Source organism: Pseudomonas sp. L5B5 (genome assembly GCF_020520285.1).
Classification (GTDB): Bacteria; Pseudomonadota; Gammaproteobacteria; order Pseudomonadales; family Pseudomonadaceae; genus Aquipseudomonas.
Genome location: NZ_CP084742.1, coordinates 5,765,588 through 5,823,258, shown reverse-complemented (window position 1 = coordinate 5,823,258; position 57,671 = coordinate 5,765,588). Strand labels below are relative to the sequence as shown.

Annotated in this window: 47 protein-coding genes (2 of these 47 running past the window's edge); 31 read left to right on the top strand and 16 right to left on the bottom strand. The window is 63.9% G+C overall.

Going from position 1 to position 57,671, the window contains the following annotated elements; translation table 11 throughout:
* From LGQ10_RS26765 to edd, 7 genes are all read right to left on the bottom strand, one after another.
* Positions 1-277 carry the 5' portion of a carbohydrate ABC transporter permease gene (locus LGQ10_RS26765; RefSeq protein ID WP_226523708.1) on the bottom strand. 632 nt of this gene lie to the left of the window's left edge, so the window shows 277 of its 909 coding nt (coding positions 1-277); its start codon is at positions 275-277; its stop codon lies off the left edge, out of view.
* Positions 278-447: 170 nt separating this feature from the next.
* The gene (locus LGQ10_RS26760; protein ID WP_058435620.1) at positions 448-1,740 is read right to left on the bottom strand and encodes an ABC transporter substrate-binding protein; all 1,293 of its coding nucleotides are present in this window, start codon (positions 1,738-1,740) and stop codon (positions 448-450) included.
* Between the two features lie 116 nt (positions 1,741-1,856).
* Positions 1,857-3,116: an AGE family epimerase/isomerase gene (locus tag LGQ10_RS26755; protein WP_058435621.1), complete on the bottom strand. Its 1,260-nt coding sequence runs from the start codon at positions 3,114-3,116 to the stop codon at positions 1,857-1,859.
* A gap of 210 nt (positions 3,117-3,326) precedes the next feature.
* On the bottom strand, positions 3,327-4,796 hold the full coding sequence (locus LGQ10_RS26750) for an ATP-binding protein (protein ID WP_058435622.1): 1,470 nt from the start codon (positions 4,794-4,796) through the stop codon (positions 3,327-3,329).
* Positions 4,786-5,517: a response regulator gene (locus LGQ10_RS26745; RefSeq protein WP_058435623.1), complete on the bottom strand. Its 732-nt coding sequence runs from the start codon at positions 5,515-5,517 to the stop codon at positions 4,786-4,788. The genes LGQ10_RS26750 and LGQ10_RS26745 overlap by 11 nt, the downstream gene beginning before the upstream one ends.
* 38 nt (positions 5,518-5,555) lie before the next feature.
* Positions 5,556-6,506 (bottom strand): glucokinase, encoded by a 951-nt coding sequence (locus LGQ10_RS26740; RefSeq protein ID WP_058435624.1) that lies wholly within the window; start codon positions 6,504-6,506, stop codon positions 5,556-5,558.
* Positions 6,503-8,329, bottom strand: coding sequence for a phosphogluconate dehydratase (gene edd, locus LGQ10_RS26735; protein ID WP_058435625.1), 1,827 nt, complete (start codon positions 8,327-8,329; stop codon positions 6,503-6,505). The genes LGQ10_RS26740 and edd overlap by 4 nt, the downstream gene beginning before the upstream one ends.
* A gap of 222 nt (positions 8,330-8,551) precedes the next feature.
* Here edd and gap point away from each other — a divergent pair, with 222 nt between their 5' ends.
* The 8 genes from gap (at position 8,552) to LGQ10_RS26695 (ending at position 19,059) form a co-directional block, all read left to right on the top strand.
* Positions 8,552-9,556: a type I glyceraldehyde-3-phosphate dehydrogenase gene (gene gap / locus LGQ10_RS26730; RefSeq protein ID WP_226523707.1), complete on the top strand. Its 1,005-nt coding sequence runs from the start codon at positions 8,552-8,554 to the stop codon at positions 9,554-9,556.
* Positions 9,557-9,692: 136 nt separating this feature from the next.
* On the top strand, positions 9,693-10,211 hold the full coding sequence (locus LGQ10_RS26725; protein ID WP_226523706.1) for an RNA polymerase sigma factor: 519 nt from the start codon (positions 9,693-9,695) through the stop codon (positions 10,209-10,211).
* A 113-nt stretch (positions 10,212-10,324) separates the two neighbouring features.
* Positions 10,325-11,293: a FecR family protein gene (locus LGQ10_RS26720; protein WP_226523705.1), complete on the top strand. Its 969-nt coding sequence runs from the start codon at positions 10,325-10,327 to the stop codon at positions 11,291-11,293.
* A 123-nt stretch (positions 11,294-11,416) separates the two neighbouring features.
* On the top strand, positions 11,417-14,035 hold the full coding sequence (locus LGQ10_RS26715) for a TonB-dependent receptor (RefSeq protein ID WP_226523704.1): 2,619 nt from the start codon (positions 11,417-11,419) through the stop codon (positions 14,033-14,035).
* A gap of 112 nt (positions 14,036-14,147) precedes the next feature.
* Positions 14,148-14,756: a biliverdin-producing heme oxygenase gene (locus LGQ10_RS26710; RefSeq protein ID WP_226523703.1), complete on the top strand. Its 609-nt coding sequence runs from the start codon at positions 14,148-14,150 to the stop codon at positions 14,754-14,756.
* A 113-nt stretch (positions 14,757-14,869) separates the two neighbouring features.
* Positions 14,870-15,271 (top strand): YbaN family protein, encoded by a 402-nt coding sequence (locus LGQ10_RS26705; protein WP_058437110.1) that lies wholly within the window; start codon positions 14,870-14,872, stop codon positions 15,269-15,271.
* A gap of 185 nt (positions 15,272-15,456) precedes the next feature.
* Positions 15,457-17,601 (top strand): methyl-accepting chemotaxis protein, encoded by a 2,145-nt coding sequence (locus LGQ10_RS26700; protein WP_226523702.1) that lies wholly within the window; start codon positions 15,457-15,459, stop codon positions 17,599-17,601.
* A 108-nt stretch (positions 17,602-17,709) separates the two neighbouring features.
* Positions 17,710-19,059: a CoA transferase gene (locus tag LGQ10_RS26695; protein ID WP_226523701.1), complete on the top strand. Its 1,350-nt coding sequence runs from the start codon at positions 17,710-17,712 to the stop codon at positions 19,057-19,059.
* Positions 19,060-19,071: 12 nt separating this feature from the next.
* Here LGQ10_RS26695 and LGQ10_RS26690 read toward each other — a convergent pair whose 3' ends face one another.
* Complete coding sequence (locus tag LGQ10_RS26690; RefSeq protein ID WP_413247638.1) at positions 19,072-19,908, bottom strand: DNA-3-methyladenine glycosylase family protein; 837 nt, start codon at positions 19,906-19,908, stop codon at positions 19,072-19,074.
* 53 nt (positions 19,909-19,961) lie between these two features.
* On the bottom strand, positions 19,962-21,389 hold the full coding sequence (gene arcD / locus LGQ10_RS26685) for an arginine-ornithine antiporter (protein ID WP_226523699.1): 1,428 nt from the start codon (positions 21,387-21,389) through the stop codon (positions 19,962-19,964).
* A 454-nt stretch (positions 21,390-21,843) separates the two neighbouring features.
* Between arcD (LGQ10_RS26685) and arcD (LGQ10_RS26680) the strand changes: the two genes are divergently transcribed.
* From arcD (LGQ10_RS26680) to LGQ10_RS26625, 12 genes are all read left to right on the top strand, one after another.
* Positions 21,844-23,271 carry an arginine-ornithine antiporter gene (gene arcD / locus LGQ10_RS26680; protein WP_226523698.1) on the top strand — a complete coding sequence of 476 codons (1,428 nt, stop codon included), beginning with the start codon at positions 21,844-21,846 and terminating at the stop codon, positions 23,269-23,271.
* 48 nt (positions 23,272-23,319) lie between these two features.
* Positions 23,320-24,576 (top strand): arginine deiminase, encoded by a 1,257-nt coding sequence (arcA, locus tag LGQ10_RS26675; protein WP_058434109.1) that lies wholly within the window; start codon positions 23,320-23,322, stop codon positions 24,574-24,576.
* 98 nt (positions 24,577-24,674) lie between these two features.
* On the top strand, positions 24,675-25,685 hold the full coding sequence (locus tag LGQ10_RS26670) for an ornithine carbamoyltransferase (protein ID WP_058434110.1): 1,011 nt from the start codon (positions 24,675-24,677) through the stop codon (positions 25,683-25,685).
* A gap of 132 nt (positions 25,686-25,817) precedes the next feature.
* Entirely contained in the window at positions 25,818-26,747 is a 930-nt protein-coding gene (gene arcC / locus LGQ10_RS26665; protein WP_226523697.1) for a carbamate kinase, read from the top strand.
* Positions 26,748-26,816: 69 nt separating this feature from the next.
* The gene (locus tag LGQ10_RS26660) at positions 26,817-27,176 is read left to right on the top strand and encodes a DUF5064 family protein (RefSeq protein WP_058434112.1); all 360 of its coding nucleotides are present in this window, start codon (positions 26,817-26,819) and stop codon (positions 27,174-27,176) included.
* A gap of 162 nt (positions 27,177-27,338) precedes the next feature.
* Positions 27,339-28,847, top strand: a complete 1,509-nt coding sequence (locus LGQ10_RS26655; protein ID WP_058434113.1) for a sigma-54-dependent transcriptional regulator — start codon at positions 27,339-27,341, stop codon at positions 28,845-28,847.
* A gap of 419 nt (positions 28,848-29,266) precedes the next feature.
* The gene (gene gcvH / locus LGQ10_RS26650; RefSeq protein WP_226523696.1) at positions 29,267-29,650 is read left to right on the top strand and encodes a glycine cleavage system protein GcvH; all 384 of its coding nucleotides are present in this window, start codon (positions 29,267-29,269) and stop codon (positions 29,648-29,650) included.
* Positions 29,651-29,660: 10 nt separating this feature from the next.
* Positions 29,661-32,510 (top strand): aminomethyl-transferring glycine dehydrogenase, encoded by a 2,850-nt coding sequence (gene gcvP, locus LGQ10_RS26645; RefSeq protein ID WP_226523695.1) that lies wholly within the window; start codon positions 29,661-29,663, stop codon positions 32,508-32,510.
* A gap of 117 nt (positions 32,511-32,627) precedes the next feature.
* The gene (locus LGQ10_RS26640) at positions 32,628-34,004 is read left to right on the top strand and encodes an L-serine ammonia-lyase (protein ID WP_226523694.1); all 1,377 of its coding nucleotides are present in this window, start codon (positions 32,628-32,630) and stop codon (positions 34,002-34,004) included.
* A gap of 40 nt (positions 34,005-34,044) precedes the next feature.
* Positions 34,045-35,169, top strand: coding sequence for a glycine cleavage system aminomethyltransferase GcvT (gcvT, locus tag LGQ10_RS26635; RefSeq protein ID WP_226523693.1), 1,125 nt, complete (start codon positions 34,045-34,047; stop codon positions 35,167-35,169).
* A gap of 391 nt (positions 35,170-35,560) precedes the next feature.
* Complete coding sequence (locus LGQ10_RS26630) at positions 35,561-35,773, top strand: cold-shock protein (protein WP_007931076.1); 213 nt, start codon at positions 35,561-35,563, stop codon at positions 35,771-35,773.
* 96 nt (positions 35,774-35,869) lie between these two features.
* Positions 35,870-36,358 carry an RDD family protein gene (locus tag LGQ10_RS26625; protein ID WP_226523692.1) on the top strand — a complete coding sequence of 163 codons (489 nt, stop codon included), beginning with the start codon at positions 35,870-35,872 and terminating at the stop codon, positions 36,356-36,358.
* A gap of 61 nt (positions 36,359-36,419) precedes the next feature.
* Here LGQ10_RS26625 and nadA read toward each other — a convergent pair whose 3' ends face one another.
* Together nadA and LGQ10_RS26615 are read right to left on the bottom strand one after the other, a co-directional pair.
* A complete protein-coding gene (gene nadA / locus LGQ10_RS26620; RefSeq protein ID WP_226523691.1) occupies positions 36,420-37,478 on the bottom strand; it encodes a quinolinate synthase NadA in 1,059 nt (352 codons plus the stop codon).
* 263 nt (positions 37,479-37,741) lie between these two features.
* The gene (locus LGQ10_RS26615) at positions 37,742-38,620 is read right to left on the bottom strand and encodes a phytanoyl-CoA dioxygenase family protein (RefSeq protein WP_226523690.1); all 879 of its coding nucleotides are present in this window, start codon (positions 38,618-38,620) and stop codon (positions 37,742-37,744) included.
* A gap of 79 nt (positions 38,621-38,699) precedes the next feature.
* On the opposite strand from LGQ10_RS26615, the gene LGQ10_RS26610 reads away from it, so the two are divergent.
* Positions 38,700-39,758 (top strand): helix-turn-helix transcriptional regulator, encoded by a 1,059-nt coding sequence (locus tag LGQ10_RS26610; RefSeq protein ID WP_058436738.1) that lies wholly within the window; start codon positions 38,700-38,702, stop codon positions 39,756-39,758.
* Here LGQ10_RS26610 and LGQ10_RS26605 read toward each other — a convergent pair.
* Positions 39,755-40,645, bottom strand: a complete 891-nt coding sequence (locus LGQ10_RS26605) for a LytTR family DNA-binding domain-containing protein (RefSeq protein WP_226523689.1) — start codon at positions 40,643-40,645, stop codon at positions 39,755-39,757. The two genes, LGQ10_RS26610 and LGQ10_RS26605, sit on opposite strands and share 4 nt — an antisense overlap.
* Positions 40,646-40,890: 245 nt before the next feature.
* On the opposite strand from LGQ10_RS26605, the gene LGQ10_RS26600 reads away from it, so the two are divergent.
* The 4 genes from LGQ10_RS26600 to LGQ10_RS26585 are packed head-to-tail and all read left to right on the top strand — an operon-like array spanning position 40,891 to position 44,987.
* Complete coding sequence (locus LGQ10_RS26600; RefSeq protein ID WP_226523688.1) at positions 40,891-41,967, top strand: efflux RND transporter periplasmic adaptor subunit; 1,077 nt, start codon at positions 40,891-40,893, stop codon at positions 41,965-41,967.
* Between the two features lie 8 nt (positions 41,968-41,975).
* The gene (locus LGQ10_RS26595) at positions 41,976-42,668 is read left to right on the top strand and encodes an ABC transporter ATP-binding protein (protein WP_226523687.1); all 693 of its coding nucleotides are present in this window, start codon (positions 41,976-41,978) and stop codon (positions 42,666-42,668) included.
* The gene (locus LGQ10_RS26590; RefSeq protein WP_226523686.1) at positions 42,665-43,825 is read left to right on the top strand and encodes an ABC transporter permease; all 1,161 of its coding nucleotides are present in this window, start codon (positions 42,665-42,667) and stop codon (positions 43,823-43,825) included. Before LGQ10_RS26595 ends, LGQ10_RS26590 begins: the two co-directional genes overlap by 4 nt.
* Before the next feature lies 1 nt (position 43,826).
* Positions 43,827-44,987, top strand: a complete 1,161-nt coding sequence (locus tag LGQ10_RS26585; protein WP_058435519.1) for an ABC transporter permease — start codon at positions 43,827-43,829, stop codon at positions 44,985-44,987.
* A 113-nt stretch (positions 44,988-45,100) separates the two neighbouring features.
* On the opposite strand, the gene LGQ10_RS26580 is transcribed toward LGQ10_RS26585, so the two are convergent.
* On the bottom strand, positions 45,101-45,661 hold the full coding sequence (locus tag LGQ10_RS26580; RefSeq protein WP_058435520.1) for a TetR/AcrR family transcriptional regulator: 561 nt from the start codon (positions 45,659-45,661) through the stop codon (positions 45,101-45,103).
* Between the two features lie 166 nt (positions 45,662-45,827).
* On the opposite strand from LGQ10_RS26580, the gene LGQ10_RS26575 reads away from it, so the two are divergent.
* The 4 genes from LGQ10_RS26575 (at position 45,828) to LGQ10_RS26560 (ending at position 52,227) form a co-directional block, all read left to right on the top strand.
* Positions 45,828-46,985, top strand: a complete 1,158-nt coding sequence (locus LGQ10_RS26575) for an efflux RND transporter periplasmic adaptor subunit (RefSeq protein ID WP_058435521.1) — start codon at positions 45,828-45,830, stop codon at positions 46,983-46,985.
* A 26-nt stretch (positions 46,986-47,011) separates the two neighbouring features.
* Positions 47,012-50,155: an efflux RND transporter permease subunit gene (locus LGQ10_RS26570; RefSeq protein WP_226523685.1), complete on the top strand. Its 3,144-nt coding sequence runs from the start codon at positions 47,012-47,014 to the stop codon at positions 50,153-50,155.
* Positions 50,156-50,160: 5 nt separating this feature from the next.
* Positions 50,161-51,564: an efflux transporter outer membrane subunit gene (locus tag LGQ10_RS26565; protein WP_413247571.1), complete on the top strand. Its 1,404-nt coding sequence runs from the start codon at positions 50,161-50,163 to the stop codon at positions 51,562-51,564.
* Positions 51,565-51,672: 108 nt separating this feature from the next.
* Entirely contained in the window at positions 51,673-52,227 is a 555-nt protein-coding gene (locus tag LGQ10_RS26560) for a TetR/AcrR family transcriptional regulator (RefSeq protein WP_226523684.1), read from the top strand.
* A 69-nt stretch (positions 52,228-52,296) separates the two neighbouring features.
* Here LGQ10_RS26560 and add read toward each other — a convergent pair whose 3' ends face one another.
* The 3 genes from add to LGQ10_RS26545 all read right to left on the bottom strand — a co-directional run bounded on the left by add (position 52,297) and on the right by LGQ10_RS26545 (position 55,786).
* Entirely contained in the window at positions 52,297-53,313 is a 1,017-nt protein-coding gene (add, locus tag LGQ10_RS26555) for an adenosine deaminase (protein ID WP_226523683.1), read from the bottom strand.
* A gap of 4 nt (positions 53,314-53,317) precedes the next feature.
* On the bottom strand, positions 53,318-54,634 hold the full coding sequence (locus tag LGQ10_RS26550) for an MFS transporter (RefSeq protein WP_226523682.1): 1,317 nt from the start codon (positions 54,632-54,634) through the stop codon (positions 53,318-53,320).
* A gap of 66 nt (positions 54,635-54,700) precedes the next feature.
* Positions 54,701-55,786: an adenosine deaminase family protein gene (locus LGQ10_RS26545; protein WP_226523681.1), complete on the bottom strand. Its 1,086-nt coding sequence runs from the start codon at positions 55,784-55,786 to the stop codon at positions 54,701-54,703.
* Positions 55,787-55,974: 188 nt separating this feature from the next.
* Here LGQ10_RS26545 and LGQ10_RS26540 point away from each other — a divergent pair, with 188 nt between their 5' ends.
* On the top strand, positions 55,975-56,937 hold the full coding sequence (locus tag LGQ10_RS26540) for a LysR family transcriptional regulator (RefSeq protein WP_226523680.1): 963 nt from the start codon (positions 55,975-55,977) through the stop codon (positions 56,935-56,937).
* A gap of 2 nt (positions 56,938-56,939) precedes the next feature.
* On the top strand, positions 56,940-57,671 hold the 5' portion of the coding sequence (locus tag LGQ10_RS26535) for an aminoglycoside adenylyltransferase domain-containing protein (RefSeq protein WP_226526202.1). The gene runs 48 nt beyond the window's last position; the window shows 732 of its 780 coding nt (coding positions 1-732); it begins with the start codon at positions 56,940-56,942; its stop codon lies off the right edge, out of view.

Here is a 57,671-nt window from a genome sequence, read left to right as displayed (position 1 = left end):
GGCTGATGCCAATGAACAGGCCACCGAACAGCGCGAGGTTCTTGCTTGCCACCCACCAGCGGTCGTTGTCCATCAGCCGCAGGTACTGCTGCAGGCCGACCCATTTGTAGCTCGGCATGAAGCTGGAGTTGGTGAAGGACAGAATGAAGGTCCAGATGATGTAGCCATAGAAGCCCACCAGCACGATCACCATGCTGGGCGCGAGCACCAGCTTGGGCAACCAGCGCTGCAAGGCATCCAACGGCGAGGCTTTGCTGAAAACCGCCACAGAGCTCATGGGGATAATCCAGTGTGAAAGAGTGAGTATCCGTAGGAGCGAGGCTCGCCCGCGAATGGGCACCGACACTCAAGTCGATACCGACCGATGCACCACCTTCGCGGGCAAGCCTCGCTCCTACCAGGGAGAGCGTTTCGGGAATGGCCGCAGGCACGCCTGCGGCCCAGGCCTCACTGCGCGGCCTTGACCGCCGACGCCAGTTGCGCACTGGCCTTGGCCGGGTCCGCATCCTTGTCGTTCATGAAGTTGGTCACCACATCGAAGATCGCGCCCTGCACCGCCAGGGAGGTGGCCATGTTGTGCGCCATGCTCGGCTGCAGGCCGCCGGTCTTCTCGTCCGCCAGGAAGTCCTTGGCCGCCGCCTGGGCACAGGAGTCGAAACCTTCGGCACTCATGTCGTTGAGCATGTCGGTACGCACCGGGATGGAGCCCTTGTTGATGCTGAAGACTTTCTGGAAGTCCTTGCCCAGGGCAACCTTGGCCAGGTCTTGCTGGGCGGCGATATCGCCCTTGCGATCGGCCTTGAGCTTGAACACTGCCAACGAATCGATGTTGTAGGTGAAGGCCTTGTCGGTACCCGGGAACGGCACGCACTGGTAATCCTTGCCGGCCACCTTCTTGGCCGCGGTCCATTCGCTCTTGGCCCAGTCGCCCATCATCTGCATGCCGGCCTTGCCGTTGATCACATCCGCAGCAGCGATGTTCCAGTCACGCCCGGCGCGGTTGGGGTCCATGTAGCCGGAAAGCTTCTTCAGCTCGGCGAAGACCTTGGTCATTTGTGCACCCGAAAGGGTCTTCTGGTCCAGGTCCACCAGGGATTTCTTGTAGCCATCGGCGCCCATGACCGAGAGCACCACGTCCTCGAACACGGTGCTGTCCTGCCATGGCTGGCCACCGTGGGCCAGGGCAATGAAACCGGCAGCCTTGAGCTTGTCGCCGGCGGCATAGAACTCTTCGAGGGTGGTGGGCGCCTTGTCGATCCCGGCCTTCTTGAACACCTCGGGGTTGATCCACAGCCAGTTGACCCGGTGGATGTTCACCGGTACGGCGACATAGTCACCTTCGTACTTGACGGTGTTGGCCACCTTGGACGAGAGCAGGCCGTCCCAGTTCTCGCTCTTGGCCACGTCCTTGAGGGTATCGGTGCTGAGCAGGCCGGTGCTGCCCCACTCCTGGATGTCCGGCCCCTTGATCTGCGCGACACCGGGCGGGTTGCCGGCCACCGCACGGCTCTTGAGCACGGTCATCGCGGTGGAACCGCCACCGCCGGCCACGGCGCCATCCTTCCAGGTGAAGCCATCTTTCTCCACCTGGGCCTTGAGGACATCGACCGCGGCTTTTTCGCCACCCGACGTCCACCAGTGGACCACTTCCACGGAACCTTTGGAGTCGGCAGCCAGGGCGCTCAGGGGAAACAGGGAGGCAAGGGAAATGACAGTGGCGAGGCGAGAAATCGCATTCATCTGAAGTACCTTTCTTGTTGTTATGCATGCAAGTCTGGTGCTTGCGCTGCAAACGAGTCTAAACAGCCTAGTCCAGCGCCCGGGTAACGAAGCGATGGAGAAATGTCACCGCATGGTTACACAGTCCCCGAAACAGAGCCCTGGGCCAGGGCCGAGGCCATGCTCGGCGCCAGGGGCAGGCGCGGAATCAGCACGGCCTGCCAGGCGTGATAAAGATCCGGCTTGCCGCCCCAGATTTCTGCCGCAGGACGGTTGTCCAGACCCAGTTCGTGGTGCCAGCTGCCGAACTCGCGATCGATGAACTGCACGTCGCAGAACTCCCAGAAACGCCGGTACCAGGTCTCGTAGCGCTCCTCTGCGGTGCGCCTGAGCAGAGCGCTGGCGGCGGCGCTGGCCTCGGCGTGAGTCCAGTGCAGGCGCTGGCGCACCACAGGGCGGTTTTCCCAGTCCAGGGTGTAGACGATGCCTGGGGCACCATCCACGTTCCAGCCGTTGCGGCAGTTGCTCTCGAACAGGCGCTGGGCGTCCAGCACCAGCCAGCCAGGGGTCAGCATTCCGGCCTGGACCCGCGAAGCCTCCAGGTGCAGCAGCAAGCGTGCCCATTCGAAACCGTGGCCCGGCGTGGTGCCGAAGGGGCGGAAACCATCGGCGGGGAAGTCCCGGTTGTAGTCGCGCAAGGGTTGCCACTGGAGGTCGAAATGCTCGACCACCATGAAATCGTTGGCGGCGGCATGCCCATGGATCAGTCGCTCGGCGATCCGCAACGCCCGGTTCAGCCAGCGCGGGTCCTGGGTGACATCGGCCAGGGCGAGGAAGGCTTCGGTAGCGTGCATGTTGCTGTTGGCCCCGCGATAGGCTTCCTGCTCGCTCCAGTCACGGCTGAAGGACTCGATCATCGCCCCCTCGTGCTCGCTCCAGAAATGCGCCTCGATGATGCCGATCGCCTCTTCCAGCAAGGCCTCGGCTCCAGGGCGCCGGGCCACCACTGCCGAGCTTGCGGCCAGGGCGACGAAAGCGTGCAGGTAAGCCGCCTTGATGCCACTGCCGTCCGCCTGGCCGGCCATGGCGAACCAGCCACCGTGCTCGGCGTCGCGCAGGGGACCTGCCAGGGCGGCGATGCCGTGATCCACCAGGTCGGCAAACCCCGGCAGGCCCTGGACATGGGCCATGGCAAAGCTGTGGGTCATGCGGGCGGTATTCATGGTTTCAGCCAGGGCGCCAGCGGGCAGGCAACCCCGGGCATCCAGGTTGCCGAAGCCCTCGGCAAGTCGCGAGGCCTTGGCGAAGTCCAGCAGGCGCAGACCCTCGGCGGCCAGCCAGTGGTGATGGGCGGGAGCGTTCAGCCAACTGCTGAACGGCAGGGAGAGAGGTTCCATGGGCGACCTGTTGTTGTTCTTGTCGAAGGCTTGAGTCTAATCAAGCCGATGTTCGCCCCAGGTAACGAAGCACACGGCAAATGTCACCAGGCCGTGACAAACAACCGGACGCCGGTAGGAGCGAAGCTTGCTCGCGATGAACGATAACGCGCCGTGCCAGGCATGACGCTTCGCAGGCAAACCTCGCTGCTACAGGAGGAGAAGAGTTGTTCAGTCCGCGGAACGAGGCAGGTACAGGGTCACGCGCAGGCCGCCTTCGCGCAGGTTCTGCAGGCTGACTTCGCCACCATGGCTGTGGGCGATGTTGCGGGCGATGCCCAGGCCCAGGCCGTAGCCCTGCTGCTGGCCGGCCAGGCGAAAGTGCGGTTCGAAGACCTGCTCCAGCCGCTGCTCGGGCACACCAGGGCCCTCATCGTCCACATGCAGGATGAAGGCACTGGCGTCGTCTTCGATGTGCAGGTGGGCGTTCTGCCCGTACTTGAGGGCGTTGTCGATCAGGTTGCCCATGCAGCGCTTGAGCGCCAGGGGCTTGCCCGGATAACTGGCCAGGGCCCGGCCCTGCTGGGTCACTCGCCCGTTGCCGCTGGGCGCCAGGTAGGGCTCCACCAGGCAATCGAGTACCTGGTTGAGGTCCACCGGCTCGATGTTCTCGTGGATATCGGTGTCCTTGACGCACTGCAGTGCGCCCTTGACCAGCAACTCCAGCTCGTCCAGGTCGCGGCCGAACTTGACTTGCAGCTGTTCGTCCTCCAGCAGCTCGACACGCAGGCGCAGGCGGGTGATGGGGGTGCGCAAGTCGTGGGAGATGGCGCTGAACAGTTGGCTGCGCTCGGTCAGGTAGCGACTGATGCGCTCGCGCATGCTGTTGAAGGCCCGCCCCACCTCCACCACTTCACTGCCACCGCCCAGTGCCACCGGCTGTACATCGGCCCCCAGGGACAGCTCCCGGGCCGCCCGGGCCAGGCGCTTGAGGGGCCGGCTCTGCCAGTGCACCAGCAGGCCGATGAACAGCAGCAGGAAACTGCTGGTCAGCAGGATGAACCACACCTGCTGCGCCGGCAGGCCCTGCTCTTCGAGGCTGGTATAGGGTTCAGGCAGCAATGAGGCGATGTACAGCCACTCGCCCGGGGCCATCTGGATCTGGGTCACCAGCACCGGCGGGTTCACCGGTTCCAGGGTGAGGGCGTAGTGGGCCCAGGAGCGCGGCAGTTCGTCGAGCTTCAGGCCGCCATTGAAGATCCGCAGGTCATCGGGCCGTACGAAGGTCACGGAAATATCCGCATCCGTACCCAGGGACTGGCGCAGCACCTGTTCCACCGCCCGCAATACCGCCTCCTTGCGCGGCGTGACCGGCAATAGCTGCATGTCCAAGGGCTTGTCGTTGAGGGTCACGACAAACCGGGTGCCGCCCATGCTGCGTAACTGGTCGAGCACCAGCGGGCGGTACGCCACCGGCAACGAACGCAGATAACTGACGCTGGCCGTCATCGAGTGGGCCAGGCTGCGAGCACTGGTCACCAGGCCTTCGAGCTGGGTGGCCCGCAGCTGCGAGACCCAGATCACGCTGGACAGGGCCTGGGCCAGCAGCACCGCCAACAGCGTCAGCAACAGCATCCGCCCCAACAGCGAACGGGGCATCGGCACCCGTGGCAATACCCTGCGCAGGGTCTCAGTGACCATTGCCGGCCACCACATTGGCCGCCAACTGGTAACCGCTGCCCCGCACCGTACGGATCAGCCGCGGGGGTTTTTCCGTGTCCCGCAGGCGCTGGCGCAGACGGCTGACGGCCATGTCGACGATGCGATCCAGGGGCATCAGGTCGCGTCCGCGAGTAGCGTTGCCGATGGTGTCGCGATCGAGGATTTCCTGGGGATGGTCGAGGAACAGCTTGAGCAGGGCGAAATCGGCGCCGGAGAGGATGACCTCTTCGCCATCGACGTGGAACAAGCGATGGCTGATCACGTCCAGGCGCCATTCATCGAAGCACAGCACCTCGCCCGCCACCCGCTCCTGGACGAACTGCGCGCGGCGCAGCAGGGCCTTGATCCGCGCCTGCAGCTCGCGGGGGCTGAACGGCTTGCCCAGATAGTCATCGGCCCCCAGCTCCAGGCCGATGACCCGGTCGGCCTCGTCGGAGCTGGCGGTGAGCATGATGATCGGCACCTGGCTGCGCTTGGGGTGCTGGCGAATCCAGCGGCACAGGCTGAAACCGTCTTCGTCGGGCAGCATCACATCGAGGATCACCAGGTCGCTGGGCGCCTCGTTCAGCGCCTGGCGAAAACCCGCGCCATCGGCCGTGCTGCGCACCTGGAAACCACAGCGGCTGAGGTAGGTTTCCAGCAGCTCGCGGATTTCCTGATCGTCGTCGACCAACAAGATCGACCTACTGACTGAAGTCACCCATGCCGTCCTTTGTTGTTGTCATGAATGGAGGACGATTATGCCTGCTCCAGGGCCACGCCGGCGCCGGTCAGCCCAGAATAGGGTGCGGTCACCAGCCACACCGGGATGCCCTTGAAGTAGTCGCTCATGCAGCCCTTGTCGGCGAAGCTCTTGGCAAAGCCGCTCTGGATGAAAAAGTCGGCAAACCGCGGGATCACTCCGCCGACGATGTACACCCCGCCCCGGCCGCCGGTGGTCAGCACGTTGTTGCCGGCGACCCGGCCCAGCCAGCAACTGAACTGCTCCAGCACCTCCCGGGCGATGGGGTCGCCGGCCAGGCCCGCAGCGGTAATCGCCTCGGGGGTGTCCAGGCGCGGCTCATGGCCGTCCACCGCGCAGATCGCCCGGTACACCCGCGGCAGGCCGCCGCCACTGAGGGCGGTCTCGGCGCTGACATGGCCGATCTCGTCATGGATGTGCTGCCAGAGCTGGGTTTCCCGGTGACTGCTCAAGGGCAGGTCGACATGGCCACCCTCACCCGGCAGAGCCAGGTAGCGGCCATCGGCCAGGCTCAGCAAAGTCCCTACCCCGAGGCCCGTGCCCGGGCCGATCACCACCGCCGGGCGCAGCGGCTCGGCAGTGCCTTGGCAGACCACCCGGTACTCATCCGGTTGCAGCCGGGTCATGCCCAGGGCCATGGCCGAGAAATCGTTGACCAGCAGCAGGCGCTCGACCTGCAAGGCCTGGCAGAACGCCTGGCGATTCAGGCGCCAGTGATTGTTGGTGAAGCGAAACTCGTCGCCGCTGACCGGGCCGGCCACCGACAGGCATACCGATCCCACCGCGCCCAGGGCGATACCCTGTTCCTGCAGGTAAGCCTTGATGGCGTCCTCCGGGCAGCTGTAGTCCGCGGTCGCATGAACCTGGATCGCGTCCAGCTGTTGGTCTTTCCACAACGCGAACCGCGCGTTGGTGCCTCCGATGTCACCGACCAGGGCCAGTTTCAATTCAGCGTCTCCAGGGCAGAAGTAAAGGCGCTGGCGCCCTGCTCTGCCGAGCTGAAGGCCATGCGCATGAAAGCGAAGAGTTCACGACCGGTGCCGACGTTGTTGCCCAGCAACCCCTTGGCCGGCTCACGGGCGGCGAACTCCTCGGCGTCCACCTTAAGCTCCAGGATGCCTTTTACGCCATCCACACGAATGATATCGCCGTCCCGTACCCGTGCCAGCGCGCCGCCGACCTGGGCTTCGGGGCTGACGTGGATCGCCGCCGGAATCTTGCCCGAGGCGCCGGACATGCGCCCGTCGGTCACCAGGGCCACCTTGAAGCCACGATCCTGCAGCACGCCCAGGAAGGGGGTCATCTTGTGCAGTTCGGGCATGCCGTTGGACCGTGGCCCCTGGAAGCGCATCACCGCCACGAAGTCCTTCTCCAATTGGCCCGCCTTGAAGGCATCGGCCAGGTCCTGCTGGTCCTGGAACACCACGGCAGGCGCCTCGACGACCTGGTGCTCCGGGGCCACGGCGGACACCTTCATCACCCCGCGCCCCAGGTTGCCTTCCATCACCCGCAGGCCGCCTTCCGGCGAAAAGGCCCGGGCCACCGGACGCAGGATGCTTTCATCGAGGCTTTCGATCGGGCCGTCGCGCCAGACCAGCTTGCCGTTATCCAGGAACGGCTCCCGGGTGTAGCGGCTCAGGCCACGGCCAGCCACGGTATTGACGTCCTCGTGCAGCAGGCCGGCCTCCAGCAGCTCGCGGATCAGGAACGACATGCCGCCAGCGGCCTGGAAGTGGTTGATGTCGGCCTTGCCGTTGGGATAGACGTGGGACAGGGTCGGCACCACCTCGGACAGGTCGGCCATGTCCTGCCAGGTCAGCTGGATGCCCGCGGCCTGGGCGATGGCCGGCATGTGCAGGGTGTGGTTGGTGGAACCGCCTGTGGCGTGCAGGGCGACGATGGAGTTGACCAGGCAACGCTCGTCGACGATTTCACCGATGGGCGTGAAGTGGCCGCTCTGCCGGGTCAGGCGGGTGACTTGCTGCGCCGCCTCGAAGGTCAGGGCATCGCGCAGCGGCGTGTTGGGATTGACGAAGGATGAACCGGGCAAATGCAGGCCCATGACCTCCATCAGCAGTTGGTTGGTGTTGGCGGTGCCATAGAAGGTGCAGGTGCCCGGGCTGTGGTAGGACTTCATCTCCGATTCCAGCAACTCTTCGCGAGTGGCCTTGCCTTCGGCATAGCGCTGGCGCACGTCGGCTTTCTGCTTGTTGGAGATCCCGGAAACCATGGGGCCGCCCGGGACAAAGATCATCGGCAGGTGGCCGAAGCGCAGCGCGCCCATCATCAGGCCCGGAACGATCTTGTCGCAGATACCCAGCATCAGCGCGGCGTCGAACATGTTGTGCGACAGCGCTACCGCAGTGGACAACGCGATCACCTCGCGACTGGGCAGGCTCAACTCCATGCCCGCCTCGCCCTGGGTCACGCCGTCGCACATGGCTGGGGTTCCCCCGGCGAACTGGCCGACCGAACCGATCTCGCGCAGGGCCTGCTTGATCAGCTCGGGGAAATGCTCGTAGGGCTGGTGCGCCGACAACATGTCGTTATATGACGAAACAATCGCCACGTTGGCCGCGTTCATCATCCGCAGGCTGTGCTTGTCTTCGGTGCCGCAACCGGCCACCCCGTGGGCGAAGTTCGCACATTGCAGCTTGCCGCGCTGCGGGCCGTCGCTGGCGGCACTGCGGATCAGGGCGAGATAAGCCTGGCGAGTGGCGCGACTACGGGCGATGAGCCGTTCGGTGACCTCAAGAACGCGGGGATGCATGTGTAGAACTCCAGGCTAACGGATGTGGCGACCTGTTTGTCTATGCTGGTGGAAGGCCCGCCACTGGGGGACAGCGGAGGGAATTCCTGACCATTCGGACCAGTTGATTCAGGTCACTCGTTGTAGATAAGACAAAATATTGCCACTAAAAAGGCTTGTTTTCTATTTCTATGCGAATAATCTTGTAATTCCAACAACAAATTCACCGACAGGCGTTTACCCATGACTCTTCGAATCGCAATCAATGGTTTTGGCCGCATCGGCCGCAACGTCCTGCGCGCACTCTATACCCAAGGTTATCGCCAGGATCTGCAGGTCGTCGCCATCAATGATCTCGGAGACAGCGCTATCAATGCCCACCTGCTCAAGCACGATACCGTCCACGGCCTGTTCGATGCCGATGTCCAGCACGATCAGGAAAGCCTGACCGTCAATGGCGACCGCATCGCGGTCAGTGCCATCCGCAATCCGGCCGACCTGCCCTGGGCCGCGGAGAAGATCGACGTGGTGTTCGAATGCACCGGGCTGTTCACCGACCGCGCCAAGGCCGCCGCCCATCTTACTGCCGGCGCCCGCAAAGTGATCATCTCGGCGCCGGCCAAGGGGGCTGACGCCACCGTGGTGTATGGGGTCAACCACGACATCCTGCGCCAGTCGCACCAGATCATTTCCAACGCCTCCTGCACCACCAACTGCCTGGCCCCGGTGGCCCAGGTGCTGCATCGCGAACTGGGCATCGACAACGGCCTGATGACCACGATCCATGCCTACACCAACGACCAGAACCTCACCGACGTCTATCACACCGACCCCTACCGTGCCCGCTCCGGCACCCAGAACATGATCCCGAGCAAGACCGGCGCAGCCGAGGCCGTGGGCCTGGTGCTGCCGGACCTGGCCGGCAAGCTGACCGGCATGGCGGTGCGGGTACCGGTGATCAACGTGTCCCTGGTGGACCTGACCGTGACCCTCAAGCGTGATACCACGGCCGAGGAAGTCAACGCCCTGCTCAAGAGCGCCAGCCAGCATTCCAAGGTCCTGGGCTACAACACCCTGCCGCTGGTCTCCAGCGACTTCAACCACAACCCGCTGTCGTCGATCTTCGACGCCAATCACACCAAGGTCAGCGGCGGCCGCCTGCTCAAGGTCCTGGCCTGGTACGACAACGAGTGGGGTTTCTCCAACCGCATGCTGGATAACTGTCTGGCCCTGTGCAACGCCGAATGAACGGCTGACCACCGGCCATCGGCACCGGTTCCCGCCGGCCAGCCGAACGCTGCCGGACGGGACAATTCACGCAAGGCTTGACCGCAGGTGTAGATGACAATCATTATCATCTGCTAAAAATGGATCAGGTCTTGCTGTGAGCCAATCGCACTTCAACCATGTCTTCCTCACTCAACGGATTTCTCTGCTGCGCACGCTGGAGCGGATGGTCAACAACCACAGCACCGCCGAAGACCTGTTGCAAGAAACCTACCTGCGAGTGACCCGGGCCCTCACCGAGCGGCCGATCACCCACCTGGAACCCTTCGTGTTCCAGACTGCGCGCAACCTGGCGCTCGACCATCTGCGGGCCCGGCGCATCCAGGACCGTACCCTGCTCGAGGACGTGCCACTCCAGGTGCTGGAGAGTGTCGCCGCCCCCACCAGCAGCGCCGAGGATGCCGCTCATGCCGAGCAGTTGCTGGAGCGCTTGAACATCAGCCTCGGTCAACTCAGCGCCCGCCAGCAGCGGATCTTCATCCTCAGCCGCCTGCATGGCCAGAGCTACCAGGAGATCGCCGACGAGTTGAAGGTTTCCCCGAGCACGGTGCAAAAGGAGCTGAAACTGATCATGGCCATCTGCATCGGCGTCGCCGAACGCCTCGACGGCCAGTGAGCATCAACCGCCAGGCAGAATGACTGCGTCAGCCCCGGGCCTTTGTTACCCTTGGCCGGCTTTCGCTCTCTCTTGAAAAAACAGCTGCGCACAGACGCGGCCGAGGAACACCCGTGACGGACCTTCACAGCGCCGAGCCGCCTACCCCTGCTGGCACGCCCCCAAGCATCCAGGCCATGGACCAGGCCCTGGACTGGCTGATCGAGCTGGAACATCCGACCCCGGAACAGACACGCCAATTCCAGCAGTGGCTGGCCGCATCGCCACTCAATGCCCAGGCCTTCACCAGGGCCCAGGCCATCTGGGATGGGCCACAAGTGGCGCAGTCTGCGCTGACCCTGGCCGTCCCGCCGAAAGTCTCGCTGCTGGCGCGCCTGCGCCCCCACTGGAAACCCCTGGCCACCGCCGCGGTACTGGTCCTGGGGCTGTTCAGCTTCAGCAACCTGCCCCTGCGCCTGCAGGCCGATCACCTGACCCTGGTGGGCGAGCGCCAGCGCCTGCAGCTCGAAGACGGCTCCCGGGTGCTGCTCAACACCAACTCGGCGTTCTCCAGCAATATCGACGACCACCAACGTAGCGCGCGGCTGTACCAGGGCGAGGCTTTCTTCGAAGTCCCGGGCAATCGCGGATTGCCCCTGGAGCTGGACGCCGGCCCGGTGCGCGCCAGCGTGCGTGATACCACCTTCGCCGTGCGCTACCTGGATGGCGTCGCCCAGGTCCAGGTGCAGCGCGGGGACCTAGACCTGCGAGCCACCCATGCCGACCAGCGCCTGCGCCTGAGCGCCGGTGAAAGCGTGAGGGTCGGCCCCAAGGGCTTCGACCAACCGGCCAGGCTCGACGCCGGCAAGGAGCTGGCCTGGGTCGACGGTCGCCTGGTGTTCGAAAACTGCCCGCTGAGCCAGGTCCTGGCCGAGTTGCGCCGTTACTATCCAGGCTGGATCGTCAACACCAACGAACAGTTGGCCAATGTCGCGGTGACCGGCAACTACCGCCTGGACCAGCCTCTGGACGTGGTGCGCTCCCTGGCCCACATCACGTCGGCACGCCTTTCGGAACTGCCAGCGCTGGTGATTCTCAATTGAGAACAATTATTTTTACGCGACAGCCACAGGTCGTACGTCTCGTTATAGCCAATGCAATTGATTCGCATTTTTGAGTGCAAATCTGCACACCTATAAAGATTCGTGCGACCCGGAGCGCTTTCGATGTCTTCTCGTCTCAACAGCCGATCCGCTGTTTCCAACTCTCGCCTGCAACATTGCACCCTGTCACTGCTCACCGCCGCCATCCTGCTGGCCGGTACCCAGGCGGCTCCGGCGCTGGCCGACCAGGCCCCCGCCGCCTCCAGCCAGCGCATGGGCAACTACACCTTTGCCATCGCCCAGCAGCCCCTGGTGTCGGCCCTCAACGCCTTCACCACCGTCACCGGCTGGCAGGTAGGCCTGCCGGCCGAATTGGGCAAGGACGTGGTTTCTCCGGGAGTACGCGGCTCGCTGACGCCGGAGAAAGCCCTGGATCGGCTGCTGGCCGGCACCAACCTGAGCTATCGCAAGCTGGGCAGCAACAACATCGTCCTGGAGAAACGCAGCAACCCCAATGCGGTGAACCTGCAGCAGGTGACCATCAGCGCCACCCGCCAGGAACAGGACATCAACTCGGTACCGAGCACGGTGAGCGTGCACACCCGGGAAGAACTCGACCGCCAGAACGTCACAAACATCAAGGACCTGGTGCGCTACGAACCCGGGGTTTCGGTGGGCGGTGCCGGCCAGCGCGCCGGCATCAGCGGCTACAACATCCGCGGCATCGACAGCAATCGGATCCTGACCCAGGTCGACGGTGTCGAAGTCCCGAACCAGTTCTTCAGCGGCCCCTACGCCAAGACCAACCGCAACTACGTCGACCCGGAAGTCGTCAAGCGCGTGGAAATCCTCCGCGGCCCGGCCTCGGTGCTGTATGGCAGCAACGCCATTGGCGGCGCGGTCAGCTACTACACCCTGGACCCCGACGACATCATCAAGCCCGGCCAGGACGTCGGCGCACGCCTGAAGACCGGCTACAGCTCGGCCGACGAAAGCTGGTTGAAGTCCGGCACGTTCGCCGGCCGCGTCGGCGAGTTCGACGGCTTGCTGCACCTGAGCCGGCGCGATGGTCACGAGACCGAATCCTACGGCAGCAACAACGGCACCGGCCTGGGCCGCACCGCCGCCAACCCGGAGGATGTGCGCACCACCAATGTGCTGGCCAAGCTGGGCTGGAACTATGCCGACGATGCACGCCTGGGCCTGACCTACGAGAAATACAAGGACGACCGCGACACCAATCAGAAAAGCGCGGTGGGCGGCCTGTTTCTCAATGGCGTGGGGCAGAACTGGTACCGCTCGCGGACCGGCAACGACACCATCACTCGTGAACGCTTCGGACTGGAAAACAGCTTCGCCCTGGAGTCGCCCCTGGCGGACCGGATCAAATGGAGCCTGAACTACCAGATCGCCAAGACCGACCAGACCACCAGCGAACGCTACAACCCAGTCTCGGTGTTCAGCCCGGTGGCGCGTGACGTGCTGCGCGAACGCCAGACCCTGTACGAGGAAAAGCAGTGGGTGTTCGATGCCCAGTTGGACAAGGCCTTCACCCTGGGTGAAACCGACCACCAGCTGACCTACGGCACCACCCTCAAGCAACAGAAGGTCACCGGCTCGCGCTTCGGTACCGCCACCTGCCTGAAGGTCGGTGGCGGCTGCACGGCCATCGGCGCCCCCAGCCCGACCGCCAGCGACAGCGTGAAGAAATCCAGCGATTTCCCGGATCCGACCATCAACAGCTACGCCCTGTTCGCCCAAGACCAGATCAGCTGGAATGCCTGGACCTTCACTCCGGGCCTGCGCTACGACTATATCCAGCTCAAGCCGCATGTGACCCAGGAATTCCTCAACACCGTCAACCCCAACGGCGCCTTCCCGGTCAGCGATGAGAAGAAGACCTGGCACCGGGTCTCGCCCAAGTTCGGCCTGACCTATGCCTTCGATGACCACTACACTGCCTACGGCCAGTACGCTGAAGGCTTCCGTACCCCATCGGCCAAAGCCCTCTACGGACGCTTCGAGAACATCGCCGGCGGCTATGTGGTCGAACCCAACTCCAAGCTCAAGCCGGAAACCAGCAAGGGCATCGAAACCGGCCTGCGCGGCAGTTTCGACGCCGGTTCCTTCGACGTGTCGGTGTTCTACAACCAGTACCGCGACTTCATCAATGAAGACGCCACCACTGCTGGCGCACTGCAAGCGGTCATCCAGAGCAACAACATCAAGCGTGCCACCATCAAGGGGGCCGAGGCCAAGGGCCGCCTGAACCTGGACGCCTTCGGTGCTCCCCAGGGTCTCTACAGCATCGGCTCGGTGGCTTATGCCTACGGGCGCAACAACGACAATGGCGAACCGATCAACAGCGTCAACCCGCTCAAGGGCGTATTCGGCCTGGGCTATGAGCAGGACCAGTACGGCGCCCTGCTGAGCTGGACCCTGGTCAAGCGCAAGGATCGGGTCGACGACAGCACCTTCAAGGCTCCGGACGGTCGTCTTGCCAGCGGCCAGTTCAAGACGCCCGGCTTCGGCATTCTCGACCTGACCGGGTTCTACAAGGTCACCGACGACCTGACCGTCAATGCCGGCCTGTACAACCTGACCGACAAGAAGTACTGGAACTGGGACGACGTGCGCGGCTACGACAGCGTCGGGGAAGCCGGGCAGACCGCCCCCGCCAACCTCGACCGCCTGACCATGCCCGGCCGCAATTTCTCGGTGAACCTGGTCTGGGATATCTGATCCCAGCGCTCCTCATTGCTCTTTTTCATCAAGGGCAGTGAGGATTTTTTACTGTGTCGCGTCTTCTTGTTCGTCTAGTCACTAAGTGCCTCTCATTCTCAAGGACATCGGTATGACCTCCCAGGATTCTGCCCAGCCTCATCACCTGCGCTCCCAGCGCCTGAACCAGATCACCCACGAGCCGCATTCCAAGCTCGACGCCCTGGTCAAGGCCCATGCGCCGTTTGAAACCCAGGGCGCCTTCGCCCGCTTCGTGGTGGCCCAGTACCTGTTCCAGTCCGAACTGGTCGAGCTGTACAACGACCCCGAACTGATCAAGATCGTCCCGGACCTGGCCGAGCGCTGCCGCGCCGAAGCGGCCAAGGCCGACCTGGCCGACCTGGACACCGAAGTGCCGGCGCCGGTCGCTGGTGCAGTGAGCAATCCGAGCAAGGCCGAGGCCCTGGGCTGGATCTTCGTGTCCGAGGGCTCCAAGCTCGGCGCAGCGTTCCTGATCAAGCGCGCCGTTGGCCTGGGCCTGAGCGAAACCTTCGGCGCCCGTCACCTGGGCGAACCGGCTGGTGGCCGTGCCGAAGGCTGGAAGACCTTCACCCGTATCCTCGATGGCCTGGAGTTCAGCGCCGAAGAAGAAGCAGCGGCGGAAAAAGGCGCCCTGGACGCCTTCAACCGCTTCACCGTGCTGCTGGAACAGGCTTACGCCAACGCGGCACAGCCGGCCTGAATCCACTGGTTGCGGGCAGGACACGATGGAGTGTGCCTGCCCGCAGCGGTATCCTGTCGCCCGAGCCGCCCTGCGGATTGAGCCGTACCACGCGTTACCCCATCATCGACGCCATGACCCCCACTCGCCCCCCGTCTTCGAAAATCTCCCGCCTGCTGTTCGGCGCACTGGCCTATGTCAGCCTGGCCATCGGCCTGGTCGCGATCGTGGTGCCGGGCCTGCCCACCACCGAATTCATTCTCCTGGCCGCCTGGGCCGCCACCAAGAGCTCGCCAAGGCTCAGCGCCTGGATGGAGAACCACCGCCTGTTCGGACCGATCCTGAGCAACTGGCGCAATGGCCGAATCGTCAGCCGCAAGGCCAAGGTCAGCGCCACCCTCAGCATGCTGCTGTGCGCCGGCCTGATGCTGACCCTGCTCAACCATCACTGGACCCTGTACGCCGCCATCGCCGGCATGACCCTGGGCAACCTGTGGATCTGGTCACGCCCCGAGACCCTGGCGCAAACCTCCTGAATCCGGGCGCCTGGCGGCTATGCCCTGTGCACTGAGGCCATACAGGCCAAGGGCATGACCATTCGTCGGCAAACCCTCACGCAAAGGTCGCCCAAGCCGATGTTCCGGGCATGGCGCTGAATGGACTTGGCGACCGGAATCATCCGATTCCGTGCTTCCCATCCGTCCTTTCGCGAGATCGCCCCATGTTCGACTCTCTCTCCATTCGCCTGAAGATCGTGCTGCTGTCCGGCTTGTGCCTGCTGGGCGTGGTAGCCCTGATCGTCGGCATGAACCTCTACCAGAGCCGGCAGAACAACCAGCTGGTCAACACTTCCAGCACGCGAATGCTGACGGCCGGCGTCGAGGGCCTGCTGCAGGCCAAGGCGGCCGACCAGGCAGTGCGCGTGCAGAAGACCTTCGGTGAAAGCCAGCTAGCCCTCAATGCCCTGGCGGATCAGGTTCGCGATCTGCGCCAGATGGCCAGCAAGCGCGGGCTGGAAGCCTCGGCCCTGCGCGAGGAGCTCAACCACAGCCTCAAGACTGCCTTCGAGCGCAACTCCAAGGTGCTCGGCATCTGGCTGGCCTACGAACCCAACGCCCTGGACGGCAAGGACAGCGAGTTCGCCAACGATGCGGCCCGCTCTTCCAACGAGCGCGGGCGCTTCGCCACCTACTGGAGCCGGTCCGGCGGCCAGGGGCTCAACACCGTGATGGTCGAGGATGACCTGACCAAGACCACCCTCAACCTCAGCGGCACGCCCTACAACATCTGGTACACCTGCCCTCGGGACACCCGCCGCACCTGCCTGCTCGACCCTTACGCCGACACCATCGGCGAAGACAAGAAGCAAGTGCTGATGACCACCATCTCCCTACCCCTGCTGGTGGACGGCAAGGTGATCGGGGTGATGGGCATCGACATCGCCCTGGACTCGCTGCAAGCGGCCGCCGACGAAGCCCAGCGCTTTCTGTTCGACGGTGCCGGGCACATGATGATCGTCGCCGGCAGCGGCCTGCAGGCCGCGGTCGGGGCCAACCCGGCGCAAGTCGGCAAGAACATCGGCGAGACCCTCGGCGCCCAGGGCAAGGACATCCTCGCCGTACTGGGCGGCAGCCAGGCCAAGGTTTTGCAGCAGGGCGACCTGATTCGCGCGGTCTATCCTTTCAGCCCCATCGCCGATGCCAAGCCCTGGGGCGTGACTATCGATCTGCCCCAGCAGGTGCTGCTGGCCGACTCGGTGAAACTGCAGGCATTGCTGGATGAAGCCCAGACCAGCGGCACGATCAAGACCGTGCTGGTGGCCATCGGCGCCGGCCTGCTGGGCCTGGCCCTGATGTGGCTCAGCGCCTCGGGCGTGACCCGGCCGATCAACAGCGTGGCGCAGATGCTCAAGGCCATCGCCAGCGGCGACGGCGACCTGACCCAGCGCCTGGACTACAGCAAGAAGGACGAGCTGGGCGAGCTGGTGGGCTGGTTCAACCGTTTCCTCGACAAGCTGCAACCGACCATCGCCCAGATCAAGCAGAGCATCATCGAGGCCCGCGGCACCGCCGACCAGTCTTCGGAGATCGCCCGCCAGACCAGCGAAGGCATGCAGGTGCAGTTCCGCGAGATCGACCAGGTGGCCACCGCCTCCAACGAAATGAGCGCCACCGCCCATGAGGTCGCCAGCAGCGCGGCCAATGCCGCCCAGGCCGCCCGGGGTGCCGACCAATCGGCCAGGGAAGGCATGACCATCATCGAGCGCAGCACCCAGGACATCAGCCTGCTCGCCAACGAGGTCAGCAAGGCTGTTGGCGAAGTCGAGGCCCTGGCGGTGAGCAGCGAGCAGATCGGTTCGGTGCTGGAGGTGATCCGCAGCATCGCCGAACAGACCAACCTGCTGGCCCTCAACGCCGCCATCGAAGCGGCCCGCGCGGGGGAAAGCGGTCGCGGCTTCGCCGTGGTCGCCGATGAGGTGCGCAACCTGGCAAAACGTACCCAGGACTCGGTGGAGGAGATCCGCGTGGTGATCGAGCGTATCCAGAGCGGCACCCGCGACGTGGTGACCACCATGCATACCAGCCAGAACCAGGCGCAGAGCAATGCCGGGCAGATCCAGCTGGCCGTACAGGCCCTGGGCAAGATCAGCGACGCGGTGACCGTGATCAGCGACATGAACCTGCAGATCGCCAGCGCCGCCGAGGAACAGAGCGCGGTGGCCGAAGAGGTCAACCGCAATGTCTCGGCCATCCGCAGTGTCACCGAGACCCTCACCGAACAGGCCAGCGAATCGGCCCAGGTCAGCAGCCAGCTCAATGCCCTGGCCACCCAGCAGATGCAGCTGATGGATCAGTTCCGGGTCTGAATCGTGCCCCGGTGACGCGGCGAGCGCGTCACCGGGGACGACCTTGCGCCTCGACAGCTGGCGGCGTTTCAGGGTGCAATGCCCTCCTCTTGTTTCGAGGAGCCGTCCATGTCCCTGCTGCTGGCCTCCATTCAAACCGCCCTCAAGCTAGCGCCGTCCAACCTCGCCGAACACGGCGAAGGCGCCCTGCCCTCGGCCTTCGCCGTCAGCGACCTGGCCAGCGCCAGCATCGGCGCTGCCGGCCTGGCGCTGGCCGAGTTCCTGCACGACCATACCGGCCAGCGCCCCGCTGTCGGCGTCGACCGGCGCCTGGCCTCGTTCTGGTTCGCCAGCTCCTTGCGGCCCCAGGGGTGGACCCCACCTGGACTGTGGGACCCGATCGCCGGCGACTATGCCACCGGTGACGGCTGGATTCGCCTGCACACCAATGCTCCCCATCATCGGGCCGTGGCCGAGCAGGTACTGGGCGCCGCCAACGACCGTGCAACCATGGCCGCCCGGGTGGCTGGCTGGAACGCCGAGGAACTGGAACAGGCGATCGTCGACCAGGGCGGCTGCGCGGCGCAGATGCGTAGCTGGGCCCAGTGGCAGGCCCACCCCCAGGGCCAGGCAGTGGGCAGCGAACCCCTGGTGCACTGGCTGCCCGGGGGCGAACCCCGCGCCAAACCCTGGAGCGGCTCCAGAGCGCAGCCGCTGGCCGGCCTCAAGGTGCTGGACCTGACCCGGGTCCTCGCCGGCCCCGTGGCGAGCCGCCTGCTGGCCGGGCTCGGCGCCGACGTGCTGCGGATCGACCCGCCCTGTTGGAACGAGCCGGCCGTGGAGCCGGAAATGACCCTGGGCAAGCGCTGCGCACGCCTGGACCTGCACGACCTTGCGGATCGTGCCACCTTCGAACGCTTGCTGGCCCAGGCCGACCTGCTGCTCCACGGCTACCGCGCCGATGCCCTGGAGGGTCTGGGGTATGGCAGCCAAGCGCGCCAGCGCCTGGCCCCCGGACTGGTCGAGGTGAGCCTCAACGCCTACGGCTGGAGCGGCCCCTGGTGCAACCGCCGGGGGTTCGACAGCCTGGTGCAGATGAGTAGCGGCATCGCCGAGGCCGGCATGGCCTGGAAAGTCGCGGATCGGCCCATGCCGCTGCCGGTCCAGGCCCTGGACCACGCCACCGGCTACCTGATGGCCGCCAGCGCCCTGCGGGCTCTGAGCCCCTCCTGGCAGCAGGGTGGGCAGGCACGATTGTCCCTGGCCCGGACCGCCAAGCTGCTGGTCGAGCACTCGGACCCAGGGCAAACCGAAAGCGGCTTGAGGGCAGAAGACCAGGACGACCAGGGACTCGTCCTGGAACAGACCGCCTGGGGCCCGGCCCATCGCTTGCGCGTGCCCCTGCACATCAGCGGCACCCCGATCCAGTGGGATTGCCCGGCCGGCCCCCTGGGTGCGCACCGCGCTCGGTGGTGGTAGAGACACTGCGCCTCAGTTGCCAACCGACCACAGATGCTGCGCCGCATAACCGCGCCATGGCCGCCAGGCTTCGGCTCGCGCCAGCAACTGGCGCGCAGTGGGGCGCTGGCCTTGCAGGAGCGCCATGGCGTTGAGCAGGCCCACGTCGGCCGCCGGGAACGCGTCCATCTCGCGCATGTGCCGCAAGGCGATGTAGTGCGCCGTCCAGTCGCCGATCCCGCCCAGCCGCAACAGGCCCTCGAGCCCCTGCTGCAGGCTGGCCTTGGGCTCGAGCAACTGCGGATCGTCGAGCACCGCCCGGGCCACGGTGGACAGGGTCCGGCCACGGCTCGCCGGCATGCCCAGGGCAGCCAGGTCGGCCACGGCCAGCGCCCCCGGTGTGGCGAACACATGGGTCAGTTCCGGCCAGTCGGGGTCGGGCAGCGCCAGGGGCCGGCCATGTACGGCTACCAGTCGGCTCGCCAGGCGGATGGCGCCCTGCACCGTGATCTGCTGGCCCAACACCGCCCGAATCGCCAGTTCGAAGCCATCCCAGGCCCCCGGCACCCTCAACCCGGGACGCGCCGCCAGCAACGGTTGCAGCAGCGAGTCGACGGCCAGCTCACGGTGGATACGCTGCACATCGGCATCCAGGTCGAATTGCCGGCGTGCCCGCCTCACCAACTGGCCGATCAGCGACGGGGTCAGGTCCTGGCCCGCCAGCCTCACCCGCAGGTCCAGCTGTTCACCAGGCCCCGGGCGAACGCTCAAGGTGCCTTGCCGGCCCTCGAGCTCGAAGCTGCGGGCGTAGACATCGCCCTGCACCACTTCCAGAGCGCCAATGGCGCGCATCGCCAAGAAGCCCAGCATCGCTTGCCAGTCGTAGGGCCCCTGGTAGGGCAGCAGTAGCCGCTGGTGCGGGCTCACAGCGCCAGCAAACCGCTGTACAGACCGTAGGCGGCCAGCAACGCACCGATGATCACCGCGGTGAAGATCAGCTTCTCCGGCAGGGTAAACAGCGGCTTGCCCTGTTCGCGCTTGGCCTTGGCGAACAGGATCACCCCCGGCGCGTAGAGCAGGGCCGAGAGCAGCAAGTACTTGACCCCACCGGCATACAGCAGCCAGATGGCGTAGCTCAAAGCAATGGTGGCGATGCACAGGTCCTTCAGACGCTCACCCGAGGCTTGCTCGTAGGTTTCGCCGCGACCGCTGAGCAGCACCGCATAGGCCGCCGACCACAGGTACGGCACCAGGATCATCGACGAGGCCAGGTAGATCAGCTTGGTGTAGGTGCCGGCAGACACCAGGGTGATCAGCAAGAACACCTGGATCATCACGTTGGTCAGCCACAGGGCATTGACCGGTACGTGGTTGGCGTTTTCCTTGCGCAGGAAGGCCGGCATGGTCCGGTCGCTGGCGGTGGCGTGGAGGATTTCCGCGCACAGCAGGGCCCACGACAACAGCGCCCCCAGCAGTGACACTGCCAGGCCGATGCTGATCAGCAGGGCTCCCCAGGGACCGACGATATGCTCCAGCACCGCAGCCAGTGACGGGTTCTGCAGACTTGCCAGTTCCGGCTGGCTCATGATCCCCAGCGACAACACGTTGACCAATACCAGTAGTGCCAGGACCCCGAGAAAACCTATCACCGTGGCTCGCCCGACATCCGCGCGCTTCTGCGCGCGCGCCGAATACACGCTGGCGCCTTCGATGCCGATGAACACGAAGACCGTGACCAGCATCATGTTGCGCACCTGGTCCAGCACGCCCCCGAAGTTCGGGTTGCTGCGCCCCCAGATGTCACGGGTGAAGATCTCCGCCTTGAAGGCCACCGCGGCGATCACGATGAACATCACCAGCGGCACGATCTTGGCCACCGTGGTCAGCTGGTTGATGAAGGTGGCTTCCTTGATGCCGCGCAGTACCAGGAAATGCACGGCCCAGAGCAGGATCGAGGCACACCCGATGGCGACCGGGGTATTGCCCTGGCCGAACACTGGGAAGAAGTAGCCCAGGGTGCTGAACAACAGGACGAAGTAACCGACGTTGCCCAACCAGGCGCTGATCCAGTAACCCCAGGCCGAGGAGAAACCCATGTAGTCGCCAAAGCCGGCCTTGGCATAGGCATAGACCCCCGAATCCAATTCAGGCTTGCGATTGGCCAGGGTCTGGAACACGAAGGCCAGGGTCAGCATGCCGACCGCGGTGATGCCCCAGCCGATCAGCACGGCCCCGGCGTCGGCCCGGGCGGCCATGTTCTGCGGCAAGGAAAAGATTCCTCCGCCAATCATCGAGCCCACCACCAATGCGATCAGCGCACCAAGTTGAAGCTTCTGTGCCGGTTGTGACATCCCTACCTCTTATATCAGCGAGTCGCCCTGGCGATAAAATTAGACGCAATTAAACAACTTTCTAGAAATTTGATTCTGGCAGTAACAGTCAATTAACCACCTTTTATCCGGGGGCTCTGCGAACACCTCGCAGAACATCCTGAATAACCGAGTATTTTGTTAAGAACATGCATGAAGTGCCATCACTGAAATCCCACCTACTTAGTACCCGGGATAATTTGCATATTCTTTGAAAGGGTCTAGCGTCAATCGACATCGACCATGGAATGACCCCGCTTGAATGGAGATCAAAACCTTCTGGAATGGCCCTCTCAGGGCAGCATTCTACCTCCCGCCATAAATCTTAAGTCATTCATTCACAACGAAATGCAGCAATGAACTGATCCAAGTCAGCTGTTTTGAATGCCAGCAGACTTACTCTGAAGCCTCTCTTCTCCTGCATTGGAGTCATGCAATGTCTGAATCTCCCGGAAAACTAAGACTGGGCGCCTTAGTCGCCCTGGTAGTGGGTTCCATGATTGGCGGGGGAATCTTTTCCTTGCCGCAAAACATGGCAGCCAGCGCCGATGTCGGTGCAGTTCTTATTGGGTGGGCGATTACCGCTGTCGGTATGTTGACATTGGCATTCGTCTTTCAAACTCTGGCCAATCGCAAGCCTGACCTGGACGGTGGCGTATATGCCTACGCCAAGGCTGGATTCGGCGACTACATGGGCTTCTCTTCAGCCTGGGGTTACTGGATCAGCGCCTGGCTGGGCAACGTCGGTTACTTCGTCCTGCTGTTCAGCACCCTGGGCTACTTCTTCCCGATCTTCGGCGAGGGCAACACCCCTGCCGCAGTCATCGGCGCCTCGGTATTGCTCTGGGCCGTGCATTTCCTGGTGCTACGCGGCATCAAGGAAGCCGCCTTCATCAACCTGGTAACCACCGTCGCCAAGGTCGTGCCGCTGCTGCTGTTCGTGTTGATCGCCCTGTTCGCCTTCAAGCTGGACATCTTCACCGCCGACATCTGGGGCGTGAAGAACCCGGACCTGGGCAGCGTGATGAACCAGGTGCGCAACATGATGCTGGTCACCGTCTGGGTGTTCATCGGCATCGAGGGCGCGAGCATCTTCTCCTCCCGGGCGGAGAAACGCTCCGACGTGGGCAAGGCCACCGTCATCGGTTTCATCACCGTGCTGCTGTTCCTGGTGCTGGTGAACGTGCTGTCCCTGGGGATCATGACCCAGCCGGAACTGGCCAAGCTGCAGAACCCGTCCATGGCCGCCGTGCTGGAACACGTGGTGGGCCACTGGGGCGCGGTGCTGATCAGCGTCGGCCTGATCATCTCGCTGCTGGGGGCATTGCTGTCGTGGGTGCTGCTGTGCGCCGAGATCATGTTCGCCGCTGCCAAGGACCACACCATGCCGGAGTTCCTGCGCCGGGAAAACGCCAACCACGTGCCAGCCAACGCCCTGTGGCTGACCAACGCCATGGTGCAGGTCTTCCTGGTCATCACCCTGTTCTCCAACAGCACCTACCTGTCGCTGATCTACCTCGCCACCTCGATGATCCTGGTGCCGTACCTGTGGTCGGCGGCCTATGCGGTGCTGCTGGCAGTACGCGGCGAGAGCTATGAACAAGCCCTGGCCGAGCGCAAGAAGGACCTGGTCATCGGCAGCATCGCCCTGGTCTATGCGATCTGGCTGCTGTACGCCGGTGGGGTCAAGTACCTGCTGCTGTCGGCCCTGCTCTATGCCCCGGGCGCAGTGCTCTTCGCCAAGGCCAAGATGGAACTGCACAAACCGGTTTTCACCCCTGTCGAGAAACTGATTTTCGCCGCAGTGGTCGCGGGCGCCGCCGTGGCGGCCTACGGCCTCTACGACGGTTTCCTGACCCTGTAGCTGTATCTGCAACACCCCTGATTGTTTTGTCTCTGGAGGATCACAGTAATGACCACGGAAAAAGTTAAGTACGGCGTCCATTCCGAAGCCGGCAAACTGCGCAAAGTCATGGTTTGCTCCCCAGGCCTGGCCCATCAGCGGCTGACCCCCAACAACTGCGATGAACTGCTGTTCGACGATGTGCTCTGGGTTGCCCAGGCCAAGCGCGACCACTTCGACTTCGTCACCAAGATGCGCGAGCGGGATATTGATGTGCTGGAAATGCACAACCTGCTGACCGACATCGTCGCCATCCCCGAAGCACTGGACTGGATCCTGGAACGCAAGATCACCGCCAACACCGTTGGCCTGGGCCTGGTGGATGAAGTCGGCTCGTGGCTGCGCAGCCTGGAGCCGCGCAAGGTCGCCGAGTTCCTGATTGGTGGTGTATCGGCCGATGACCTGCCGAGCAGCTTCGGCGGCAGGACCATCGAGATGTTCCGCGACTTCCTCGGCCATGCAAGCTTCATCCTGCCGCCGCTGCCCAACACCCAGTTCACCCGCGATACCACCTGCTGGATCTACGGTGGCGTGACGCTCAACCCCATGTACTGGCCGGCGCGACGCCAGGAAACCCTGCTGACCACCGCCATCTACAAGTTCCACCCCGAGTTCACCAACGCCGACTTCCAGATCTGGTACGGCGACCCCGACCAGGAGCATGGCGCCTCCACCCTGGAAGGCGGAGACGTGATGCCCATTGGCAACGGCGTGGTCCTGATCGGCATGGGCGAGCGCTCGTCCCACCAGGCTATCGGCCAGCTGGCGCGCAACCTGTTCAAGAACAAGGCGGTGGAGCGGGTGATCGTTGCCGGCCTGCCAAAATCCCGCGCGGCGATGCACCTGGACACCGTGTTCAGTTTCTGCGACCGCGACCTGGTCACCATCTTCCCCGAAGTGGTCAACCAGATCGTGCCTTTCACCCTGCGCCCTGACGAGAGCAAGCCCCACGGCATCGATATCCAGCGCGAGAAGACCAGCTTCCTCGACACCGTGGCCGCAGCGCTCAACCTCAAGGCCCTGCGCGTGGTGGAAACCGGTGGCAACAGCTTCGCCGCCGAGCGCGAGCAATGGGACGACGGCAACAACGTGGTGGCCGTGGAGCCTGGCGTGGTGATCGGTTACGACCGCAACACCTACACCAACACCCTGCTGCGCAAGGCCGGCGTGGAAGTCATCACCATCAGCGCCGGCGAACTGGGCCGGGGCCGTGGCGGCGGCCACTGCATGACCTGCCCGATCATTCGCGACCCGATCGACTACTGAGCAGTTCAACTGAATTTGACCCACCACAAACCGATGCCGTGAAAGCGTAGCGAGCGCAACGCGCAGTAGCTTTCACCGCGTCGGCAAGGAGAATCATCATGGCGTTCAACATCCACAACCGTAACCTGCTGAGCCTGGAACACCACACTCCACGCGAACTGCGCTACCTGCTGGACCTGTCCCGCGACCTCAAGCGCGCCAAGTACACCGGCACCGAGCAGCAGCACCTGAAGGGCAACAACATCGCCCTGATCTTCGAGAAAACCTCGACCCGTACCCGCTGTGCCTTCGAAGTGGCGGCCTATGACCAGGGCGCCAACGTCACCTACATCGACCCCAACTCATCGCAGATCGGCCACAAGGAAAGCATGAAGGACACCGCCCGGGTGCTGGGGCGCATGTACGACGCCATCGAGTACCGCGGGTTCAAGCAGGAAATCGTCGAGGAACTGGCGAAGTTCGCCGGGGTGCCGGTGTTCAACGGCCTGACCGACGAGTACCACCCGACCCAGATGATCGCCGACGTGCTGACCATGCGCGAACACGCCGACAAGCCGATCCACGACATCAGCTACGCCTATCTGGGCGATGCCCGCAACAACATGGGCAACTCGCTGCTGCTGGTAGGCGCCAAGCTCGGCATGGACGTGCGCATCTGCGCGCCCAAGGCCCTGTGGCCCCATGACGACCTGGTCGAGCGCTGCAAGAAGTACGCAGAGGACAGCGGCGCCCGCATCACCCTCACCGAAGACCCGAAAGCCGCGGTCAAGGGCGTGGACTTCATCCACACCGACGTCTGGGTCTCCATGGGCGAGCCGGTGGAGGCCTGGGCTGAACGCATCGAGCAATTGCTGCCCTACCAGGTCAATACCCAGCTGATGAAGGCCACCGGTAACCCACGGACCAAGTTCATGCACTGCCTGCCAGCCTTCCACAACAGCGATACCAAGGTCGGCAAGCAGATCGCCGAGCAGTACCCGCACCTGGCCAACGGCATCGAAGTCACCGACGACGTGTTCGAATCGCCAGCCTGCATCGCCTTCGAGCAGGCGGAAAACCGCATGCACACCATCAAGGCGATCCTGGTCTCGACCCTGGCCGACCTGTAACCACCATGCCCGGGACAACCTCCCGGGCCCTGTAGGAGCGAGGCTTGCCCGCGACGGGGTCACCCCTGACCCCGCATGATCGCCGGCCAGCCACGCCCCCACGGGATCACCGAACTCTGGAAGGAATGCATTATGCGTATCGTCGTTGCTCTGGGCGGTAACGCCCTGCTCCGCCGTGGTGAACCCATGACTGCGGACAACCAACGCGCCAACATCCGCATCGCCACCGAGCAGATCGCCAAGATCCATCCCGGCAACCAGTTGGTGATCGCCCACGGCAATGGCCCGCAAGTGGGCCTGCTGTCGTTGCAGGCGGCGGCCTATACCCAGGTTTCGCCCTACCCGCTGGACGTGCTCGGCGCCGAGACCGAAGGCATGATCGGCTACATCATCGAACAGGAACTGGGCAACCTGCTGGACTTCGAAGTGCCCTTCGCCACCTTGCTGACCCAGGTGGAAGTGGACGCCAAGGACCCCGCCTTCAACAACCCGACCAAGCCCATCGGCCCGGTCTACAGCAAGGAGGAAGCCGAGAAGCTGGCCAAGGAAAAAGGCTGGGCCATCGCCCCGGATGGCGACAAGTACCGCCGGGTGGTGGCCAGCCCGAAACCCAAGCGCATCTTCGAAATCCGTCCGATCAAGTGGCTGCTGGAAAAAAGCAGCATCGTGATCTGCGCCGGTGGTGGCGGCATCCCGACCCTGTACGGCGAGGATGGCAAGCTCAAGGGCATCGAGGCGGTGATCGACAAGGACCTGTGCTCGGCGCTGCTGGCCGAGCAACTGGAAGCCGACCTGCTGGTGATCGCCACCGACGTCAACGCGGCGTTCATCGACTTCGGCAAACCGACCCAGAAGGCCATCGCCCAGGCCCACCCCGATGAAATCGAGAAGCTGGGCTTTGCCGCAGGCTCCATGGGACCCAAGGTCCAGGCCGCCTGTGAATTCGCCCAGCACACTGGAAAAGTCGCGGTGATCGGTTCACTCTCGGACATCGAAGCAATCGTCCAGGGCCACGCCGGCACGCGCATCAGCACAGCAAAACCCGGCATCAGCTACCTTTAGACGCTTGTTGCAGGAACAGGGGCAGGCCCGCAGCCTGCCCTTTCTTCAACGCCCAGGAGGACCAAGCCTATGGCCATGTTTGAGCCCGGTCACTTGCACATCGAGCGTCATGCGCTGAACAAGGACGACTTCAGCTACAACCTGTGCATCGACTATCAACTCGCCCAGGACCCCAAGGAAGGCAAGGGCATGCAATTCACCTTGCACGGCACCATCGAGGACAAGCCCCTCAAGGAGCAGTTCTTCCTGGCCAAGGACCAGGCGTTCGACTTCGCCCGCCATGCCACGCGTCTTGCCCAGCAGCACGGGCTGCCCAAGAACGCCAGCATCGCGTCCATGCACAAGTACTACGACGAGATGTTCGAGGATGTGCGCAAGCAGCTGGACGTCAAGCCCGGCGACCCGATGAAACCCGAACACCTGGAATAAGCGCCGGGCAGCAACCGGCCTGCCGGCGCCCCCGCCCGGTGGGCTCCCGGACCTGCACCGGGCCATGCCCAGGCTGCTGCGCCAGCCACGAGGCTTTCGACTAAGCCCCTCGCCCAAGGCATACTGGCAGCCCTCCAGAGCCCCAGAAACCTCCCTCACCCCATGCGTATCCACGTCAGTTTCATCGATCGCGTCGGCATCACCCAGGAAGTCCTGGCCCTGCTTGGCGGGCGCAACCTCAACCTGGATGCGGTGGAGATGGTCCCGCCCAACGTCTACATCGACGCTCCGACCCTGAGCCCGCAGGTTCTTGAAGAACTGAGCGATGCCCTGTTCAACGTGCATGGCGTGCAGTCGGTGACGGTGGTCGACATCCTGCCTGGCCAGCGGCGCCACCTGCAGCTCGATGCCTTGCTGGCCGCCATGACCGACCCGGTACTGGCCCTGGACAACACCGGCAAGGTGCTGCTGGCCAACCCGGCGCTGGTGGCCCTGTATGGTCGCGAACCTGCCGGGGAAAGCGTCGCCGGGCTGTTCGCCGATCCTGGCCTGCTCGATACGCTCCTGGAACAGGGCTTTCGCCTGCCCCTGCGGGAAGTCACGGTCAATGGCCAGACGTTGCTGCTCGACGCCACCCCCATTACCGACGCCGGTGCACTGCTGACCCTGTACCAGCCCAACCGCATTGGCGAGCAGCTGTCGGCCCTGCACCACGATCATGCCGAGGGTTTCGATGCCCTGCTAGGCGAGTCGCCGGCGATCCGTACCCTCAAGGCCCGGGCCCTGCGGGTCGCTGCCCTGGATGCACCGCTCCTGATCCAGGGGGAAACCGGCACCGGCAAGGAGCTGGTGGCCCGCGCCTGCCACGCCATCAGCGCCCGCCACAACGCGCCGTTCCTGGCCCTGAACTGCGCGGCACTGCCGGAGAACCTCGCCGAGAGCGAACTGTTCGGTTATGCCCCCGGCGCCTTCACCGGCGCCCAGCGCGGCGGCAAGCCGGGGCTGATGGAACTGGCCAACCAGGGCACGGTGTTTCTCGATGAGATCGGCGAGATGTCACCCTATCTGCAAGCCAAGCTCCTGCGGTTTCTCAACGACGGCAGCTTTCGCCGGGTGGGGGGCGACCGCGAGGTCAAGGTCGATGTGCGCATCCTCAGCGCGACCCATCGCGACCTGGAGAAGATGGTCGGCGAGGGCAGCTTTCGCGAAGATCTGTTCTACCGCCTCAATGTGCTGAACATCGAAGTACCGCCCCTGCGCGAACGTGGCCAGGACATCCTGCTGCTGGCCCGCTATTTCATGCAGCAGGCCTGTACCCAGATCCAGCGACCGGTATGCCGGCTGACCCCTGGCACCTACCCGGCGCTGCTGGGCAACCGCTGGCCTGGCAACGTGCGCCAGTTGCAGAACGTGATCTTTCGCGCGGCGGCGATCTGCGAAGGCAACCTGGTGGACATCGGCGACCTGGACATCGCCGGCACCTCGGTGGCGCGCCAGAACGATGCCGAGGTCGAGAGCCTGGAGCAGGCGGTGGAGAGCTTCGAGAAACAACTGCTGGAAAACCTCTACGTCAACTATCCCTCGACCCGGCAACTGGCCAACCGCCTGCAGACCTCCCACACCGCCATCGCTCACCGCCTGCGCAAATACGGTATTCCCGGCAAGGCCTGAAGCAAGCGGCTCTGCAGGAGCGAAGCTTGCTCGCGGAAAATCTCAATGACGCCACAGTGCCTGGAGCCTGCGCAGTGTCCTCGGGTTGATCGCGAGCAAGCTTCGCTCCTACAAAAACCGGTGAAAAGCGACCTCCATCTGTACTGAAAGCGCTACAGCGGAACGTTTTCGATACAGTCGCGACCAACCTTTACTCTCCAAGGCTTTGATCGACAAAGCCTTTTTTCCCTGCCTCCAGCTGTATTGATTTCGCTACAGCCAAGCAATGCCGATCGCCCAGAAATAATCACAACTCATTGATTTATAAATAATAAATAAATATTGGCCATATTCTTGCTATGGATATCGCCATTCGGCTCGGCCCTGCACGAGCCTTCAATCGCGTCCACCAGACGAAATCTGGCCCCTGAGGAGTTTCCATGAGCGAGTTGCGTTTTACCGAAGATCACGAATGGCTGCGTACCGAAGCTGATGGCAGTGTCACCGTCGGCATCACGGCTTTCGCCCAGAACGCCCTGGGCGATGTGGTGTTTGTGCAACTGCCCGAGCTGCAGAGCTACGACAAGGGCGCCGAAGCCGCCACCGTGGAGTCGGTGAAGGCCGCCAGCGGCGTGTACATGCCCCTGGACGGTGAAGTGGTCGCCACCAACCCGGCCCTGGAAGACAGCCCGGAACTGGTCAACGAAGACCCGCTGGGCGAAGGCTGGTTCTTCCGCTTCATTCCAAGCGATGCCGCCGCCGTTGGCCAACTGCTGGATCAGGACGCCTATGACCGCCTGATCAAAGCCAACGCCGAAGCCTGAGGAGCCCGTGATGACCGTCAACCTGACCACAGCCAACGAATTCATCGGCCGCCACATCGGCCCGCGCCAGGACGATGAGCAGGCCATGCTCAACCGCCTGGGCTTCGACTCCCTGGAAGCCCTGGGCGCCAGCGTGATCCCCGACAGCATCAAGGGCACCAGCGTGCTGGACCTCGGCGCCGGCCAGAGCGAAGCCGACGCGCTGGCGTCGATCAAGGCCATTGCCGCTGGCAACCAGCTGTTCAAGACCTACATCGGCCAGGGCTACTACAGCTGCCACACGCCTTCGCCAATCCTGCGCAACCTGCTGGAAAACCCGGCCTGGTACACCGCCTACACCCCCTATCAGCCGGAAATTTCCCAAGGTCGTCTCGAAGCCCTGCTGAACTTCCAGACCCTGATCAGCGACCTGACCGGCCTGCCGATCGCCAACGCATCCTTGCTCGACGAGGGCACCGCTGCAGCCGAGGCCATGACCTTCTGCAAGCGCCTGAGCAAGAACAAGAGCAGCCACGCCTTTTTCGCATCCGTGCATTGCCATCCGCAGACCCTCGATGTCCTGCGCACCCGCGCCGAACCCCTGGGCATCGAAGTGGTGGTGGGCGATGAGCACCAGCTGACCGACGTCAGCGGCTTCTTCGGCGCCCTGCTGCAATACCCGGCCAGCAATGGCGACCTGTTCGACTACCGTGAGCTGGCCGAGCGTTTCCACGCGGCCAATGCCCTGGTAGCCGTGGCGGCCGACCTGCTGGCCCTGACCCTGCTGGCCCCACCGGGCGAATTCGGCGCCGACGTGGCCATCGGCAGCGCGCAGCGCTTCGGTGTGCCACTGGGTTTCGGTGGCCCGCATGCGGCCTATTTCTCCACTCGCGATGCCTTCAAGCGCGACATGCCCGGCCGCCTGGTCGGTGTTTCGGTGGACCGTTTCGGCAAGCCGGCCCTGCGCCTGGCCATGCAGACCCGCGAGCAGCACATCCGTCGCGAGAAGGCCACCAGCAACATCTGCACCGCCCAGGTGCTGCTGGCCAACATCGCCAGCATGTATGCCGTGTACCACGGCCCCAAGGGCCTGGTGCAGATCGCCCAGCGCATCCACCAGTTGACCGCGATCCTGGCCCAGGGCCTGGGCCAGCTCGGCCTGGCTCCAGAGCAGCAACACTTCTTCGATACCCTGAGCTTGCACACCGGCGCCCGCACCGCCGCGCTGCATGAACAGGCGCGGGCACAGCGCATCAACCTGCGGGTGATCGACGCCCAGCGCCTGGGCCTGTCCCTGGACGAAACCTGTTCCCAGGCCGATGTCGAAGCCCTGTGGACGCTGCTGGCCGACGGCAAGCCGGTGCCGGATTTCGCCACCCTGGCCCAGGCCGTCTCCAGCCGCATCCCGGCGGAGCTGGTGCGGCAGTCGGCGATCCTCAGCCATCCGGCGTTCAATCGCTATCACTCGGAAACCGAGCTGATGCGCTATCTGCGCAAGCTGGCCGACAAGGACCTGGCCCTGGACCGCACCATGATCCCGCTGGGTTCGTGCACCATGAAGCTCAACGCCGCCAGCGAGATGATCCCGGTCACCTGGGCCGAATTCGGCGCCCTGCATCCCTTCGCCCCGACCGAGCAAAGCGCTGGCTACCAGCAACTGACCGACGAACTGGAAGCGATGCTCTGCGCCGCTACCGGCTACGATGCCGTATCCCTGCAACCCAACGCCGGTTCCCAGGGCGAGTACGCCGGCCTGCTGGCGATCCGCGCCTATCACCAGAGCCGTGGCGACGAACGTCGCGACATCTGCCTGATTCCTTCCTCGGCCCACGGCACCAACCCGGCCACCGCCAACATGGCCGGCATGCGCGTGGTAGTCACCGCCTGCGACGCCCGTGGCAACGTGGATATCGAGGACCTGCGAGCCAAGGCCATCGAGCACCGCGAGCACCTGGCCGCGCTGATGATCACCTACCCATCGACCCATGGCGTGTTCGAGGAAGGCATCCGCGAGATCTGCGCCATCATTCATGACAACGGCGGCCAGGTGTACATCGACGGCGCCAACATGAACGCCATGGTCGGCCTCTGCGCCCCGGGCAAGTTCGGCGGCGACGTGTCCCACCTGAACCTGCACAAGACCTTCTGCATTCCCCACGGCGGTGGCGGCCCGGGTGTCGGCCCGATCGGCGTCAAGTCGCACCTGGCGCCTTTCCTGCCCGGCCACGCCGTGCTGGACAACAAGCAAGGCGCGGTATGTGCCGCACCGTTCGGCAGCGCCAGCATCCTGCCGATCACCTGGATGTACATCCGCATGATGGGTGGCGCCGGCCTCAAGCGTGCCTCGCAACTGGCGATCCTCAATGCCAACTACATCGCCCGGCGCCTGGAAGAGCACTACCCCGTGCTCTACACCGGTAGCAACGGCCTGGTGGCCCACGAGTGCATCCTCGACCTGCGCCCGCTCAAGGACAGCAGCGGCATCAGTGTCGACGACGTGGCCAAGCGCCTGATCGACTTCGGCTTCCACGCTCCGACCATGTCGTTCCCGGTGGCCGGCACGCTGATGATCGAGCCGACCGAAAGTGAGTCCAAGGAAGAACTGGACCGTTTCTGCGACGCCATGATCCGCATCCGCGAGGAAATCCGCGCGGTGGAGAACGGCACCCTGGACAAGGACGACAACCCCCTGAAGAACGCTCCGCATACCGCAGCGGAACTGGTGGGCGAATGGACCCATCCGTACAGCCGCGAGCAAGCGGTGTATCCGGTGGCGTCGCTGATCGAAGGCAAGTACTGGCCACCTGTGGGCCGGGTCGACAACGTGTTCGGCGACCGCAACCTGGTATGCGCTTGTCCGTCGATTGAAAACTACGCCTGAGAAGCAGTGGTGAGTTTCAAGCGGCAAGCGGCAAGTTAAAAGCCGATCGGCTCTTTCTTGCAGCTTGTGGCTTGTGGCTTGCCGCTACTCTCAATAATAAGAAACCGGAGAACCAACATGTCCCTGAGCGTGTTCGACCTGTTCAAGATTGGCATCGGCCCCTCCAGCTCCCACACCGTTGGCCCGATGCGCGCGGCCGCACGCTTTGTCGAAGGCCTGCGGCGCGATGACCTGCTGACGGCGACCGCCTGCGTCAAGGTCGAGCTGTACGGCTCACTGGGTGCCACGGGCAAAGGCCACGGCAGCGACAAGGCCGTGCTGCTGGGCCTGGAGGGCGAACATCCGGACACCGTGGACACCGAGACCATCGCTGCACGCCTGCAGGCCATTCGCAGTGATGGGCGCATCAACCTGCTCGGCGAACGCAGCATCGCGTTCAACGAGAAAGAACACCTGGCGATGATCCGCAAGCCCCTGCCCTATCACCCCAACGGCATGATCTTCCGTGCCTTCGATAGCGCCGGCCTGCAGGTGCGCAGCCGCGAGTACTACTCCGTGGGCGGTGGTTTCGTCGTCGATGAAGACGCCGCCGGCGCCGACCGCATCGTCGAGGACACCACGCCCCTGACCTTCCCCTTCAAGACCGCCAAGGAACTGCTGCTGCATTGCAGCACCTATGGCCTGTCCATCAGCCAGGTGATGCTGGGCAACGAAAGTGCCTGGCGTCCGGAAGCCCAGACCCGCGAGGGCCTGCTGAAGATCTGGCAGGTGATGCAGGACTGCGTGGATGCCGGCTGTCGGCATGAAGGTGTGCTGCCTGGCGGGCTCAAGGTCAAGCGCCGGGCGCCGGCCCTGCACCGCCAGTTGTGCAAGCATCCGGAGGCTGCCCTGCGCGATGCACTGTCAGTGCTCGACTGGGTCAACCTCTATGCCCTGGCGGTCAACGAAGAGAATGCCAATGGCGGCCGGGTGGTCACCGCGCCCACCAACGGCGCGGCCGGCATCATCCCGGCGGTCCTGCACTACTACATGCGTTTCATTCCCGGGGCCAACGAGGATGGGGTGGTGCGTTTTCTACTGACCGCAGCCGCCATCGGCATCCTGTACAAGGAAAACGCCTCGATCTCCGGTGCCGAAGTCGGCTGTCAGGGCGAGGTAGGAGTGGCCTGCTCGATGGCGGCCGGGGCCCTGTGCGAGGTGCTAGGCGGCAGCGTGCAGCAAGTGGAGAACGCCGCGGAAATCGGCATGGAACACAACCTCGGGCTGACCTGCGACCCCATCGGCGGATTGGTGCAGGTGCCCTGCATCGAACGCAACGCCATGGGTTCGGTGAAAGCCATCAATGCCGTGCGCATGGCCCTGCGGGGAGACGGGCAGCACTTCGTGTCCCTGGACAAGGTCATCCGCACCATGCGCCAGACCGGTGCCGACATGAAAAGCACATACAAGGAAACCGCCCGTGGCGGTTTGGCCGTGAACATTATCGAATGCTGATACCCAAGCCTGGTATCGGTCCAATTTCAGGAGTTGCCCCATGTCCACCGAAACACTGTTGAAAACCCCGTTGCACAGCCTGCACCTGGAACTCGGCGCGCGCATGGTGCCGTTCGCCGGCTACGACATGCCCGTGCAGTACCCGCTGGGCGTGATGAAGGAACACCAGCACAGCCGCGAGCAGGCTGGCCTGTTCGATGTGTCCCACATGGGGCAGATCCTGCTGCGTGGCAGCAACGCCGCCAAGGCCCTGGAAACCCTGGTGCCGGTGGACATCATCGACCTGCCGGTGGGCATGCAGCGCTACGCCATGTTCACCAATGAACAAGGCGGCATCCTCGACGACCTGATGGTGGCCAACCTGGGTGACGAGCAACTGTTCCTGGTGGTCAACGCCGCCTGCAAGGACCAGGACCTGGCCCATCTGCGTCGACACATCGGCGAGCAATGCGATATCCAGCCGCTGTTCGAGGAACGCGCCCTGCTGGCCCTGCAAGGCCCGGCGGCGGTCACCGTGCTGGCACGCCTGGCGCCGCAAGTGGCGCAGATGACCTTCATGCAGTTCAAGCCGGTGGCGCTGCTGGGCGTGGACTGTTTCGTCAGCCGCTCGGGTTATACCGGCGAAGATGGCTTCGAGATTTCGATCCCGACGGCCCAGGCCGAGAAGATCGCCCGTGCCCTGCTGGCCGAACCGGAAGTGGCCCCCATTGGCCTCGGCGCCCGCGACTCGCTGCGCCTGGAAGCCGGCCTGTGCCTCTATGGCCATGACATGAACGAACAGACCACCCCGATCCAGGCCAGCCTGTTGTGGGCGATCTCCAAGGTTCGCCGTGCCGATGGCGCACGGGCCGGAGGGTTCCCCGGGGCCGAGGTGATCTTTGCCCAACAACAGGGCGGCGTCAGCCGCAAGCGCGTCGGCCTGCTGCCCCAGGAACGCACACCGGTACGCGAGGGAGTGGACATCGTCGATGCCGATGGCAACATCATCGGCAGCGTGTGCAGTGGCGGCTTCGGCCCGACCCTGGGTGGCCCGCTCGCCATGGGTTACCTGGATATCCAGTACACGGCGCTCGACACACCAGTTGCCGCAGTAGTTCGTGGGAAAAAGGTGCCAATGCTTGTAAGCAAAATGCCATTCGTACCCCAACGCTACTATCGTGGCTAAAGGACTGTTTCTATAAGTAACGCGGTTGCGTTAGAAGTGCACTAATCTGTAACGCAACCGCCATAAAACAGTGCATCTTTTTCGATACTGAAAGTCACTTATAACGCTCGAAAACAATTGAACAACTCTATCGAATAAGCCCCGCACGCTAGTTCCGCCAAACCTCGGCAAGCTGCGTAAATCCGGGGCTTCGCGGGGCTTGTTTTTTCTCCCGTAATTGGCGTAGAGTTTCCCCACTGTGTTTGCATGGGTCGCTTGGAATCGTGACCTGGGCAGTAGCCAACAAGTTTGCTACACCCGTTCGACGCCTCTTACTTTCCTGCAACCCAGCCCAGTACTCTTCCTCAGGAAGAGACTGTCATTAATTTTTTAGCGTCAAAGGAAATAAGAAATGTCCCAACGTCAGAGCGGTACCGTCAAGTGGTTTAACGACGAGAAAGGTTTTGGTTTTATCACTCCAGAGAGCGGTCCGGATCTGTTCGTACACTTCCGCGCCATTCAGGGCAACGGCTTCAAAAGCCTGAAAGAAGGCCAAAAAGTGACCTTCATCGCTGTGCAAGGCCAGAAAGGCATGCAGGCTGACGAAGTACAAGCAGAAGGTTAATCTTCTGCAACGAAAAAGCCCCTGATGCTGACATCAGGGGCTTTTTTGTGCGCGCAATTCCGTAAAATGGCTTCTTTTTCCAGATGAGAGCCTGTCATGTCGAAACATCTGCTAAGCCCCCAAGGCGAATTCCCCGCCGCCGGCCTGGGTCGTCGCCTGGCAGCGATGTTCTATGATTTCCTGTTGTGCGTCGCCTTGCTGATCGTCACCGGCGGCCTCTACAAACTGATCCAGATGCAGATCATCGGTGAAACCCGGATGCGGACCCTGACCGAGTCCGGCGCCCTGGACGGCGATCCGCTGTATTCCACGATCCTGCTGTTCGTGCTGTTCGGTTTCTTCGCCAAATTCTGGACCCACACCGGCCAGACCCTGGGCATGCAGGTATGGGGCATCCGGGTGCAGAACGCCGATGGCAGCCGCATCAGCCTGTGGCAGGCCCTGCTGCGCTTCATGGTGTCCATCGCCTCGTGGCTGTGTGCCGGCCTGGGCTTTTTCTGGGTGCTGGTGGACAAGCAGAAACGCAGCTGGCACGACATCTATTCCAATACCCAGCTGGTGCGAATCCCCAAGCGGAAAAAATGATCTGCCACACATGAAAACGCCCCGACAGGTCGGGGCGTTTTTTTGTCCGTGACAACCGCCTTCAGGCGTTGCCAGCCAGCTTCATCCGGGCAGCCTGGGTGAAGTCCAGCATGCGCTTGAGCGGGCGGATGGCATTGGGAATCAGCGCCGGATCCACATGGATCTCGTTGCTGCCCTGCTGTAAGCAATGCAGGGTGCGTTCCAGGGTGTTCATGGCCATCCACGGGCAATGGGCGCAACTGCGACATGCCGCGCCGTTACCGGCGGTAGGCGCTTCGATGAACACCTTGTCCGGGCACAGCTGCTGCATCTTGTAGAAGATGCCGCGGTCGGTGGCGACGATGAAAGTCTTGTTCGGCAGGCGTTGCGCGGCGGCAATCAACTGGCTGGTGGAACCCACCGCATCGGCCAGTTCGATCACCGCGCTCGGCGACTCCGGATGCACCAGGATGGCAGCATCCGGATACAGCGCGCGCATGTCTTCCAACTGCTTGGACTTGAACTCCTCGTGCACGATGCAGGCGCCGTCCCACAACAGCATGTCGGCACCCGTCTGGCGCTGGATATAGGTGCCCAGGTGCTTGTCGGGCCCCCAGATGATCTTCTCGCCGTTGTCCATCAGGCTCTCGACGATCTCCAGGGCGCAGCTGGACGTCACGACCCAGTCGGCCCGGGCCTTCACCGCAGCGGAAGTGTTGGCATACACCACCACGGTACGCTCGGGATGCTGGTCGCAGAATGCCGAGAACTCATCTACCGGACATCCCAGGTCCAGCGAGCAGGTGGCTTCCAGGGTCGGCATCAGCACGCGTTTTTCAGGGTTGAGAATCTTCGCCGTCTCCCCCATGAAACGCACGCCGGCCACCACCACGGTCTTGGCCGGATGGGCATTGCCGAAGCGGGCCATTTCCAGGGAGTCGGAAACACAGCCACCGGTCTCTTCGGCCAGGGCCTGGATCACCGGATCGCAATAGAAATGGGCAACCAGCACCGCATCCTGGGCCTTGAGCTCAGCCGCGATGGCGGTACGGAAATGAGCTTCTTGCTCGGCACTCAATGGCACAGGTTGCTTGGCATCGAGATGGGCTTGAACCAGAAGGCGTTCGGAAATTTGCGTCATGTTCGCAAGACCTGCAGGCGCTTGGGCGCGAAAGTCGAGTATACCACCGGCTCCGGACCGCTCGGGGCCCCGCCGGGAGAGTGGATGCATCAGGCACGGACAACGTTGAAACCGCCGCAAGGCTACAGAATATCCCCGGTATTCAAAAGCTTATTCTGTCCGGTGCCTGCTCTTCGCCACTCCAGCCGACTGACGGCCAGAACCCCCGGTCGGCCCGGCGCACTCACCCCGCCGGACCACGACTGACAGACGTCAATCTCGCCTCAAAGCCTCTCCTGGCCGGACGGCTCCTGGAGGACGCGCTTGGGGTGCATGCCGTTGACCATGCCCATGAACGGCGCATGGATCGAATAGCCCAGCAAGCGCTGGATATGCTCGCTGCACTGGCGCACGGTGGCGCGAGGAATGGACAGGCTGAAATTCTCCTGCTGGCGTGCCCAGGGCTCGCAGTACTGTGCCGTCAGGGCCAGGCGTGGGGCCTCGCTGCGGTTGGCGCCACCGCCATGCCACAGGGTGCCGAGAAACAGCACCACCGATCCCCGGGGCATCACCACCGGCCGCGCCGCCGCACGTTCGGCGTCGGTGGGCAGGCGTCCGTCCCACAAATGGCTGCCGGGGATCACCAGGGTGGCACCGTTATGCCCGGTGAAGTCGTCGATGGCCATTACTGTCGCCGCGCCATAGGGCGGACGCGGGCGGGCCATGGGATAGAAGGCATCGTCGTAGTGCAGGCTCTGCGCCGCTTCCCCCGGCAGGATATTGATGGCCTGCAGTTGGGAGAGCAGGTAGTTGGGTGCCAGGACCCGGTCCAGCAGGCCAAGCACCATGGGGTGCTCCACCAGCGGATTGCAGGCCAGGGTCTTGGCGATCACCGCATACAGGCGCTGGGTCCGCACGCCTTCGAAGGCATTGCGGCCGGTATGGGGCGATAACTGTGCGAGCAGTTCCTCGCGTATCCGGCTAACCTGCTGCTCATCGAACAATCGCTCGAGCACCACGAAACCATCGCGCTGCAGATCGTCCATGAGTGAATCGATGCGCGATGTCGGCACGGCCTCCTGGGTGCCGGCGGTCGAGGGGTAGGTCCTGGCATAACCGCTGTTCATGTAGTCCCGCTGCTCGGGCAAGGTCTTGTCAGTCATCGCTTCGCTCCCAGGTAATAGGTCGTAGCACTGTGCAGAACTGCGGAGTCACCGCCAATGACGCTTTGCCTCAACTGACATGACCCACTGGATCGTTGCCCCGACCATTCCCGCACGCTTCGCCCGCGAGCTGCTGGCCCAGCTGCGTCTCGATCCAGGGGCGCAGGCCGCCCTGCTGCAACGCAGCGGCCTGTCTCCCCAGGTGCTGCGCGACGGCCAGCGCATCGCCCCACTGCATTACCGGGCCTTGAGCCGCCTGGCGGTGGGCAGCGGGCATGACGAGGCTTTTGGCTTCTTCGCCCGTCCAGTGCCCCTTGGCAGCTTCGCGCAGTTGCTGCGACTGCTGGTACACCTGCCAAGCCTGGCCGATGCGTTCGAAGAAGCTGCGCGCTTCTACCGACTGTTCGACGGCTCACGGCCCTGGCGCCTGGAGCAGGACGGCAACATCGCCCGCCTGGTCCTGATGCCCCGGACCGCAGTCCAGGCCGACTCGACGCTGTGGTCCCACATGTTGCTGCTCACCCTCTGGCACACCGGCAGCTGGCTTGCGGGCCAGACCCTGCCCCTGCGCCAGGTGGTCCTGCCGGAGGGCCTCGCCAGCTTCGCTCCCCAGACCCGTTTCCTGTTCGGGCGCCAGCCCCGGTGCGGCACGGTTGCCCTGCTGGAGCTGCCGGCAGTGAACCTGCGGGCGCCGATCATGCGCCGGCCACAAGAGGTTCCACGGTTTGTCCGCCAGTTGCTGCCGACGTTGATCGCCCCAGGCCCGGCAGCGAGTTTCGAAGCGCATCTGCGCGGACTGCTCGGTGCGGCCAGGCCCTTTGCCGGGTTATCTGAAATCGAGGCGGCCCAGGCCCTGGGCATGTCGCGGCAAACCCTGGCCCGCAAGCTTGCAGAACTGGGCACCACCTTTCTCGGCATTCGCGACGACCTGCGGCGCGACCTGGCCTGCAGCCTGCTGGCGCGGGGCGCTACCAGCGTCGCGGACCTGGCGCACCTGCTCGGCTACTCGGAGCCCAGCGCTTTCCAGCGCGCCTTCAAGCAATGGACCGGGCTGCCACCTGGTGCCTATCGAGGCGGCAGGCGCATGGTGAACAGCGACGACCAATCACCCAGCCACCCAACGCCAGAAATAACCTAGGAGCGCAGCGAGGGCTCACCCTCGACCTTGATCACTTGATTGAGCAACTCGTGGTATCGACGGCTCACGGGAATCACCGCACCATTGCTCAACAACAAGTCCATCCCCTTGCCATTGATTCGCCTGGAAACAATGGCGCCCTTGCGCACCCAGTAAGAGCGGTGCACACGAAACCCGTCCTCTGCCGCCAGGTCCACCAGGACCTGGCTGAACCGATAGAGCACCAACTCCGCGCCCTCCCTGCTGATGACGCGGACATAGTGCTCCTCGGCCTTGATGGCGAGGATGTCTTCCAGCGACGAGCAGGCCTTGAGACTGCGCAGCAACTTGTGTGTGCAATCCGGCCCGACAATACCGGTGTCGACCACAGGTTCGTCGGTGACCGGCGCGTCGGCAGCGGCAACATAAGTGAAACGCGGCAGCCCCAGGTAGTGATGGAACACATGGTTGGCGGTCATCCAGAAAACCACCGCGCGAGCACTCTGCATCAGGGTTTCGCTCCACTGCGGCTCACGGTCCTCGCTCGCCTGCGTTGCAGGAAAACCCAGCGCGTGAAACCCGTCGCTGAGCAACTGCGCATAGGCCGCCACCGCCACGCAGGCGAGCAACGCCCCGGTCAGCGTCAATACCCACAGGCGTGGTTTCCAGTGAGCCAGGCAAGCCTTGACGACACGGGTGGCCAGGTCGGCCGTCCACCAGTTGGCAAGGGCGAACAGGCTGACGTACACCATGGCCCCGACATAACCGAAGTGACGGTTGAACCCGGTGTCCGTCGCCGTGAACAGCGCCAGCAAGAGCGGCACCAGGACATAAAAAGCGAAGCTGCGGGCGTAGGCCGGCGGCATCCATTTCGCGAGGCAGGAAACATCAATGCGGGCAGTGTTCACATCAGCCTTCCTTGATCTTGAATGATTCTCTTTATCAAAAAAATAACACTTCCCGCACTGACGTTTCCAGCCGCCACGCGATGTTCCATTCGTGCATGAACCACTCGCACCTGTCCATCACGCCTGCAGGAACATGTCATTCAAGAAGTAACGCCCGCAACAGCGATACGTCCGTGCATCGGCGTTTGCCGCCTCCCCACACCGCTCTTAGCCTGGAAACACGACCATCCACCTTTGGAGTTCTTGTGCAGCCAAGCACCGACGATCGCCTGAGTACGCTGCGCAGCCTGGGCATCCCCCGGTCCTCGCCCGGAACACCAGGCCCCACCGGCCGCTGCGGCGAGGCATCCAGGGTACGCCCCCTGCTGTGCGGAACCTTGATCCTCTCGGTTGGGGTCTGGGTTGGCATGGGCATCGAACGCTGGCGCCTGCCGGGCACTGCGCAACTGGCGGAACTGAAAACCAGCAATCCCGGGGAGCAAGCACCAGCCGCCATGGGACCACCGCCTGCAACTGGCTGGCAGGTCGCGGGGTATCTGGTAGCACGCCGCCAGGCCATCGTAGGCTCCGAGGTAACGGCCAAGGTCGCCCAAGTGCTGGTGGGCGAGGGCGAGCACGTGGCCCGTGGCCAGGTCATGGCCCGGCTCATCAATGCCACGGCTCGCCAGGACCTGACAATCGCCCGCTCCCGCGCAGAGGCAGCGACCGCCAACGTGCAGGTGATTGCCGCACAGCTGGGCGAAGCCCGGCGCAACCGGGAGCGAGCGCGGCAACTGGCCCCGGTGCAGGCCATCAGCTTGACCGCGCTGGAGAACGCCGAAGCCCGCTATCAGCAACTGGCTGCGCAAATGGCCGAGGCCCGCGCACTCGAGACGACCGCCAGGCTGGGCACGGAACGTGCCGAACTGATTCTCGAGCAGCACGTCGTCAAGGCCCCCTTTTCCGGAGTGGTGGCCAGTTGCATGGCACAACCCGGGGAGATGATCTCGCCCATCTCGACCCTCGGCGCGCCCAGCCGGATCGGCATTTGCACCCTCGTCGACCTCGATAGCCTGGAGATAGAAATCGACGTCGCCGAGTCCTACATCAGCCGGCTGGCACCCGGCATGCCAGCCAAGGCCGTCGTCGATGCCTTGCCGGACCGGTTCTTCAGCGCCCGTGTCAGCGCGATCCTGCCCTCGGCCAACCGCGAGCGCTCCACGATCCGGGTCCGACTCACCCTTGCTCCGCCCTCCAGGCACCTGCGCCCGGAAATGGCGGTGAAGGTCACCTTCACCATGCCCGATACGCCCTCGCACAGCTCGACCATCGACCCGGAGTGACCCTACGCATGAGCATTGCACCCTTGATTGAGCTGGAAGGCGTTACCAAGACATTCAAGCGAGGAAAAGAGATCGTCGAGGTTTTCCGCGACCTGGACCTGAGCTTCGCCCAAGGCGAATTCGTCGCGATCATGGGCCCCTCCGGTTCCGGCAAGTCCACCCTGCTCAACCTGATCGGCGGCCTCGACCAGGCTGACTGCGGCTCGATACGGGTTGGCTCGCAGCGCCTGGAGCAAGCCAGCGAGCGCGAACTGTCCAGCTGGCGGGCGGCCAACATCAGCTTCATCTTCCAGTTCTACAACCTCCTGCCGGTGCTGACGGCCAAGCGCAACATCGAGCTGCCGCTGCTACTGACCTCGCTGACGGTCACGGAGCGCTGGCGCCGGGTCGAGGATGCACTGGGCCTCGTCCATCTGGCCGGCCGCCGCGACCACTACCCCCACGAGATGTCTGGAGGCGAACAGCAACGCGTCGCGATTGCCCGGGCGATTGTCTGCGATCCGCAGATCATCCTCTGCGACGAGCCGACCGGGGACGTGGACCGCAGCACCGCCAACGAAATCCTCGACATCCTGCGCGACCTCAACCGCGAACTGGGCAAGACCATCCTCATGGTGACCCACGATGTGGCAGCCAGTGTCTACGCCAACCGCATGCTGTACCTGGACAAGGGTCGCTTCATCGCCGAGGAGTCCCTATGACCCGCCTGGCCCTGGTGTTCGGCAACCTGCGCCGCTGCAGGATGCGCACCGCGCTGTTGATACTGTCCATCGGTATCGCCCTGCTGCTGTTCGGGTTGCTCGCCTCCTTCGAGCGGGCGTTCTCCACCAGCAGCGAAGCCAGCGACCTGGGGCGCATGGTGGTGGTCAACAAGATCAGCTTCACCCAACCGCTGCCGCAGGCCCATTTCGAACGAGTACGCGCGCTGCCTGGCGTAGCCGCTGCAACCCACGCGACCTGGTTCGGCGGTTACTACCGCGAACCGCGCAATACCCTGCACGCGATGGCGGTCGAACCGCAGTCGTTCCTGCAGGTCTATCGCGACGACATCCAGCTTGCCGAAGACCAGCGCCTGGCTTTTCTTGCACAACGAGGGTCGGTGATCATCGGTAGCAGCATGGCCGAGCGCTGGGGCTGGCGCGTCGGTGATCGCATCCCGGTCTTCAGCAATCGGATCGTCAAGCACGACGGCAGCCGTACCTGGGAGCTGCTGGTGGCCGGCATCTTCCATGGCGCCAATGCCCAGGTCGATGCCAACTTCCTCTACCTGCACCACGACTACCTCGACGAAGCCCGTTCCACAGGCACCGGCACCATCGGTTTCATCATTCTCGAACCCCAGGCGGGGGTCGCCGGCGATGAACTCGGCCAGCGAGTCGATCGGTTGTTCGACACCGCGGCCGTGCGAACCACCACCGATACCGAGATGAGTTTCAACCGGGCCTTCGTCAGGCAGTTCGGCGACATGGCCCTGGTGGCCAAACTGGTCGTCGCGGCCTCCATGGTCAGCCTGCTGCTGATCCTGGGCAGCACCATGATGATGGCGATACATGAGCGAACCCGAGAGGTCGGCGTGCTCAAGGCCCTTGGTTTCGGTCGCCTGGAAATCCTCTGGCTGGTGCTCGTCGAAGTGCTGGTGCTCGCCCTGATCGGCGGCCTGGCAGGCCTGGCCGCGGCCGCCTTCGCCGTACGCATCGTCGCCGGCAGCCTGGTGCAGATTGCGCCAGGGATGACCCTGGGCTGGCAGATCTGGGGCGCCGGCCTCGGCATTATCCTGGCACTGGCACTGCTGGCCGGCCTGATTCCGGCAGCCCGCGCGATGCGCGTGCGTATCGTCGACGCCCTGGGGAGGCACTGAGATGTCCAGACTCTTGCGCGAAGCGGCGCTGGTCGCGGCAATCAACCTGCGCAGCCTCGACCGGCGCCCTCTCGGCGCAATCTCCACAATCCTGGCCATCGCCCTGATGGTGGTCGTGCTCCAGGCCTTCCTGGCACTGACCAAAAGCTTCGAGCGAACCCTGATGCAATCGGGTAGCACAACCGTGGCCGTGATCCTGCGTGGCGGCGCCCAGGCCGAAATCAACAGTTCCATCAGCCGCGAACAGTTCGAGATCGTGCAGGGTGGCCCCGGGATCGAGCTGCTGTCTGCGGAAGTCAACCTGCTGGTGGACGCTTATCGCCGCTCGGATGGACAGCGGATGAACCTGTCCCTGCGTGGCTTGCACAGCTCGGGCGCCACCTTGCGCGAAGACTTGCGGATCATCCGTGGCAGGCTGTTCCAACCCGGAGCCAGCGAGCTGGTGGTCGGCCACATCAGCTCACAGTTGTATCGCGGCTTCGACGTCGGTTCACAAATCAGCCTCGGCACCACGCGGTGGACGGTGGTGGGCATCTTCGATACCCGTGGATCGGCAGCCGAATCGGAAATCTGGGGCGACCTGAACGCGGTCCAGAATCTGTTCGACCGGCAATCGGGCTTCCAGTCGCTACGGGTACGCCTCGCCTCGGCGCAGGCCCTTGGCGAGCTGGAACGCTATATCGACGCCGACCCGCGCCTGCCATTGTCGATCCAGTCGGAGCGTGCCTACTTCGCCGTGCAAGCAGCGCGGACCTTCGACCTGATCCAGAAACTCGGCTGGCCGCTGGCCCTGATCCTGGCCGTGGGCGCCCTGGTGGCGGCGATGAACGCGATGTACACCGCCGTGGCACAACGAAGCAGGGAAATCGCAACCTTGCGCGCCATCGGCTTCACCCCCGGCGCGACCTTTCTCGGTGCCATGGCGCAAGCGCTCTGCCTCTCGCTCTTGGGCGGCACCGTCGGTGCTGCGATGGCCTGGCTGCTCTTCAATGACATGACGACCTCGACTCTGGGCAGCGGCGTGGTGCAGATCGGCTTTCGACTGGAGCTGACCGCGCAGGTGTTTATCCAGGGTATTGCACTGGCCTGTGCGGTCGGCCTGCTCGGCGGACTGCTGCCGGCGCTGCGCGCGGCCCGTCGTCCTATCGTGCAAGGCTTGTGAGCGATACCCGGCCGTGCACTCTCGGCTATAGACCAGAAACCTGCAAAAACCGCCACCGGCGACCCAGGATCTTGTGACTTGCCCGCCCCTCTCCCGAGGGACGGGCACGCCTCTCAACAGAGCCGGTGGGCGGTTCCCGACAGGAAAAACTCCTCGATCATCTGACTGCGGCCTGCACGGGCGATGCGTCCCCTGCGCTCGGCATCGATGACCGCCCATACCGTCGCCATGAACAACTCGGACATGGCCACCGCAGGCAAATCGATACGAAAGGCCCCGGCACGCTGCCCGCGCAGAAAGAACGCATCCAGCGCATCGATGTAGCCGTGCCAACGCTCGCCATCACCGGCTTCGTTCAAGGTACCTGGCGGTGCCTGGAACATCAGGAAGTGAATGAACTCGCGCTGCTCCAGGTGCATGGAAATCAAACGGCGCAAGCCACTGCTCGAGCTGTAAACGTCAAGCTCGCAGGCCTCCACCAAGGTGTTGAGGACCTGCGCTGCATGGTCGAGCAGCATCTGCACCAGGTTTTCCCGGGTACCGCAGAACCGGTGAAGGGTCGCCTTGCTCATGCCGGCCTGCGGCGCCAGGTCCTTCAACGTGCTGTGGGGGCGGGTCGCGATAGCCTGCGCCAATATCCTCAACACGCGTTCGTCCGGAGTGTTCTTTGTCATTTCCTGCTCCTTGCCTGTGAAAGCTATCTGGTCGCCAGCGAATACAACCCTGAAATATCTTGCACCAAATGAAACCATTAAATTCATAGTGGAGCATTATTGCTCCAAAAAAACCTAAATGACATCATTCGCGCCCTTCATAACGCCAAACCCTTGAGAGGGAAAAATGGATAGCAAAGAGCGCTGCCGAGCCCTGGCCCTGGCTGCCTTCCTGGCACCGGCCAGCCTTGCCGGATGCCACCAGTCGGAACAGCCCGTGCAGGAGCCTGTCATCAAGTTGGTCAGCGTCGAGAAGATCGCCCCCACTCGACTGCAACTGACCGCGCAACTGCCCGGGCGGGTCGAACCGATACGCATCGCGCAAATCCGCGCACGCGTGCCCGGCATCGTCACCCGGCGCCACTTCGAGGAAGGAGCCGAGGTCAAGGTCGGGGACCTGTTGTTCGAAATCGATCCGGCGCCGATGAAGGCCGCCCTTGCTCGGGCCCAGGGCGAGTTGGCCAAGGCTGGCGCCGATGCCATGGACGCCCAGTCGAAGATCAAGCGCTACGAACCCCTGGTGGCGATCAATGCCATCAGCTCAGAGGATTTCGATACCGCCGTCGCCACCCTCAAGCGCGCCCAGGCCGCCCAGCAGAGCGCCCAGGCGGATGTCGAGACAGCTCGCCTGAACTTGGGCTACGCCCACGTCCGGGCGCCGATCTCCGGCAAGATCGGCAAGGCCATGGTCACCGAAGGTGCCCTGGTGGGCCAGGGAGAAGCCTCGCTGATGGCCGAGATCAAGCAACTGGACCCGATCTACGTCGACTTCAGTCAGTCGGCCTCCCAAGCCATCAGGCTCAAGGCCGCCCTGGATGACGGCACGCTTTCGGCCGATTCGGACCAGCACCTGCGCGTACAGATCGAGGACACCCGCTACAACCGCGAAGGCGCGCTGCTGTTCGCCGACGTGGCGGTCGATCCCGGCACCGGCCAGGTGACCATGCGCGGTCGCTTCGCCAATGAAGACCGCCTGCTGCTGCCCGGCATGTATGTCCGGGTCAGTGCGCCCCAGGGTACGGACCACCAGGCAGTGCTGCTGCCGCAACGGGCCATCCAGCGAGATCGCCAGGGCCAGGCGCAGGTCTGGGTGGTGAACAGCCAAAACCAGCTCGAACTGCGCCCCGTGCAGACCGGTGACATGCACACCTCGCGCTGGCACATCGTCGATGGCCTGAAAACCGGCGAACTGGTGGTGGTGAGCAATCTGGAAGGCTTGAGCGCAGGTGACAAGGTCAACTTCACACCCGTGTCCCATCTCCGGCAACAGACCTCGAGCGACTGAAGCGACTCGAAGCAGAGGAACCCAGCATGCCTGCGTTTTTTATCCAGCGACCCAACTTCGCGTGGGTCGTGGCCCTGTTCATCTCGATGTTCGGGCTGCTCTTGATACCGTCCCTGCCGGTGGCGCAATACCCCGATGTCGCGCCGCCACAGATCAACATCTATGCGACCTACCCCGGCGCCTCGGCAACGACCCTGACCCACTCGGTGACCAGTGTCATCGAGGAGGAGCTCAGTGGCGCCAAGGGCCTGCTCTATTTCGAGTCCGCCAGCAACTCCAACGGCGTGGCCGAAATCATCGTGACCTTCAGTCCGGGCACCGATCCGGACCTGGCCCAGGTGGACGTGCAGAACCGCCTCAAGCAGGCCGAGGCCCGGCTGCCACAGCAGGTGCTGACCCAGGGGCTGGAGGTCGAGCAGACCACGTCCGGCTTCCTGATGATCTATGCCCTCAAGTACAAGGACGGCCAGGTCGGTGAAGACACCAGCGCCCTGGCGGACTACATGGCACGCACCATCAACCCGGAGATCCGCCGCCTGCCAGGGGTCGGCAAGCTGCAGGTCTTCGCGGCCGAAGGCGCCATGCGGGTGTGGGTCGACACCCAGAAGCTGATCGGCTTCGGGCTGTCCATCGACGACGTGAGCGAGGCGATAAAGGCCCAGAACGTCGAAGTGCCCGCCGGCAGTTTCGGTGCCGCGCCAACCCCGGGCAAACAGCAGGTCACCGCAACCCTGGCGGTCAAGGGCACCCTGAGCACACCCGACGAATTCGGGGAAATCCTCCTGCGTGCCAATATCGATGGCACTCGGGTCAAGCTCCGTGACGTGGCACGCGTGGAGGTCGGTAGCCAGGACTACAGCTTCGCCACCCGCCTCGATGGGCAACCCGCCGTGGGCAGCGCCGTGCAACTGTCGCCGGGGGCCAATGCCCTGGCGACCGCAGAGGCGGTCAAGGCGCGCCTGGCCGAACTGTCGCCGTACTTTCCGGACAACGTCGAGTTCGTGGTGCCCTACGACACCTCCAGGTTCGTCAAGGTGGCGATCGAGAAGGTCATCTACACGTTGCTCGAAGCGATGGTGCTGGTGTTCCTGGTGATGTTCCTGTTCCTGCAGAACCTGCGCTACACCCTGATCCCGGCCATCGTGGTCCCGGTCTGCCTGCTGGGCACCCTGGGCGTGATGTGCCTGCTGGGCTTCTCGGTGAACATGATGACCATGTTCGGCATGGTGCTGGCCATCGGTATCCTGGTGGACGACGCCATCGTCGTGGTCGAGAACGTCGAGCGGATCATGGCCGAGGAAGGCCTGTCTCCGGTCCAGGCCACCGCCAAGGCGATGGAGCAGGTATCGGGCGCCATCATCGGCATCACCCTGGTACTGGCGGCGGTGTTCCTGCCGCTGGCCCTGATGGGCGGATCGGTAGGCGTGATCTACCGGCAGTTCTCCATCTCGCTGGCCATCTCCATCCTGTTCTCGGGCTTCCTGGCCCTGACCTTCACCCCTGCCCTTTGTGCCACCCTGCTCAAGCCGGTAGCCCACGGCCATGAGCCAAAACGCGGGTTCTTCGGCGCGTTCAACCGGCACTTCAATGCGCTGACCGAACGCTACAGCCTGCTCAGCACCCGCCTGGTGCAACAGACGGGACGCTACATGCTGATCTACACCGCCCTCCTGGGCGCGCTGGGCCTGGCCTACCTGCGCCTGCCCGAGTCGTTCGTGCCCAGCGAGGACCAGGGCTACACCATCGTCGACATCCAGTTGCCACCCGGCGCCACCCGCGAACGCACATCGGCGGTCAGCGACGAACTGGAGGAGTATCTGCTGGCTCGCCCAGCCACGGCGTCCACATTCCTGCTGATGGGCTACAGCTTCTCGGGCATGGGGGAAAACGCCGCACTGATCTTCCCTTCGCTCACCGACTGGTCGGAACGCGACGCCGAGCAGTCCGCAGCCGCCGAAACGCAGAAACTCAACGAACGTTTTGCCCAGGCATCGGACGGCGCCATCCTGGCGATCAGTCCACCGCCCATCGAGGGCCTGGGCAACTCCGGCGGTTTTGCCCTGCGCTTGCAGGACCGCGCCAATGTCGGACGCCAGGCGCTGCTCGCGGCCCGGGACCAGTTGCTGGAAAAAGCCAGCGCCAACCCCAAGATCCTCTACGCCATGATGGAGGGGCTGAACGAAGCACCGCAGCTGCGTGTTGCCATCGACCGGGAAAAAGCCCAGGCCATGGGAGTGGGCTTCGACGTCATCAGCAATGCGCTGGCCAATGCATTCGGCTCCGCGGTGATCAACGATTTTTCCAATGCCGGTCGCCAGCAGCGGGTCGTGGTCCAGGCTCGCGCCGAGGATCGGGTCCGCCCAGAGACCATCCTTAATCTGCACGTCAGCAACAGCAGCGGCAACCTCGTGCCACTAAGCGCTTTCGTGACGTTGAAATGGGAAGAAGGCCCGGTCCAGATCGTCAGGTACAACGCCTATCCCAGTATCAAGATCGCCGGTGACGCGGCGCCCGGTACCAGCACCGGCGAAGCCATGGCCGAGATGGAGAAACTGGCCAGCCAGTTGCCCGCCGGCATCGGCTACGAGTGGACCGGCCTGTCGTACCAGGAAAAGCTCGCCAGCGGGCAGGCCAGCCAGCTGCTGATACTGGCGGTGGTCGTGGTGTTCCTGTTGCTGGTGGCGCTCTACGAGAGCTGGGCCATCCCCATGAGCGTCATGCTCATCGTGCCGATTGGCGCATTGGGCGCGGTAGCCGCGGTAACCGTCGCGGGCATGCCCAACGACGTCTACTTCAAGGTGGGGCTGATTACCATCATCGGGCTGGCCGCGAAGAACGCGATCCTGATCGTCGAGTTCGCCAAGGACCTGCTCGAACAAGGCCGCTCGCTGAAAGAGGCGGCCGTGGAGGCGGCGCGACTGCGCTTTCGCCCGATCATCATGACCTCCGTGGCGTTCATTCTCGGGGTCGTGCCCCTGACCCTGGCGGTCGGCGCCGGCGCCGCCAGCCAGAAAGCCATCGGCACCGGAGTCATCGGCGGGATGATCTCGGCCACCTTCCTGGGGGTGGTGCTGGTGCCGATCTTCTTTGTCTCGGTCCTGGGCCTGCGGTCCAGGAAACAGCCCACCCCACAACCCCATGACACGACCTCGGAACCGGTGAAGGAGTAATGCCAGTGGCCCGTATCGATCCCAAGCACCCTGCCCTGCTGGCCCTGTTCCTGGTGCTCGCCGGCTGCTCGCTGGCACCCGAGCACCAGCGCCCCGCCATGCCGGTGGCCCAGCACTGGCCGCAGTCTCCCGGGCACGCTATCCCGGGCGACGCCCGGCTCCAGGGCTACCGCGCCTTCATCACCGACGCGCACCTGCTCAAGGTGGTGGAGATGGCGCTGGGCAACAACCGCTCGCTGCGCCAGGCCCTCCTGGACATCGAGGCCGCCAGGGCGCAATACCGTATCCAGCGCAGTGAGCGCTTGCCGTCGCTGAACGCTGGGGCCGGCGCCAATCGCGCCCATGTGCCGGCCGATCTATCCAGCTCGGGCAAGGAAGGAATCTCGTCCAGCTACCGGGTCGGCCTGAGTCTTCCCGAGTACGAACTGGACCTGTTTGGCCGGCTCAACAGCCTGAGCGACTCGGCCCTGGAGCGTTTCCTGGCGACCCGGGAAGCGGCAGAGAGCGCGCGCATTGCCCTGATTGCCGAGACGATCCAGGGTTATCTCAACCTGGAAGGGGCCCAGCGCCAGCGCCTGCTGACCCAGCAGACCCTGGAGGCTCGACGGGCATCGCTGAAGCTGATCCGCCAGCAACTGGCCAACGGCACCGCCACTGCCCTGGACTTCCAGGAAGCCCGTGGCCTGGTGGAACAGGCCCGGGCCGACCTGGAAGGCAGCGAACGCCTGTTGCGCCAGACGCGCAATGCCCTGGTGCTGCTGGTGGGTACGCCGGATGCCGCCAGCCTGTTGCCCGGCCCGCCAGGCGAGCAACAACGCATCGTCCAGGAACTCGCGCCCGGGGCACCCTCGGAGCTGCTGGGGCAGCGCCCCGACATCCTCGCCAGCGAGCATGTGCTCAGGGCCAGGAATGCCGACATTGGAGCAGCCAGGGCCGCGTTTTTCCCGCGCATCACCCTGAGCGGTTCCTTCGGCAGCTCCAGTACCCAGATGTCCCACCTGTTCGAAGGCGGCTCACGCTCCTGGAGCTTCGTTCCGAACCTCGAGCTGCCGCTGTTCCAGGGCGGGCGCAACCGCGCCAACCTGAGCCTGGCGAAGGTGCGCAAGGACTCGGCCGTGGCCAGCTACGAACAGACGGTACAGGCCGCCTTCCGTGAAGTGGCCGACGCGCTGGATGCTACCGACACCTTGCGCCGGGAGGTCCGGGCAAGGCATGAGCTGGCCGGCGCCAGCGGCGAAGCGCTGGTGCTGGCCAGGGCGCGCTACGAGCGTGGCGTGGACAATCACCTGCGCTACCTCGAGGCACAACGCAGCCACTTCAACGACCAGATCGACCTGATCCGGGTCAGCACCGACCGGCAACTGGCCCTGGTCTCGCTCTATCGGGCGCTGGGAGGTGCCTGGTACTGAACCCGACCAGCCGCGCCGGGATGGCCAGCGCGGCACTCGGCAATTTTCCTCAAGCATCGGCAGGCCCTGTAGACTTTCACGCCTGCATCCGCGAAGTAAGGAATTGACATGCGAACAGCCGTCATTGACGAGCACATCATCAATGAACTCGTCATTGCGTTGGCTCGTAATCCACGCGCCTCCCTGCAAGAGCTGGCCAGCACCGTGCGCATCGGCAAGACCACGCTGTACCGCTACGCCAAGACTCGCGAGGAGCTGATCGACACCCTGCGCGACCGCTGCATCAGCGCCATGCTGGAGGCCGCGCGTTCGGCCCTGCAGGACAACCTGCCAGCAGCGCAGGCATTCTCCGGGCTGGTGCACAATCACCTGGCGCACAAGGAGGCCTGTGCCTTCCTGCTGAGCTACGGGCGCTCCCCCCACACCCCGCGTGCCCGGGAAGTCGACCAGAAACTGCAGGCTTACGAACAGCTCATGGAAGCCTTCTTCATCCGCGGGCAAAAGGAGGGATTGTTCAAGATCGGCCTGACCGCAATCGGCCTGAGCGACCTGTTCAGCTACGCCGTGGCCGGCCTGGCCGAATCGGCTCTGGCAGGACGCGTTGCGTCCCTGGGCCTGGAGAACATCGCTACCGACCTGCTGCTCAACGGGCTGCGCACCTAGGAGCATTCACGGAAAACAGGCCGGGTCCCCTGCAAGCTCGCTTGGCGAGACGCCCCCGGTTTTCCCGGATCAATAACCTGCCACGTAGTCGTCGATTTCCTTGAGATACGCCGCCTTCCTGACTGCCGGCAGCCAGCTGACCTGGAAAGAATTCCTTGCCAGCTGCACCATCTCGGCGGGTGTCATCGGGTAGTGCTGTGCCAGGGCGAACAGGTCATCGGACACATAGCTCTGGAAGTAGGCCGGGTCATCGGAATTGACCGTGACCTTCACTCCGGCCCTCAGCAACTGCAGGATCTCCCTGCCCTTCATGTCGCCGACGAAGCCGTTGGAAACCGGGCAGCACGTCAGGCCGATGCCCTTGTCCCGCACGTAGGCCACCAGGTCCTGGTCTTCGACGATGTTGGTTCCGTGATCCAGGCGATCCACCTGGATGTCCAGCAAGGCTTCACGGATGTTGCCAATGGAATTGTGCTGGTCGATGTCGCAATGCATCGTCAGGTGAAAACCCGCCTGCCGGGCTTTGCTGAAGACTTCGCGGAACTTCCCTGGCGGGTTGCCGTTCTCGTCGGAGTCCAGGCCGACACCGAGGATCTTGTCCCGGTACGGCAGGGCCTGCTCCAGGGTGTCGGCGGCCGACTGTGCGGACATGTCCCGCAGAAAACACATGACCAGGGCCGTTTCCACGCCAAGGGTGCGACTGTCCCGGACGGCACGATGGTAGCCGTTGATGACGGTCTGGAAAGCGACGCCGCGACTGGTGTGGGCCTGAGGATCGAAGAACAGTTCCGCATACCGGACATTGTGCTCCCGGGCCTTGTACAGGTACGCCATGGCCACCTGATAGAAGTCTTCTTCCTGTTGCAGGACGTTCATCGCCGGGTAGTACACCTGCAGGAATGACGACAGCGAGTCGAACTGATAGCTGCGCTTGACCTCTTCGATCGTGGTCTGGCCGATATCGACCCGGTTTCTTTGCGCCAGCGCAAGCTTCAGTTCGGGCTCCAGCGTGCCTTCCAGGTGCAGGTGCAATTCGGCCTTTGGCAGGCCTTTGACGAACTCGCGGGTAATGGTGGTCGGTAGCATCGGATCAGGCTCCTGTTTTTATTGTCACGGCGAATTCGGCAGGTTCCGGTTCGTCCTCGCCCCCGATGGGCTGGTGGACCAGGACGTAATAGGCCAGCGCCGCCAGGCAGGCCACGCAGGCAGCCAGGACGAAGGCCAGGGCAATGGAATGGGTGCGATCGATGATCCAGCCACTCACCACGGGGGCGAAGGAGCCACCGAAGAAGCCGACGAGGTTCTGAATGCTGCCCAGCGATGCCACGAGCTGGCGTGGAGCGGCCACGCTCACCAGTCCCCAGGCGGAACCACCGGCCAGGTTGACGAAAAACATGGCGACCGACAGGTAGGCGATGCAGGCAACGATGCTGTCCACGAAGACCGAGGGCACGCAGAACAGCGCCGCGCCCAGCAAACCGATGATCAACGGCCACTTCCTGCTGGCGATCGGCCTGACACCCGAGGCAACCAGGCGATCGGCTACCCAGCCGCTGCTGAACATGCCCAGCGTCGCGAACAGGTAAGGAATGGTCAGCGCCCAGCCGGTGCCCTCCACGCTCAGGTGGCGCTCTCTTTCCAGGTAGCCGGGCAACCAGGCCAGGGTCAGCAACACCATGTACATGACACCGATGAAACCCAGCGCGATGCCCCAGGTCGTGCGGTGCCGGAACAAGCCCCTCCATTGGGCGAAGCTGGCCTTGGGCACCGGCGCGCCAGCATCCGCCTGGAAATAGGCCAGGTCTGCGGCATCCAGCCGCGCCTCGCTGCGATCCCGGTAGATGAACAGCCAGACCACTGCCAGCAGGCCGCCCACCACCCCCATGATGACGAACATCCCGCGCCAGCCGAAGGTGACCATCAGGCTGGTCAGCAGCGGCGGAGCAATCATCGAGCCGAGGGTGGTGGAGGCCAGGAAGGCACCCGTCGGCAGGCCACGCTCATCGAGCCGGAACCAGTCGCTGATCACCTTGACCCCACCGGTGTACTGCGGCGACTCGCCGATGCCCAGGCAAATCCGCGCCACGAGCAACTGCAGCATCGACGTGGTCATGCCACAGACCGCTTGCGCGGCGGACCAGGCCGCCAGGGCCCAGCCCAGGACCAGGCGCGCGCCCTTGCGGTCGACCAGGGCGCCGGTCGGCAGTTGCGAGAAGGCATAGGCCCACGAGAATGCCGAGAAGATCCAGCCCATCTGCGTGGCGGACAGGGAGAGGTCGGTGCTCAGCAGATGATTGGCGATCGCCACCGTGCTCCTGTCGAAGTAGTTGACGATGCCCATCAGCATCAGCAACGCCACGGCTGACCATTGTGAACGACGCAGGTGCATTGTTTTTATGTGGCTCATCGCGATGGCTCTCAAGAGTCGTGGCGGATGCGTGCCGTATCGAACGACAGGTCGCGGCGGATTCGCCTAGGCGGCCCGCTCATCGATATAGGACGGTTTGATGCGGGGCCACACCTGCACGATGAGCCGATCGATCTCTCGGGAAAATTCCTCCCGGAGTACTCGCTTGTCGGTGTCATCCAGCCAGCTGGCGTCGACCCCGGCCAACGCCAGCTGGCGGGCCTGGTGGATGCCCCAGCCGCAGTGGCTGAACAACTTGGCCCAGGAGTGCTCCAGATCGGTGTGATGCAGATAGGGATCGTCGGTGCCGATGTTCAGGTTCAGGCCGGCATCGTGCATCAACTTGATCGCGTCCATCCGGTTGTCCAGGTTGCTTTTCTTGGCGGTGCATACGGTGACGTCAAAGGCGATGCCTTGTTCTCGCGCGGCGATGACCGCCTTGGGGTCGGCCAGCAGGTTGTAGCCATGGTCGACACGGTCACAGGCCAGGTCCTCGATGCAGATTCGCAGATGACCGGGCGGCGCCAGGCCCAGCGGCTGGTTGTCCTCGCAGACATGGGCGGTGCGCCGCAACCCATTGCGCGCGGCCAGTCGGTAAGTCTCGATGAACAGCTGGGGCGGGCCCTTGCCTTCGGCGAAATCCATGCCGATGCCTGCCACCTCGTCACGCCGATGTTGCACCACCTGCTCGACCATGGCCCATGCTGCCTGCGCAGGGCGCTCACGGTCGATGCAGGGAATCAGCAGGCTGGAAATGGCGAAGTCACGCCGGGCGGCCCTCATGCCATCGATCAAGCCATCCACCACCGTGGGGTAGCGCACCTGGTTGTCGAAGAACACCGTGGGATTGAACGACAGCTCCAGGTGCCGGCAGTTGCCCTTGCGGTGGGCATCCTCCAGCAACTCATAGGCCACGCGGGCGAAGTCCTCCCGGTCCACCAGGCATCGGGCGGCCAGGCGCAGGACGTTGAGAAAACCCGAGAAATCGCGATACGCGTAGAGTTGCCCGGCATCACCGGCCGGCAGCGCCAGGCCGTGCTTTTGCGCGAGGGTCATGAGGGTGACCGGACGGATCGCGCCCAGCAGATGGATATGCAGGTCGGTCTTGGGAACACGACGCAGGAAGTCATCCAGAACAGGGTCTTGAATCATGGACCAGCGCTCCTCTGCTTGGCGTTGCACGGTCATCAAGCCGTCCTTGCCGCTCTCAAGCGCGGCATCCGGTGAGCTGAGTATATGCCTGCGAGTTATTAGAAAAAGTTGTTAATTCTGCATATTCATTAGATTTTTATTGATGAAAATGCACACTGACCAACACGCTCTCCTGCCGGAATCCGTACATGAAGCCCATGCAAGCAAACGGCGTCTCCAAGCGCCTGCTGGCAGCCCTGTCGTTGCGTCACCTGCACTACTTCGTCACCCTCGCGCGGGTCCTGCACTTTCGCCTGGCAGCCGAGGAACTGGCCCTGACAGCCTCTGCGCTCAGTACCTCGATCAGGGAGACCGAGCGCCTGATAGGAGCCGAGCTGTTCATTCGCACGGGCCACCAGGTCACGCTGTCGACGATCGGCACGGCAGTCCTGCCCATCGCCGAGCACCTGCTGAACACGGCGGGCAACGCCATGGCCGACATGGTCCACATCAGCCACGAACACCAGCAGACAGTGCGCATCGGGCTCGTGCCTTCGGTGGCCCACAGGATCTTTCCCGCCCTTCAGCGCCTGCGACAGCAGCACGCCGATCTCAGGTTCGACTTCATCGACCTGCCCACCCGTGCCCTGATCAACGACGTGCGCAGCGCCAAGGTCGACTTCGGGATCGGTGCCGGCGATGCAGCGGCCGGGTTGCCCATGCACCGGTTGCTGGGCGACGAACTGGTCGTGGTGGTACGCAAGGACGATCCGTTGTACAGCAACCGCTGCGCCAGCTGGGCCCAGCTCAATACCCGGCCGGTGGCGCACTTCCTGCTCGGTAGCGTCGCCGACCTGGCCCTGGGTTCGCCCAAGGCCCAGGAGGTCATCATCAAGGCTGCCTACCGGGTGTCCTACACCGAAACCCTGTACAGCCTGATCCGCGCCGGGTTCTGCGTGGGTATCGTGCCGCGCCTGACCGCCCAGGGGATGCTCTGTGATGAACTGGCCTGGCTGCCCATCGTCAAGCCACGCATCCAGCGTGACATCGTGTTGTTCGAGACGGTCCACGGGCCGCGCACCCCTGCGGTCGCGACCTGCCTGGCCTTTCTCAAGGAACATGCCTGCCTGGCAGAGCCCGTGCTGGCGCCGGAGCAGGAGCAAGCGGATTGACCATGCCACTACACGATCTTGAACAACACTCGCAGCTTCATGCCGCTGTGACGCTGCTGCAGCAGACCCTCAGCCACGACCTGCTGGCGCTGTACCTGCACGGATCGGCTGTCACCGGAGGCCTGCAACCACAGAGCGATATCGATCTGCTGGCGATCGTCGAGCACGACCTCTCCCCCCGGCAGCGCGGTGCGCTGACGGCCGGCCTGCTGCAGATCTCCGCACGGCATCCGGCCGCAGCGGGAGGCCCGCGCTGCCTGGAACTGATCATCTTTCGCCGCACCGACCTGCTCGAACCCTGCGTCGCGGCGCGGGCTGAACTGGTTTATGGGGAATGGCTGCGAGAAGACTTCGAGAACGGGGAACGGCCAACGCCCCATTGCGATCCTGAATACAGCCTGCTGCTGGTCCAGGCTCGGCATCAGGCCGTTGCCCTCCTGCCATGCGCCGCCCCCCGATTGCTGCCCCAGCTCTCGCCGCAGCAGGTGCGCCAGGCCATGGACCAGGCGCTACCGGCGTTGCTGCAGGGGCTGCCCGGGGATGAGCGCAACGTCGTGCTGACCCTGGCCAGGATGTGGCGCACGGCCCAGGCCGGGGATTTCCTTGGCAAGGACCAAGCAGCGGCCTGGGCGATCCCGCAGCTCCCCTTGCCGCACGCCGACACCCTGGCCTACGCGCGCCGCGCCTACCTGGGGCAACTGATCGATGACTGGAACGACAAGCAGGTTCAGGTA

Excerpts from the sequence above, each read along its gene's own strand:
- arcD (WP_226523698.1), top strand. The coding sequence starts at position 21,844 with ATGTCTGAATCTCCCGGAAAACTAAGACTGGGCGCCTTAGTCGCCCTG.
- LGQ10_RS26655 (WP_058434113.1), top strand. The coding sequence starts at position 27,339 with ATGCGTATCCACGTCAGTTTCATCGATCGCGTCGGCATCACCCAGGAA.
- LGQ10_RS26570 (WP_226523685.1), top strand. The coding sequence starts at position 47,012 with ATGCCTGCGTTTTTTATCCAGCGACCCAACTTCGCGTGGGTCGTGGCC.
- LGQ10_RS26540 (WP_226523680.1), top strand. The coding sequence starts at position 55,975 with ATGAAGCCCATGCAAGCAAACGGCGTCTCCAAGCGCCTGCTGGCAGCC.
- arcC (WP_226523697.1), top strand. The coding sequence starts at position 25,818 with ATGCGTATCGTCGTTGCTCTGGGCGGTAACGCCCTGCTCCGCCGTGGT.
- add (WP_226523683.1), bottom strand. The coding sequence starts at position 53,313 with ATGCTACCGACCACCATTACCCGCGAGTTCGTCAAAGGCCTGCCAAAG.
- LGQ10_RS26755 (WP_058435621.1), bottom strand. The coding sequence starts at position 3,116 with ATGGAACCTCTCTCCCTGCCGTTCAGCAGTTGGCTGAACGCTCCCGCC.
- gap (WP_226523707.1), top strand. The coding sequence starts at position 8,552 with ATGACTCTTCGAATCGCAATCAATGGTTTTGGCCGCATCGGCCGCAAC.
- LGQ10_RS26705 (WP_058437110.1), top strand. The coding sequence starts at position 14,870 with ATGACCCCCACTCGCCCCCCGTCTTCGAAAATCTCCCGCCTGCTGTTC.
- LGQ10_RS26700 (WP_226523702.1), top strand. The coding sequence starts at position 15,457 with ATGTTCGACTCTCTCTCCATTCGCCTGAAGATCGTGCTGCTGTCCGGC.
- LGQ10_RS26630 (WP_007931076.1), top strand. The coding sequence starts at position 35,561 with ATGTCCCAACGTCAGAGCGGTACCGTCAAGTGGTTTAACGACGAGAAA.
- LGQ10_RS26575 (WP_058435521.1), top strand. The coding sequence starts at position 45,828 with ATGGATAGCAAAGAGCGCTGCCGAGCCCTGGCCCTGGCTGCCTTCCTG.
- arcA (WP_058434109.1), top strand. The coding sequence starts at position 23,320 with ATGACCACGGAAAAAGTTAAGTACGGCGTCCATTCCGAAGCCGGCAAA.
- LGQ10_RS26550 (WP_226523682.1), bottom strand. The coding sequence starts at position 54,634 with ATGAGCCACATAAAAACAATGCACCTGCGTCGTTCACAATGGTCAGCC.
- LGQ10_RS26760 (WP_058435620.1), bottom strand. The coding sequence starts at position 1,740 with ATGAATGCGATTTCTCGCCTCGCCACTGTCATTTCCCTTGCCTCCCTG.
- nadA (WP_226523691.1), bottom strand. The coding sequence starts at position 37,478 with ATGACGCAAATTTCCGAACGCCTTCTGGTTCAAGCCCATCTCGATGCC.
- gcvH (WP_226523696.1), top strand. The coding sequence starts at position 29,267 with ATGAGCGAGTTGCGTTTTACCGAAGATCACGAATGGCTGCGTACCGAA.
- gcvP (WP_226523695.1), top strand. The coding sequence starts at position 29,661 with ATGACCGTCAACCTGACCACAGCCAACGAATTCATCGGCCGCCACATC.
- LGQ10_RS26590 (WP_226523686.1), top strand. The coding sequence starts at position 42,665 with ATGACCCGCCTGGCCCTGGTGTTCGGCAACCTGCGCCGCTGCAGGATG.
- LGQ10_RS26690 (WP_413247638.1), bottom strand. The coding sequence starts at position 19,908 with ATGCTGGGCTTCTTGGCGATGCGCGCCATTGGCGCTCTGGAAGTGGTG.
- LGQ10_RS26640 (WP_226523694.1), top strand. The coding sequence starts at position 32,628 with ATGTCCCTGAGCGTGTTCGACCTGTTCAAGATTGGCATCGGCCCCTCC.
- LGQ10_RS26715 (WP_226523704.1), top strand. The coding sequence starts at position 11,417 with ATGTCTTCTCGTCTCAACAGCCGATCCGCTGTTTCCAACTCTCGCCTG.
- LGQ10_RS26585 (WP_058435519.1), top strand. The coding sequence starts at position 43,827 with ATGTCCAGACTCTTGCGCGAAGCGGCGCTGGTCGCGGCAATCAACCTG.
- LGQ10_RS26660 (WP_058434112.1), top strand. The coding sequence starts at position 26,817 with ATGGCCATGTTTGAGCCCGGTCACTTGCACATCGAGCGTCATGCGCTG.
- edd (WP_058435625.1), bottom strand. The coding sequence starts at position 8,329 with ATGCATCCCCGCGTTCTTGAGGTCACCGAACGGCTCATCGCCCGTAGT.
- LGQ10_RS26625 (WP_226523692.1), top strand. The coding sequence starts at position 35,870 with ATGTCGAAACATCTGCTAAGCCCCCAAGGCGAATTCCCCGCCGCCGGC.
- LGQ10_RS26580 (WP_058435520.1), bottom strand. The coding sequence starts at position 45,661 with ATGACAAAGAACACTCCGGACGAACGCGTGTTGAGGATATTGGCGCAG.
- LGQ10_RS26560 (WP_226523684.1), top strand. The coding sequence starts at position 51,673 with ATGCGAACAGCCGTCATTGACGAGCACATCATCAATGAACTCGTCATT.
- LGQ10_RS26545 (WP_226523681.1), bottom strand. The coding sequence starts at position 55,786 with ATGATTCAAGACCCTGTTCTGGATGACTTCCTGCGTCGTGTTCCCAAG.
- LGQ10_RS26750 (WP_058435622.1), bottom strand. The coding sequence starts at position 4,796 with ATGGTCACTGAGACCCTGCGCAGGGTATTGCCACGGGTGCCGATGCCC.
- LGQ10_RS26595 (WP_226523687.1), top strand. The coding sequence starts at position 41,976 with ATGAGCATTGCACCCTTGATTGAGCTGGAAGGCGTTACCAAGACATTC.
- gcvT (WP_226523693.1), top strand. The coding sequence starts at position 34,045 with ATGTCCACCGAAACACTGTTGAAAACCCCGTTGCACAGCCTGCACCTG.
- LGQ10_RS26615 (WP_226523690.1), bottom strand. The coding sequence starts at position 38,620 with ATGACTGACAAGACCTTGCCCGAGCAGCGGGACTACATGAACAGCGGT.
- LGQ10_RS26610 (WP_058436738.1), top strand. The coding sequence starts at position 38,700 with ATGACCCACTGGATCGTTGCCCCGACCATTCCCGCACGCTTCGCCCGC.
- LGQ10_RS26710 (WP_226523703.1), top strand. The coding sequence starts at position 14,148 with ATGACCTCCCAGGATTCTGCCCAGCCTCATCACCTGCGCTCCCAGCGC.
- LGQ10_RS26695 (WP_226523701.1), top strand. The coding sequence starts at position 17,710 with ATGTCCCTGCTGCTGGCCTCCATTCAAACCGCCCTCAAGCTAGCGCCG.
- LGQ10_RS26670 (WP_058434110.1), top strand. The coding sequence starts at position 24,675 with ATGGCGTTCAACATCCACAACCGTAACCTGCTGAGCCTGGAACACCAC.
- arcD (WP_226523699.1), bottom strand. The coding sequence starts at position 21,389 with ATGTCACAACCGGCACAGAAGCTTCAACTTGGTGCGCTGATCGCATTG.